Source organism: Geodermatophilus telluris (assembly GCF_900102745.1).
Taxonomy (GTDB): domain Bacteria; phylum Actinomycetota; class Actinomycetes; order Mycobacteriales; family Geodermatophilaceae; genus Geodermatophilus; species Geodermatophilus telluris.
In genome coordinates this window covers 630,826-685,239 of the sequence record NZ_FMZF01000001.1, presented here as the reverse complement: position 1 = coordinate 685,239, position 54,414 = coordinate 630,826, and the positions used below count along the sequence as shown (strand labels likewise).

The 54,414-nt window shown below is 76.4% G+C and carries 63 protein-coding genes (1 of these 63 only partly in view); 44 read left to right on the top strand and 19 right to left on the bottom strand.

Annotated elements, in window-relative coordinates:
- Positions 1–330 precede the first annotated feature (330 nt).
- A complete protein-coding gene (nhaA, locus tag BLQ97_RS03350) occupies positions 331–1,680 on the bottom strand; it encodes a Na+/H+ antiporter NhaA (protein ID WP_091363143.1) in 1,350 nt (449 codons plus the stop codon).
- Between the two features lie 125 nt (positions 1,681–1,805).
- Between nhaA and BLQ97_RS03345 the strand changes: the two genes are divergently transcribed.
- From BLQ97_RS03345 to BLQ97_RS03305, 9 genes are all read left to right on the top strand, one after another.
- Complete coding sequence (locus tag BLQ97_RS03345) at positions 1,806–3,179, top strand: Mur ligase family protein (RefSeq protein ID WP_091363897.1); 1,374 nt, start codon at positions 1,806–1,808, stop codon at positions 3,177–3,179.
- Positions 3,169–4,506, top strand: coding sequence for a MurL-like N-terminal domain-containing (locus BLQ97_RS03340; RefSeq protein ID WP_139173429.1), 1,338 nt, complete (start codon positions 3,169–3,171; stop codon positions 4,504–4,506). The genes BLQ97_RS03345 and BLQ97_RS03340 overlap by 11 nt, the downstream gene beginning before the upstream one ends.
- Positions 4,507–4,532: 26 nt before the next feature.
- On the top strand, positions 4,533–4,988 hold the full coding sequence (locus tag BLQ97_RS03335; RefSeq protein ID WP_091363139.1) for a Fur family transcriptional regulator: 456 nt from the start codon (positions 4,533–4,535) through the stop codon (positions 4,986–4,988).
- Positions 4,985–6,103, top strand: a complete 1,119-nt coding sequence (gene ygfZ, locus BLQ97_RS03330; protein WP_091363137.1) for a CAF17-like 4Fe-4S cluster assembly/insertion protein YgfZ — start codon at positions 4,985–4,987, stop codon at positions 6,101–6,103. The genes BLQ97_RS03335 and ygfZ overlap by 4 nt, the downstream gene beginning before the upstream one ends.
- On the top strand, positions 6,100–6,666 hold the full coding sequence (locus BLQ97_RS03325) for an RsiG family protein (RefSeq protein ID WP_245691767.1): 567 nt from the start codon (positions 6,100–6,102) through the stop codon (positions 6,664–6,666). The genes ygfZ and BLQ97_RS03325 overlap by 4 nt, the downstream gene beginning before the upstream one ends.
- A 77-nt stretch (positions 6,667–6,743) precedes the next feature.
- Positions 6,744–7,691, top strand: a complete 948-nt coding sequence (locus tag BLQ97_RS03320) for an asparaginase (RefSeq protein WP_245691766.1) — start codon at positions 6,744–6,746, stop codon at positions 7,689–7,691.
- An 88-nt stretch (positions 7,692–7,779) separates the two neighbouring features.
- Positions 7,780–8,304, top strand: a complete 525-nt coding sequence (locus BLQ97_RS03315) for a helix-turn-helix domain-containing protein (protein WP_091363133.1) — start codon at positions 7,780–7,782, stop codon at positions 8,302–8,304.
- A complete protein-coding gene (locus tag BLQ97_RS03310; RefSeq protein ID WP_091363131.1) occupies positions 8,301–9,023 on the top strand; it encodes a hypothetical protein in 723 nt (240 codons plus the stop codon). The genes BLQ97_RS03315 and BLQ97_RS03310 overlap by 4 nt, the downstream gene beginning before the upstream one ends.
- Before the next feature lie 123 nt (positions 9,024–9,146).
- The gene (locus tag BLQ97_RS03305) at positions 9,147–9,431 is read left to right on the top strand and encodes a DUF2516 family protein (protein WP_091363129.1); all 285 of its coding nucleotides are present in this window, start codon (positions 9,147–9,149) and stop codon (positions 9,429–9,431) included.
- Between the two features lie 15 nt (positions 9,432–9,446).
- Here the strand turns inward: BLQ97_RS03305 and BLQ97_RS03300 are convergent, their stop codons facing one another.
- The 3 genes from BLQ97_RS03300 to BLQ97_RS03290 are packed head-to-tail and all read right to left on the bottom strand — an operon-like array spanning position 9,447 to position 11,388.
- Positions 9,447–9,650 carry a PspC domain-containing protein gene (locus BLQ97_RS03300; RefSeq protein ID WP_091363125.1) on the bottom strand — a complete coding sequence of 68 codons (204 nt, stop codon included), beginning with the start codon at positions 9,648–9,650 and terminating at the stop codon, positions 9,447–9,449.
- 23 nt (positions 9,651–9,673) lie between these two features.
- Complete coding sequence (locus BLQ97_RS03295) at positions 9,674–10,534, bottom strand: spermidine synthase (protein ID WP_091363123.1); 861 nt, start codon at positions 10,532–10,534, stop codon at positions 9,674–9,676.
- Positions 10,531–11,388, bottom strand: a complete 858-nt coding sequence (locus BLQ97_RS03290) for a class I SAM-dependent methyltransferase (RefSeq protein ID WP_175471565.1) — start codon at positions 11,386–11,388, stop codon at positions 10,531–10,533. Before BLQ97_RS03290 ends, BLQ97_RS03295 begins: the two co-directional genes overlap by 4 nt.
- 59 nt (positions 11,389–11,447) lie before the next feature.
- Here BLQ97_RS03290 and BLQ97_RS03285 point away from each other — a divergent pair, with 59 nt between their 5' ends.
- Positions 11,448–12,449 carry a UDP-N-acetylmuramate dehydrogenase gene (locus tag BLQ97_RS03285; protein WP_091363893.1) on the top strand — a complete coding sequence of 334 codons (1,002 nt, stop codon included), beginning with the start codon at positions 11,448–11,450 and terminating at the stop codon, positions 12,447–12,449.
- A gap of 86 nt (positions 12,450–12,535) precedes the next feature.
- On the opposite strand, the gene BLQ97_RS03280 is transcribed toward BLQ97_RS03285, so the two are convergent.
- Both BLQ97_RS03280 and BLQ97_RS03275 read right to left on the bottom strand, forming a co-directional pair.
- On the bottom strand, positions 12,536–13,036 hold the full coding sequence (locus tag BLQ97_RS03280; RefSeq protein WP_245691765.1) for a GNAT family N-acetyltransferase: 501 nt from the start codon (positions 13,034–13,036) through the stop codon (positions 12,536–12,538).
- On the bottom strand, positions 13,033–13,800 hold the full coding sequence (locus tag BLQ97_RS03275; RefSeq protein ID WP_091363121.1) for an SDR family oxidoreductase: 768 nt from the start codon (positions 13,798–13,800) through the stop codon (positions 13,033–13,035). Before BLQ97_RS03275 ends, BLQ97_RS03280 begins: the two co-directional genes overlap by 4 nt.
- 85 nt (positions 13,801–13,885) lie before the next feature.
- On the opposite strand from BLQ97_RS03275, the gene mshA reads away from it, so the two are divergent.
- Genes mshA through BLQ97_RS03245 form a run of 6 tightly spaced genes read left to right on the top strand, consistent with a single transcriptional unit; the run spans position 13,886 to position 19,084 of the window.
- Entirely contained in the window at positions 13,886–15,223 is a 1,338-nt protein-coding gene (gene mshA / locus BLQ97_RS03270; RefSeq protein ID WP_245691764.1) for a D-inositol-3-phosphate glycosyltransferase, read from the top strand.
- On the top strand, positions 15,220–15,795 hold the full coding sequence (locus BLQ97_RS03265; protein ID WP_245691763.1) for a YbjN domain-containing protein: 576 nt from the start codon (positions 15,220–15,222) through the stop codon (positions 15,793–15,795). Before mshA ends, BLQ97_RS03265 begins: the two co-directional genes overlap by 4 nt.
- On the top strand, positions 15,792–17,405 hold the full coding sequence (locus BLQ97_RS03260; protein ID WP_245691761.1) for an MFS transporter: 1,614 nt from the start codon (positions 15,792–15,794) through the stop codon (positions 17,403–17,405). The genes BLQ97_RS03265 and BLQ97_RS03260 overlap by 4 nt, the downstream gene beginning before the upstream one ends.
- A gap of 10 nt (positions 17,406–17,415) precedes the next feature.
- Positions 17,416–17,718, top strand: a complete 303-nt coding sequence (locus tag BLQ97_RS03255) for a hypothetical protein (protein ID WP_091363116.1) — start codon at positions 17,416–17,418, stop codon at positions 17,716–17,718.
- Positions 17,719–17,743: 25 nt separating this feature from the next.
- Entirely contained in the window at positions 17,744–18,514 is a 771-nt protein-coding gene (locus BLQ97_RS03250; RefSeq protein WP_245691760.1) for a phosphoglyceromutase, read from the top strand.
- Entirely contained in the window at positions 18,515–19,084 is a 570-nt protein-coding gene (locus BLQ97_RS03245) for a mycothiol transferase (protein WP_091363113.1), read from the top strand.
- Between the two features lie 7 nt (positions 19,085–19,091).
- On the opposite strand, the gene phoU is transcribed toward BLQ97_RS03245, so the two are convergent.
- A complete protein-coding gene (gene phoU / locus BLQ97_RS03240) occupies positions 19,092–19,754 on the bottom strand; it encodes a phosphate signaling complex protein PhoU (RefSeq protein ID WP_091363111.1) in 663 nt (220 codons plus the stop codon).
- Positions 19,755–19,974: 220 nt separating this feature from the next.
- On the opposite strand from phoU, the gene BLQ97_RS03235 reads away from it, so the two are divergent.
- Together BLQ97_RS03235 and BLQ97_RS03230 are read left to right on the top strand one after the other, a co-directional pair.
- A complete protein-coding gene (locus tag BLQ97_RS03235) occupies positions 19,975–21,195 on the top strand; it encodes a sensor histidine kinase (protein WP_091363109.1) in 1,221 nt (406 codons plus the stop codon).
- On the top strand, positions 21,192–21,872 hold the full coding sequence (locus tag BLQ97_RS03230; protein WP_091363107.1) for a response regulator transcription factor: 681 nt from the start codon (positions 21,192–21,194) through the stop codon (positions 21,870–21,872). The genes BLQ97_RS03235 and BLQ97_RS03230 overlap by 4 nt, the downstream gene beginning before the upstream one ends.
- Before the next feature lie 182 nt (positions 21,873–22,054).
- Here BLQ97_RS03230 and BLQ97_RS03225 read toward each other — a convergent pair whose 3' ends face one another.
- Entirely contained in the window at positions 22,055–22,276 is a 222-nt protein-coding gene (locus BLQ97_RS03225; protein WP_091363106.1) for a DUF3072 domain-containing protein, read from the bottom strand.
- A gap of 10 nt (positions 22,277–22,286) precedes the next feature.
- A complete protein-coding gene (locus tag BLQ97_RS03220; protein WP_091363104.1) occupies positions 22,287–22,505 on the bottom strand; it encodes a hypothetical protein in 219 nt (72 codons plus the stop codon).
- Between the two features lie 81 nt (positions 22,506–22,586).
- Here BLQ97_RS03220 and BLQ97_RS03215 point away from each other — a divergent pair, with 81 nt between their 5' ends.
- The 3 genes from BLQ97_RS03215 to BLQ97_RS03205 all read left to right on the top strand — a co-directional run bounded on the left by BLQ97_RS03215 (position 22,587) and on the right by BLQ97_RS03205 (position 24,495).
- Complete coding sequence (locus BLQ97_RS03215) at positions 22,587–23,591, top strand: helix-turn-helix domain-containing protein (RefSeq protein ID WP_091363102.1); 1,005 nt, start codon at positions 22,587–22,589, stop codon at positions 23,589–23,591.
- Between the two features lie 221 nt (positions 23,592–23,812).
- Positions 23,813–24,217 carry a VOC family protein gene (locus BLQ97_RS03210; protein WP_091363100.1) on the top strand — a complete coding sequence of 135 codons (405 nt, stop codon included), beginning with the start codon at positions 23,813–23,815 and terminating at the stop codon, positions 24,215–24,217.
- Positions 24,214–24,495: a winged helix-turn-helix transcriptional regulator gene (locus tag BLQ97_RS03205; protein WP_091363099.1), complete on the top strand. Its 282-nt coding sequence runs from the start codon at positions 24,214–24,216 to the stop codon at positions 24,493–24,495. Before BLQ97_RS03210 ends, BLQ97_RS03205 begins: the two co-directional genes overlap by 4 nt.
- A 409-nt stretch (positions 24,496–24,904) precedes the next feature.
- Here the strand turns inward: BLQ97_RS03205 and BLQ97_RS03200 are convergent, their stop codons facing one another.
- The 3 genes from BLQ97_RS03200 to BLQ97_RS03190 form a co-directional block, all read right to left on the bottom strand.
- Entirely contained in the window at positions 24,905–25,759 is an 855-nt protein-coding gene (locus BLQ97_RS03200) for a class I SAM-dependent methyltransferase (protein ID WP_245691758.1), read from the bottom strand.
- A gap of 5 nt (positions 25,760–25,764) precedes the next feature.
- Entirely contained in the window at positions 25,765–27,924 is a 2,160-nt protein-coding gene (locus BLQ97_RS03195; RefSeq protein WP_091363095.1) for a bifunctional MFS transporter/dTMP kinase, read from the bottom strand.
- A gap of 94 nt (positions 27,925–28,018) precedes the next feature.
- Positions 28,019–28,825 (bottom strand): DUF3109 family protein, encoded by an 807-nt coding sequence (locus BLQ97_RS03190; protein WP_091363093.1) that lies wholly within the window; start codon positions 28,823–28,825, stop codon positions 28,019–28,021.
- 72 nt (positions 28,826–28,897) lie between these two features.
- Here BLQ97_RS03190 and BLQ97_RS03185 point away from each other — a divergent pair, with 72 nt between their 5' ends.
- Together BLQ97_RS03185 and BLQ97_RS03180 are read left to right on the top strand one after the other, a co-directional pair.
- Positions 28,898–29,842 carry a Ppx/GppA family phosphatase gene (locus BLQ97_RS03185; RefSeq protein WP_091363092.1) on the top strand — a complete coding sequence of 315 codons (945 nt, stop codon included), beginning with the start codon at positions 28,898–28,900 and terminating at the stop codon, positions 29,840–29,842.
- On the top strand, positions 29,842–30,699 hold the full coding sequence (locus BLQ97_RS03180; protein ID WP_139173428.1) for a hypothetical protein: 858 nt from the start codon (positions 29,842–29,844) through the stop codon (positions 30,697–30,699). Before BLQ97_RS03185 ends, BLQ97_RS03180 begins: the two co-directional genes overlap by 1 nt.
- Positions 30,700–30,729: 30 nt before the next feature.
- On the opposite strand, the gene BLQ97_RS03175 is transcribed toward BLQ97_RS03180, so the two are convergent.
- Positions 30,730–31,296 (bottom strand): type 1 glutamine amidotransferase domain-containing protein, encoded by a 567-nt coding sequence (locus tag BLQ97_RS03175; protein WP_091363089.1) that lies wholly within the window; start codon positions 31,294–31,296, stop codon positions 30,730–30,732.
- Between the two features lie 82 nt (positions 31,297–31,378).
- Here BLQ97_RS03175 and proC point away from each other — a divergent pair, with 82 nt between their 5' ends.
- The 5 genes from proC to BLQ97_RS03150 all read left to right on the top strand — a co-directional run bounded on the left by proC (position 31,379) and on the right by BLQ97_RS03150 (position 35,201).
- Complete coding sequence (proC, locus tag BLQ97_RS03170) at positions 31,379–32,197, top strand: pyrroline-5-carboxylate reductase (RefSeq protein ID WP_091363088.1); 819 nt, start codon at positions 31,379–31,381, stop codon at positions 32,195–32,197.
- A 251-nt stretch (positions 32,198–32,448) separates the two neighbouring features.
- Positions 32,449–32,790, top strand: a complete 342-nt coding sequence (locus BLQ97_RS23780) for a helix-turn-helix domain-containing protein (RefSeq protein ID WP_245691756.1) — start codon at positions 32,449–32,451, stop codon at positions 32,788–32,790.
- 285 nt (positions 32,791–33,075) lie between these two features.
- Positions 33,076–33,174 carry a 30S ribosomal protein bS22 gene (locus tag BLQ97_RS03160; protein ID WP_012854759.1) on the top strand — a complete coding sequence of 33 codons (99 nt, stop codon included), beginning with the start codon at positions 33,076–33,078 and terminating at the stop codon, positions 33,172–33,174.
- Between the two features lie 10 nt (positions 33,175–33,184).
- A complete protein-coding gene (locus tag BLQ97_RS03155) occupies positions 33,185–34,303 on the top strand; it encodes an NAD-dependent epimerase/dehydratase family protein (protein WP_091363086.1) in 1,119 nt (372 codons plus the stop codon).
- Positions 34,296–35,201, top strand: coding sequence for a lysophospholipid acyltransferase family protein (locus BLQ97_RS03150; RefSeq protein ID WP_091363084.1), 906 nt, complete (start codon positions 34,296–34,298; stop codon positions 35,199–35,201). The genes BLQ97_RS03155 and BLQ97_RS03150 overlap by 8 nt, the downstream gene beginning before the upstream one ends.
- A gap of 84 nt (positions 35,202–35,285) precedes the next feature.
- On the opposite strand, the gene BLQ97_RS03145 is transcribed toward BLQ97_RS03150, so the two are convergent.
- The 3 genes from BLQ97_RS03145 to BLQ97_RS03135 all read right to left on the bottom strand — a co-directional run bounded on the left by BLQ97_RS03145 (position 35,286) and on the right by BLQ97_RS03135 (position 38,258).
- Complete coding sequence (locus BLQ97_RS03145; protein ID WP_091363885.1) at positions 35,286–36,194, bottom strand: HAD family hydrolase; 909 nt, start codon at positions 36,192–36,194, stop codon at positions 35,286–35,288.
- Between the two features lie 80 nt (positions 36,195–36,274).
- On the bottom strand, positions 36,275–37,402 hold the full coding sequence (locus tag BLQ97_RS03140) for a DUF5667 domain-containing protein (RefSeq protein WP_091363082.1): 1,128 nt from the start codon (positions 37,400–37,402) through the stop codon (positions 36,275–36,277).
- Between the two features lie 67 nt (positions 37,403–37,469).
- A complete protein-coding gene (locus BLQ97_RS03135) occupies positions 37,470–38,258 on the bottom strand; it encodes a sigma-70 family RNA polymerase sigma factor (protein WP_245691755.1) in 789 nt (262 codons plus the stop codon).
- Between the two features lie 91 nt (positions 38,259–38,349).
- Between BLQ97_RS03135 and BLQ97_RS03130 the strand changes: the two genes are divergently transcribed.
- The 14 genes from BLQ97_RS03130 (at position 38,350) to BLQ97_RS03065 (ending at position 51,427) form a co-directional block, all read left to right on the top strand.
- The gene (locus tag BLQ97_RS03130; protein WP_091363080.1) at positions 38,350–38,595 is read left to right on the top strand and encodes a glutaredoxin family protein; all 246 of its coding nucleotides are present in this window, start codon (positions 38,350–38,352) and stop codon (positions 38,593–38,595) included.
- 224 nt (positions 38,596–38,819) lie between these two features.
- The gene (locus tag BLQ97_RS03125) at positions 38,820–39,491 is read left to right on the top strand and encodes a redox-sensing transcriptional repressor Rex (protein WP_091363881.1); all 672 of its coding nucleotides are present in this window, start codon (positions 38,820–38,822) and stop codon (positions 39,489–39,491) included.
- Entirely contained in the window at positions 39,488–40,879 is a 1,392-nt protein-coding gene (locus tag BLQ97_RS03120) for a glutamyl-tRNA reductase (RefSeq protein WP_091363078.1), read from the top strand. Before BLQ97_RS03125 ends, BLQ97_RS03120 begins: the two co-directional genes overlap by 4 nt.
- On the top strand, positions 40,876–41,838 hold the full coding sequence (hemC, locus tag BLQ97_RS03115; RefSeq protein WP_217637016.1) for a hydroxymethylbilane synthase: 963 nt from the start codon (positions 40,876–40,878) through the stop codon (positions 41,836–41,838). The genes BLQ97_RS03120 and hemC overlap by 4 nt, the downstream gene beginning before the upstream one ends.
- A gap of 91 nt (positions 41,839–41,929) precedes the next feature.
- Positions 41,930–43,459 carry a uroporphyrinogen-III synthase gene (locus BLQ97_RS03110; protein ID WP_091363077.1) on the top strand — a complete coding sequence of 510 codons (1,530 nt, stop codon included), beginning with the start codon at positions 41,930–41,932 and terminating at the stop codon, positions 43,457–43,459.
- Entirely contained in the window at positions 43,456–44,454 is a 999-nt protein-coding gene (gene hemB, locus BLQ97_RS03105; RefSeq protein ID WP_091363075.1) for a porphobilinogen synthase, read from the top strand. The genes BLQ97_RS03110 and hemB overlap by 4 nt, the downstream gene beginning before the upstream one ends.
- On the top strand, positions 44,454–44,984 hold the full coding sequence (locus BLQ97_RS03100) for a hypothetical protein (protein ID WP_245691753.1): 531 nt from the start codon (positions 44,454–44,456) through the stop codon (positions 44,982–44,984). Before hemB ends, BLQ97_RS03100 begins: the two co-directional genes overlap by 1 nt.
- Positions 44,981–46,363: a glutamate-1-semialdehyde 2,1-aminomutase gene (gene hemL, locus BLQ97_RS03095; RefSeq protein ID WP_091363073.1), complete on the top strand. Its 1,383-nt coding sequence runs from the start codon at positions 44,981–44,983 to the stop codon at positions 46,361–46,363. The genes BLQ97_RS03100 and hemL overlap by 4 nt, the downstream gene beginning before the upstream one ends.
- Positions 46,360–46,998, top strand: coding sequence for a histidine phosphatase family protein (locus BLQ97_RS03090; protein WP_091363071.1), 639 nt, complete (start codon positions 46,360–46,362; stop codon positions 46,996–46,998). Before hemL ends, BLQ97_RS03090 begins: the two co-directional genes overlap by 4 nt.
- Positions 46,995–47,570, top strand: a complete 576-nt coding sequence (locus tag BLQ97_RS03085) for a TlpA family protein disulfide reductase (RefSeq protein ID WP_091363069.1) — start codon at positions 46,995–46,997, stop codon at positions 47,568–47,570. The genes BLQ97_RS03090 and BLQ97_RS03085 overlap by 4 nt, the downstream gene beginning before the upstream one ends.
- A 1-nt stretch (position 47,571) precedes the next feature.
- Entirely contained in the window at positions 47,572–48,414 is an 843-nt protein-coding gene (locus BLQ97_RS03080; protein ID WP_175471564.1) for a cytochrome c biogenesis CcdA family protein, read from the top strand.
- Positions 48,411–50,057: a cytochrome c biogenesis protein ResB gene (gene resB / locus BLQ97_RS03075; protein WP_091363068.1), complete on the top strand. Its 1,647-nt coding sequence runs from the start codon at positions 48,411–48,413 to the stop codon at positions 50,055–50,057. Before BLQ97_RS03080 ends, resB begins: the two co-directional genes overlap by 4 nt.
- Positions 50,047–51,000 (top strand): c-type cytochrome biogenesis protein CcsB, encoded by a 954-nt coding sequence (ccsB, locus tag BLQ97_RS03070; RefSeq protein ID WP_091363066.1) that lies wholly within the window; start codon positions 50,047–50,049, stop codon positions 50,998–51,000. The genes resB and ccsB overlap by 11 nt, the downstream gene beginning before the upstream one ends.
- Before the next feature lie 127 nt (positions 51,001–51,127).
- On the top strand, positions 51,128–51,427 hold the full coding sequence (locus BLQ97_RS03065) for a hypothetical protein (RefSeq protein ID WP_139173427.1): 300 nt from the start codon (positions 51,128–51,130) through the stop codon (positions 51,425–51,427).
- Between the two features lie 80 nt (positions 51,428–51,507).
- On the opposite strand, the gene BLQ97_RS03060 is transcribed toward BLQ97_RS03065, so the two are convergent.
- Positions 51,508–51,726 (bottom strand): hypothetical protein, encoded by a 219-nt coding sequence (locus BLQ97_RS03060; RefSeq protein ID WP_245691751.1) that lies wholly within the window; start codon positions 51,724–51,726, stop codon positions 51,508–51,510.
- A 27-nt stretch (positions 51,727–51,753) separates the two neighbouring features.
- On the opposite strand from BLQ97_RS03060, the gene BLQ97_RS03055 reads away from it, so the two are divergent.
- Both BLQ97_RS03055 and BLQ97_RS03050 read left to right on the top strand, forming a co-directional pair.
- Positions 51,754–52,263 (top strand): Lrp/AsnC family transcriptional regulator, encoded by a 510-nt coding sequence (locus BLQ97_RS03055; RefSeq protein ID WP_217637015.1) that lies wholly within the window; start codon positions 51,754–51,756, stop codon positions 52,261–52,263.
- The gene (locus BLQ97_RS03050) at positions 52,256–52,558 is read left to right on the top strand and encodes a DUF4229 domain-containing protein (RefSeq protein WP_091363060.1); all 303 of its coding nucleotides are present in this window, start codon (positions 52,256–52,258) and stop codon (positions 52,556–52,558) included. The genes BLQ97_RS03055 and BLQ97_RS03050 overlap by 8 nt, the downstream gene beginning before the upstream one ends.
- Before the next feature lie 3 nt (positions 52,559–52,561).
- On the opposite strand, the gene BLQ97_RS03045 is transcribed toward BLQ97_RS03050, so the two are convergent.
- Together BLQ97_RS03045 and menE are read right to left on the bottom strand one after the other, a co-directional pair.
- Positions 52,562–53,437 (bottom strand): 1,4-dihydroxy-2-naphthoate polyprenyltransferase, encoded by an 876-nt coding sequence (locus BLQ97_RS03045; protein WP_091363058.1) that lies wholly within the window; start codon positions 53,435–53,437, stop codon positions 52,562–52,564.
- A protein-coding gene (menE, locus tag BLQ97_RS03040; RefSeq protein ID WP_091363057.1) for an o-succinylbenzoate--CoA ligase crosses the window boundary here: on the bottom strand, positions 53,434–54,414 show its 3' portion. It continues 156 nt past the right edge of the window; 981 of the gene's 1,137 nt are visible here — the last part of the coding sequence; its start codon lies beyond the right edge, outside the window; it ends in the stop codon at positions 53,434–53,436. The genes BLQ97_RS03045 and menE overlap by 4 nt, the downstream gene beginning before the upstream one ends.

The following is a 54,414-nucleotide window of genomic DNA, read 5'->3' as shown; positions in this document are numbered from 1 at the left end:
TGCTCGGCTGGGTCGATCCTGCCCAGGGAACGGACGACCCCCGGGCTGCTCCGCGGCGCCACCGCGGGGCGGAGGCTGCACGCGGGCCGACTGGACGAGTGTCGGCGGCCCGGGGGTCGGGTGACTGTCCGGTTCTCGCTCGCCGCCGTGCGACGGACGGGCGATCAGGATGCCGGCGTTCGGATTCCACTCCGAACGGGCGGCCCATCTGGACGGCGGCTAGCGGACAGCCACCTCACGAGTCCGATAAGAATTCAATTGTTCGGACCACCTCCCCTCTCGTGTGACTCGACGGTACGTCGCGTTCCGGAGGTTCGGCAACGTCGTTGTTCAGCCGTCGGCGGAACCGCGGCGTGCCCCCGCGTCCCCGGGCGTGTCCGGACCGCGCTGGTAGACGTCGGGGACGCCGTCGGCGTCGGCGTCCACGGACTCCAGCTCCTCGATCCGCCGGTACCGGCGGTTGCGCAGCCGCAGCACGACGGTGGCCAGCAGCGCCGAGACCAGCGTCCCGACGAGCACGCCGACCTTCACGTGGTCGTCGCGCTCGCTCCCCACGCCGAAGGCCAGCTCGCCGATGAGCAGCGAGACGGTGAACCCGATGCCGCCGAGCAGCGCCATGCCGACCAGGTCGGGCCAGCCCAGCTCGTCGGCGAACTCGGCGCGGGTGAACCGGGTGACCAGCCAGGTGGCTCCCACGATGCCGACGACCTTGCCCACCACCAGGCCGACGACGATCCCCACCGCCACCCGGTCGCCGAGGGACTCGACCAGCCCCGACAGCCCCCCGACGGTCACCCCGGCGGCGAAGAAGGCGAACACCGGGACGGCGACCCCCGCCGAGATCGGGCGGAACCGGTGCTCGAGGTGCTCGGCCAGCCCCGGTCCCGCGCCCGGGCCGCCGGCGGCCTCGCTGCGCACCACCGGCACCGTGAAGGCCAGGAGCACCCCGGCCACCGTCGCGTGCACGCCGGACTCGTGCACGAACACCCAGGTGAGCGCCGCCAGCGGCAGCAGCAGCCACCACGAGCGCACCCGTCTCTGCACGAGCAGGGCGAAGACCGCCAGCGGCACGAGCGCCAGCGCCAGCCACCCCGCCGCCAGCGACGTCGTGTAGAAGACCGCGATGATCGTGATGGCCAGCAGGTCGTCGACGACCGCGAGGGTCAGCAGGAAGGTGCGCAGCGCGCTGGGCAGGTGCGTGCTGATCACCGCCAGCACGGCGAGGGCGAAGGCGATGTCGGTGGCCGTCGGTATCGCCCAACCGCGCAGGCCGCCGCCTGCGCCGAGGTTGACCAGCGTGTAGAGCACCGCGGGCGCCACCATGCCGCCGACCGCGGCCGCGACCGGCAGCACGGCGCGCCGCGGGTCGCGCAGGTCGCCGGCGACGAACTCCCGCTTGAGCTCCAGCCCCGCGACGAAGAAGAAGACCGCCAGGAGCCCGTCGGCGGCCCAGGTGCCCAGCGTCAGGTCCAGGTGCAGCGACGCCGGGCCGACGCGGGTGTCGCGCAGCGCCTCGTAGGACCCCGCCCACGGCGAGTTGGCCCAGACCAGGGCGACGACGGTGCCGGCGAGCAGGAGGACGCCGCCGACGGTCTCCTTGCGCAGCACGTCGGCGATGCGGCTGGCCTCGGTCCACGAGCCGCGGGCGAAGACGCGGGTGGATCCGTGGGGGGTGGTCACGCGGCGGCTCCAGGGGTCGGGTCGGACACTGCCGACCAGGCTTCCCGGCACACCTGGCGCCCACCGTAGCGCCGGGTCCCCGTCGTCGCCGTCCGTGGACCGGGCCGGTCCGTAGAGTGGTCGCCGTGGACGACCGCCCCGCCCCGCCGCCGCGGGAGGGGTCCCTCCGGCTCGGCGAGCTGGCCGGCCGGCGGGTGGGCGTCTGGGGCCACGGCCGCGAGGGCCGCGCCGCCGTCCGGGCCGCGCTCGCCGCCGGCGCCGCCGCGGTGCTCGTCGCCGACAGCCGCCCGGTCGACCCCGCGGCCCTGCCCGCCGGCGTCGCCGTCGCGGCCGGCGTCGCCGACCTGGCCGGCTGCGACGTCGTCTTCCGCTCGCCGGGCATCAGCCCCTACCGCGAGGACGCCCGCGACCTGGCCGCGCGCACGACCGTGACCACGGGGACCGGCGTCGCGCTGGCCGAGGCCGCGGCGCGCGGGGTCCCGGTCCTGTGCGTCACCGGGACGAAGGGCAAGAGCACGACCAGCGCGCTGGCCGCCGCCGTCCTCACCGCGGCCGGCCGCCCGGCGGTGCACGTGGGCAACATCGGCACGCCGCTGCTCGACGTCCTGCTCGACGACGACGGGGCCGGCCGGACCCTCGTCGTCGAGGTCTCCAGCTACCAGGCCGCCGCCGTCCCCGACTTCACCGGCCGCGGCGCGCTGACCTCGCTGGCACCCGAGCACCTCGACTGGCACGGCTCGGTGCAGACCTACTACCGCGACAAGCTGCGCGTCTTCGCCGCCTGCCCGCAGCGCTCGGTGGTGGTCAGCGCGCAGGCGCGGCCGCTGGCCGAGCGCCACCTCGACCCCGCACAGCTGGTCGACCCCGCCGACGTCCTCCCGCCCGGCCTGGGCGGCCGCGTCGTCCCCGTGCACCTGCCCGGCGCGCACAACCGCAGCAACCTCGAGGTGGCCCTGGCGGCCGCCGCGCTGAGCGGCGCCGACCTGACCGCGCACGCCGACGCGGTCGCCGGCGCGGTCGCGGCGTTCCGGGCGCTGCCGCACCGGCTCTCGCCGGTGGCCGCCCTCGGCGGCGTCACCTTCGTCGACGACACGCTGTCCACCACCCCGGTGTCGGTGCTGGCCGCCCTCGACGCGCTGGCCGGCCGGCCGGTGACGCTGGTCGCCGGCGGGCAGGACCGCGGCCTGGACTACACCGACCTGGCCCGCGCGTTGGTGGCCCGGCGGGAGGAGGTCGCGCTGGTCACCGTCCCCGACACCGGGGCCCGGCTGGCCGCCGACGTCCGCCGGGAGGCCGCGGGCGTCCCGGTCCGGGTGACCGAGACGGCGTCGCTGGAGGAGGCGGTGGCCGGCGCGATCGCGACCACCCCGCCCGGAGGCGTCGTGCTGCTCTCTCCCGGCGCTCCCAGCTACAACCGCTTCCGCGACTTCGAGGAGTTGGCAGCCACCTATGAGCAGATCCTCGTCGGTGCCGGCGCCGAGCGCGTCCGTGCGCTCTGAGGCCGTCGTCCCCGGCACCGGCTTCGTCGTCGCCGGCCGCACGTTCGACCCGGCGACCGGCGAGGCGGCGTTCACCTACCGGCTCGGCGACGACGAGTTCACCGAGCGGCTGACCCTCGACCCCGCGCTGCTGGCGGGTGGACCGGCTCCCGCCCAGCTCGACGCGGCGCTCGACCTGGTGCACCTGGTGATGGGCACCAGCTACTACAAGCTGGCCGCGCCCGGCCGGGTGACCGTCGAGCGGCCCGTCACCGCCGCGCAGGCGGCCGTCGCCGCGGCCGCCTACACGCACGGGCTCGGCGAGTTCGCCGCGGTCAACCGGCTGCCGGTGCCGCACCGGGTGGAGTTCGACCTCGAGCTGCGCGAGCCCGGCCCGCCGCCCGCGCCGGGCGAGCGGGGCGCGCTGCTGCCGGTGGGCGGCGGCAAGGACTCCGCGCTGGCGCTGGTCGTCGTCCCCGACGGGACGGCGCTGGCGGTCAACCCGACCGGCGCGCAGCGCGAGGTCGCCCGCGCCGCCGGGGCGCCGCTGGTCGAGGTGCGCCGCCGGCTGGACCCGCTGCTGGCCGAGCGGACGGCGCAGGGCGGCCTGAACGGGCACGTGCCGGTCACCGCGATCAACTCGGCGATCTCGACGCTGGCGGCCGTCCTGGGCGGCTACGGCCCGGTGGTGTTCGCCAACGAGCGGTCGGCCGACGAGGAGACGCTCACCGTCGACGGCGTGAGCGTCAACCACCAGTACTCGAAGTCCTTCGCCTTCGAGCAGCTGTTCGCCGCGGCCGCCGCCGAGGTCGGCGTGGGCTACTTCAGTCTCACCCGGCAGCTCTCGGAGCTGGCCACCGTCGCCGCCGTCGCCGCGCTGCCGCTGCGGGCCGACATCCTCAGCTGCAACCGCTCCTACACCCAGCGGCACGTGGGCGGCCAGGCCGAGCAGCGCTGGTGCCTGCACTGCGACAAGTGCCTGTTCACCTTCCTGTGCTTCGCGGTGTTCCTCCGCCCGGAGGAGGCGGTCGCGATGTTCGGCGGCAACCCGCTGGACGACGTGTCGCTGGCCGACGGCTTCCGCGCCCTGTGGGCCACCGAGAAGCCCTTCGACTGCGTGGGCGAGCGCGCGGAGAGCGCGGCGGCGATGGCCCACCTGGCGGCCAGCCGGTCGTGGGGCGACGCGCGGGTGGTGCGGGCGCTGGGCGCCGAGGCCGCGGAGGCCGCCGAGGTCACCGGCGCCACCGTGGCCCGCTTCCTCGCCCCGCGCGGCCCGCACGCCGTCCCGCCGCGCTACCTGGAGGCGCTGCAGCGGGTGCTGGCCGGCGGCCGCAGCGCCGTCGCCTAGCGCGGCCCGGAACTACGCTCGTCGTCGTGGCATCCGAGCGCGGCCCCGCGCCGCTGGGGGAGCGGCTGCGGGCGCAGGGCCTGCGGCTGACGCCCCAGCGCCAGCAGGTGCTGGCCGCCGTCTCCGAGCTCGACCACGCCACGCCCGAGACCATCGGCGCGCGGCTGCGCGAGCAGGCCGGCCCCGGCGGTGCGGCACCCGACACCTCCACCGTCTACCGGACCCTCGAGCTGCTCGAGAAGCTCGGCCTGGTCTGGCACACGCACCTGGGCAAGGGGGCGCCGGTCTACCACGCCTCCGAGCACCCGCACCTGCACGTGGTCTGCGCCTCGTGCGGCGAGATCGCCTCGGCCGACCCCGCGCTGCTCGACCAGGCGGCGGAACGTCTGGCCGCCGACCTGGGTTTCACGGTGGACGTGGGGCACGTCGCGCTGTCGGGGACGTGCCGCCGCTGCCGAGAGTCCGGGACGGAGAACGCATGACCACCACCTCACCGCTGGCCTCGCGGCCGGGCGCCGTCGTCGCCGAGGGCACGACCGCCGCCCACCGGGTCGCCCTCCACCACGGCGACCCGCTGCGCGAGCAGCGGCTGCTGGCCGAGGGTGCCGGCCTGGTCGACCGCAGCGACCGCGACGTGCTCACCGTGCCCGGCGCCGACCGGCTGACCTGGCTGCACAGCCTGACCAGCCAGCACCTCGAGCGGCTGGCCGACGGCACCGGCACCGAGGCGCTGGTGCTCTCGCCGCACGGGCACGTCGAGCACCACCTCGTGCTCGCCGAGCTCGGCGGCACCACCTGGGCCGACGTCGAGCCGGGCACGGGTGCGCAGCTGCTGGCCTTCCTGCAGCGGATGGTCTTCATGCTCCGCGTCGAGCCAGCGCTGGTCACCGACGCCTGGGCGCTGCTGTCCCTCGTCGGCCCGCAGGCGCCCGCGGTGCTGGCCGCGGCCGGCCTGCCTGCCCCGGAGCAGCCGTACGCCGTCGCGGCGCTGCCCGGCGGCTGGGTCCGTCGGGTGCCGCCCCTCGGCGACGGCGGGGCGACGGCGTTCGACCTGCTCGTGCCCCGCGCCGAGCTGGTCGCGCGGGCCGACGCGCTGGCCGCGGCCGGGGCCGGGGCCGCGGGGCTGGACGCCTACGAGGCACTGCGGGTCGAGGCCCGCCGCCCGCGGGCCGGCGTGGACACCGACCACCGCACCATCCCCAACGAGCTGGACTGGCTGCGCACCGCCGTCCACCTGGAGAAGGGCTGCTACCGCGGGCAGGAGACGGTCGCGCGCGTGCACAACCTCGGCCGTCCGCCTCGGCGGCTGGCGCTGCTGCACCTCGACGGCATCAGCGAGGAGCTCCCCGCACCGGGGACGCCGGTGCTCGCGGGTGCCCGCGAGGTCGGCCGGGTCGGCACCGTCGTCCGCCACCACGAGCTCGGGGCCGTCGCGCTGGCGCTGGTGAAGCGGTCGGTGGCCGCCGACGCCGAGCTCGCCGTCGGCGGTTCACGGGCCGCGCTCGACCCCGACGACGTCGCCGGGGAGGCCGACGACACCCGGACGGCCGCCCGCGACCGGGTCCGGGCGGTCCGGTCTGCCACCATCGGGCGGTGACCTCCGCGATCCCTGACCCGACCCCCGCCGGCGGAGCGGCCGTCGACGAGCTGCTGGACCCGGCGTTCCTGCAGGACGTCGAGCACCGCTCGATGTCCGACGTGCGGGTGCTGCGCCGCCGGGCCGAGCAGGAGGAGGTCAACCTCTCCTACACCCGGCGGCTGCTGCAGGGCCGGCTCGACATCGTCCGCCGCGAGCTGCAGCGCCGCGCCGAGCACGACGGCCGCTCCCTGGTGGACCTGCTGCCGGAGATCCTCGCCGAGAAGGGCCGCGGCCCGGCCCACGGCCTGGGCCGGCACCAGACGGTGCAGCCGGCCGCGCCGGACGAGTACGAGTCCTGGGTGCACGGCCTGACGCCGGACGTCGACCTCTCCGACGTCATGGACCTCGCCGACGCCGACCTGGAGCGGGCCGCCCGCGCGCTCGCCGCCGCCGAGGGCCAGCTCTCCGAGCGGCGCCGCGGCGTGCAGCACGTGATGGACGCCCTCGCCGGGGAACTGGCCCGGCGCTACCGCAACGGCGAGGCCGACGTCGCCGCGCTGCTCGCCGACGAGGGGCGATGACGGCCTCCTCGCAGGGTCCCGCCGCGAGCTCGCGAGTGGCGGGGGGCCAGGAGGTCCTTTCTTGGCCGGACGCGCCGGTGCTGGTGGAGGTGCGGCGCTCGGGCTTCCTGGAGTCGGTGCACCGCGGCGCGGCCGTCGTCGTCGGCCCCGAGGGGGACCTGCGCTGGTCGGCCGGGGACGTCGCCCGCCCGGTGCTGCCGCGCTCGGCCAACAAGCCGGTGCAGGCCACCGCCTACCTCGCCGCCGGCTGGCGGCCCCGCTCGGGCGAGGAGCTGGCCATCGCGGCCGGCTCGCACGCCGGCGAGGACGGCCACCGCGACCGCGCCGCCGGGATCCTCGGTGCCGCCGGCCTCGGCCCGGAGGCGCTCGGCTGCCCGCCGGCGCTGCCGGGGCACGAGCCCACCCGCGCGGCCTGGCTGGTGGCCGGCCGCGCGCCCGAGCGGCTGGCGATGAACTGCTCCGGCAAGCACTCCGCGATGCTCGCCGCCTGCGTCGCCGCCGGGTGGCCCACCGAGGGCTACCTCGACCGCGCGCACCCGCTGCAGCAGGCGATCGAGGCCCGGCTGGGCGAGGCGGCGGGCGAGCCGGTGGCCGCCGTCGTCGTCGACGGGTGCGGCGCCCCGCAGCACGGCCTGTCGCTCACCGGGCTGGCCCGCGGCGTGGGCTCGCTGGTGGCCGCGCCCCAGGGCAGCCCCGGGCGCGCGGTGGCCGACGCGGTGCGGGCGCACCCCTGGTACGTCGCCGGCACCGGCCGCGAGGACACCGACCTGATGACCGCCGTCCCCGGCCTGCTGGTCAAGGGCGGCGCCGACGGCGTGCACGTCGCGGCCCTGCCCGGCCGCGGCGCCGTCGCGTTCAAGCTCGACGACGGCGGCGACCGCGGGCGGACGCCGGTCCTCGCCGCGCTGCTGCAGCACCACCTCGGCGTGCCCGCCGAGACCCTCGCGCCCTGGGCGGTCACGCCGGTGACCGGCGGCGACGGCGTCGTCGGGGAGGTCGCGCCCGCGGCGGTGCTCGCCGGCTGAACGCCGACACGCCGGTGTGAGGGGTCTCACGGGGAGGTGCTAGCTCCTCCGCTTGCAACAGCTAGCACCCCTGGTTACCGTCGAGTACGTGCAGACCCCCGGCGAGTTCGTCAGCGGTCAGGTGAGGTCGGTCCGCGAGAAGGTGGATCAGCTCGCCGGCACCGTCGCGGCCGAGGCCCAGCAGGTCTCGGCGGTGCGCTCGCAGGTGGGTGAGTACATCCGCGAGCAGCGCAACGCCGCCCGGGTGTCCCTGCGCGAGCTCGCCCGCACCGCCGGGGTGAGCAACCCCTACCTGTCGCAGGTCGAGCGCGGGCTGCGCAAGCCGTCGGCGGAGATCCTCGCCGCCATCGCGCGTGGTCTGAAGATCTCCGCCGAGTCGCTCTACGAGCAGGCGGGGATCCTCGACCGGCGCGCCGGCAACCCCGACACCGTCGCGGCGATCCGCTCCGACGAGCACCTCTCCGAGCGGCACAGGGCCGTGCTGCTCGAGCTGTACGAGACCTACGTCCGCGAGCACGCCGCCAGCGGCGGTCCGGCCGCGGGCGACGCCCCTCCCCAGGACCACCCGGCCGGAGGTCCTCCGGCGCCGAACCCCTCCAAGGAGTCCGCATGAGCACCACCGACACCCTCAAGCAGGTCGCCGAGCGCGGCCGCACCCCGCTGCTGGCCGCCGTCGGCGCCGGTGACCTCGCCATCGAGCAGGCCCGCACCGTGCTGACCACGCTGCGCTCGCGCGCCGAGGCCCTCCCCGGCGAGGCCCAGGTCCAGGTCGACCTGGCCACCAAGGAGGCCCGCACCCGCGCCGAGCAGGCCGCCGACCGCGCCCGCGGCGCCGGCCGTCAGCTGGCCACCGCCGTCCGCCCCGACGCCGTCGCCGGCACCGTCGCGGAGCTGGTCGAGCAGGCCCGCACCCAGGCCCTCGCCACCGTCGAGCAGCTCGCCGAGCGCGGTGCCGAGGTCCTCGAGGAGCTGCGCCGCCAGCCGGGCTTCCGCCGGTTCGTGGCCCGCACCGAGCAGGCCGTCGACCGCGTCGAGGACGTCGTCGAGGAGGTCCTCGAGGAGACCGCCGAGACCGTGAACGAGGCCTCCGACGAGGTCACCTCGCTGGTCCAGAAGGCCGCCTCGAAGACCACCAAGGCCACCGCCCGGGCCGAGAAGGCCGTCGACGAGGCCGCCGACAGCGCCAAGGCCGCGCTCGAGGAGACCGCGGAGGAGGCCCCGGCCAAGCCCGCCCGCAAGCCGGCCAAGCGCACCACCTCGGCCGCCAAGGGCACCCGCACCCCGGCCGCCTCGGCCCGCGTGACCCGCACCACGAAGAAGACCGACGCCTGACGTCGGGACACCCCCAGGCCCAGGGCCCCGGAGCTGCGACCGCGCTCCGGGGCCCTGTGCCGTCCGGGGGCCTGCCCCGTCGCAGGGGTGGGGTGCGCGCGCCCGGCGGGTATCCTCCCGGGCATGGCGTTCGACGCGCTCCTGCTCCTCAGCCTGTCCTGGTTGCTCCTGCTGGTGGCTGCCTGGGCGCTCGTCGACGCGGTGGTGCGTCCGGCTGCCGGCTACGTCGCCGCCGGCAAGCTGACCAAGCCGGCCTGGGTGGCCATCACCGCGCTCGCCGGCGTGATCCTCTACTTCCAGGGGCCGATGACCTTCCTGGGCCTGCCCGCGGTCATCGCCGTCGTCGTCTACCTCGTCGACGTGCGGCCCGCGGTGCGCGGCGTCCAGCGGGGCAACAGCTCCTGGTGACCGCGGCCGGCCGGGTCAGTACCGGTCGTCGCGCGGCATGAGCACCCACAGCACCAGGTACGCGACGAACTGCGGCCCGGGCAGGATGCAGGAGATGACGAAGGCCAGGCGCAGGGCGCCGGTCGAGATCCCGTAGCGACGGGCGATGCCGGAGCAGACGCCGGCGATCACCTTGTTCTGCGTGTCGCGGGCCAGCCGGCGGGGTGCGGGGTAGGTCATGTCCCGACCCTAGGGGTCCTTTCTCAGCGGCTGAAGACACCCGGAGGCGGCTCGGGGGAGGGCTGTGCCTCCGGGTCGTGCACCGGCGCCGCGCTGCCGGCGAAGCGGGCCAGGTCGGCGTCGGCGACGACCCGCGCGGGCATCGGGTCGGCGGCGCAGCGCCGGGTGAGCGCGGCCACCGGCAGCGGCGCGTCGGAGGCCACCGCCACCAGGTTGCCGAAGCGCCGGCCGCGCAGCGTGCCCGGCTCGGCCAGCACGCAGACGTGCGCGAACACCGCCTGCAGCGTGGCCACCTGGCCGCGGGCGAAGCGCAGCGGCGGGCCGTCGGCGACGTTGGCGGTGAGCACGCCGCCCGGCCGCAGCACCCGCCGTGCCTCGGCGGCGTACTCGACCGTGGTCAGGTGGGCCGGGGTGCGGGCGCCGGCGAACACGTCGCTGACGACGACGTCGGCGCTGCGGGTGGGCAGCGCGGCCAGCCCGGCGCGGGCGTCCGCGGCCCGCACCCGCACGCGCGCCCCCCGCGGCAGCGGCAGGTGGGCGCGGACCAGGTCGGTGAGCCGCTCGTCGACCTCGACCACCCGCTGGCGCGACCCCGGCCGGGTCACCGCCAGGTAGCGGGCCAGGGTGAGCGCCCCGCCGCCGAGGTGGACGGCGTCGACCGGCTCACCCTCGGGCGCGGCCAGGTCCAGCACGTGCCCCATCCGCCGGACGTACTCGAACTCCAGGTGGGCCGGGTCGTCGAGGTCGACGTGCGACTGGGGTGTGCCGTCGACGACGAGCACCCACGACCCGTCGCGGTCGGCGTCGCCCAGCAGCTCCGCGGTGCCGCCGTCCACCGGCGTCGGACCGGGCGGGACGACGTCCGGCCGCTCGCCGCGCCTCACGCGGGCGCGACCGCGGACCAGCGCACGGTCAGCTCACCGTGCCGCCAGCGCCGCGTCGACCCGACGAGGGGCCAGCCGTCGTCGGCGAGCGCCTGCACCGCCGCCGCCCACCGCTGCCGCGGGCCGAAGGTGGACAGCCCCGCGGCGGCCGCCCAGGCGGCGTCGAGGGCCTGCAGCAGGGCGTGCACCGCCCGGCCCGGGACGTTGTGGTGGATCAGGGCCTTGGGCAGCCGCTCGGCGAGGTCGGAGGGACGGTCGAGGTCGGCCACCCGCGCGGCCAGGGTGAGCGTGAGTGGCCCGTCGGCGTCCAGCGCCACCCAGGTGGCCCGCCGTCCCCACTCGTCGCAGGTGCCCTCGACGAGCACCCCGCCGGGGCCGAGAGCGGCGCACATGGTCTCCCAGGCCCGCGCCGCCGACGCCTCGTCGTACTGGCGCAGCACGTTGAACGCCCGCACCAGCACCGGACTGAGCCCGGCCAGCTCGAAGCCGCCCACCCGGAAGTCGACGCGGGGCGGGTCGCGGTCGTCGGCGACGGCGGCCACCCGGGCGGGGTCGATCTCCAGGCCGACCACCTCCAGGCCGGGGACCTCCGGCGCCAGCCGCTCGGCCAGCTCCAGCGTGGTGACCGCCGAGGAGCCGTAGCCGAGGTCGACGACCAGCGGGCGGGCCGCGTCGCGCAGCCGCGGCACCTGGGTCGCCTGGATCCACCGGTCCACGCGCCGCAGCCGGTTGGCGTTCGTCGTCCCGCGGGTGGGCAGGCCCAGGGCGCGCGCCCGGCCGGCCGCCAGCCGGGGGTGGCCCCGCCGGGGGGCGAGGTCCGCCCGGCGCTTGTGCCCGCTGCCCCCCTCGCTCACCGGTCCGGAGGGTAGTCCGCCGCCACGGGCGGGTGGCGCACCGCGGCTACCGTGGGGCGGTGCTCGTCCGTTCCGACGCCCGCCTGGCCGACCTGACCACCCTCGGCGTCGGGGGCCCCGTCGGGCGCCTGGTCGAGGTGTCCGACGCCGCGGAGCTGGTCGCCGCCGTCCGCGAGGCCGACGAGGCCGGGCGGCCGCTGCTGGTGCTCGGCGGCGGCTCCAACCTGGTCGCGCCCGACGAGGGCTGGGACGGCGACGTGGTGGCCGTGCGCAGCCGCGGCGTCGAGCGGCGCGGCGACACCCTCGAGGTGCAGGCGGGGGAGGACTGGGACGACCTGGTCGCGGTGACCGTCGGGCAGCAGCTGGCCGGCATGGAGGCCCTCTCCGGCATCCCCGGTTCCACCGGCGCCACCCCGGTGCAGAACGTCGGCGCCTACGGCCAGGAGGTCGCCCAGACGATCACCGAGGTGCGCGCCTACGACCGGGCCGAGAAGCGCGAGCTGACGCTGTCGAACGACGCGTGCGCCTTCGGCTACCGCGACAGCCGGTTCAAGCGGGAGCCCGGGCGGTTCGTCGTCCTCACGGTGACCTTCGCGCTCGACGCCGGCCCGCTGTCCCGCCCGGTCGGCTACGCCGAGCTCGCCAAGCGGCTGGGCGTCGAGCTCGGCGGCCGCGCGCCGCTGGCCGACGTCCGCGCCGCGGTCCTGGAGCTGCGCCGCGGCAAGGGCATGGTCGTCGACCCGGCCGACCCCGACACCCGCAGCGCCGGCTCGTTCTTCACCAACCCCGTCGTCCCCGCCGAGCAGGCGGTGCCCGGCTGCCCGAGCTGGCCGGCGGGTGACGGGCGGGTCAAGCTCAGCGCCGCGTGGCTGGTGCAGTCCTCCGGCTTCGGCCGGGGCACGCGCCAGGGCCGGGTCGGGACGTCGTCGCGGCACAGCCTCGCGCTGACCACCGAGCCCGGGGCGACGGCGGCCGAGCTCATGGCCTTCGCCGACCGCGTCGTCACCGCGGTGCGGGAGCAGTTCGGCGTCACGCTGGTGCCCGAGCCCACCCGGCTGTGACCTCCGGCGGGCCCGGCCGCACCGCGTGGTGCCCGACCTCGCCGCACAGCACGAGGACGGGCACCGCGGCGTGAGGCCGGGGCGCGTCAGTCGCCGGTGAGGTCCAGGTACATGACGTGCAGGCCGACGTAGCCGTGCTCGGGGTGGTCGAAGGCGCCGGGCACGGTGCACAGCACCGTGAACCCCAGCGAGCGCCACAGCGACACCGCAGGCGTGTTGGTCTCGACGACGGCGTTGAACTGGATGCCGCGGTACCCGGCCTCACGCGCCCAGGCGACGACGTGCTCGCCGAGCAGGCGTCCCACGCCCCGGCCCTGCACGGCCGGGTCGACGAGGAAGCTCGCGGTGGCGACGTGCGACCCGCGGCCCGGCCGGTTCGGGCCCATCTTGGCGCTGCCCACGACGGCCTCCCCGTCGACGGCGACGACCGTGCGCCCCGGTGCCTCCTCCATCCAGAGGGGACGCGCGTCCTCCGCCGACAGACCCTCCGGGTAGGCGTACGTGCGGCCGGCGTCGACCACCGCACGGAAGAACGGGTGGATGGCCGGCCAGTCGGCCCCGGTCGCCTCGCGGACGTGCACGCTCACCCCTCCCGGTGCACCTTGTGCTGGGCGGCCTGCGCGCGGGGGCGGACGACGAGCAGGTCGACGTTGACGTGGTGCGGGCGGGTGAGCGCCCAGGCGATGCAGTCGGCGACGTCCTCGGCCACCAGCGGCGCGCGCACGCCCCGGTAGACGGCATCGGCCTTCTCCTGGTCACCGGTGCGGTTGAGCGCGAACTCCTCCGTCCGCACCATCCCGGGTGCGATCTCGATCACCCGCACCGGCTGGTCGAACAGCTCCAGGCGCACGGTCTCGGCGAGCGTGTGCACCCCGTGCTTGGCCGCCGTGTAGGACGCGCCGCCCTCGTAGCTGACCAGCCCGGCCGTGGACCCCACGAACAGCACGTCGCCGGCGCCCGAGGCGATGAGCGCGGGCAGCAGCGCCTTGGTCAGCCGGACGGTGCCGAGCACGTTGACCTCGAAGGTGCGCGCCCAGGAGTCGAGGTCGGCGTCGGCCACGGGCTTCGCGTCGAAGGCGCCACCGGCGTTGTTGACCAGCACGTCGACGCGCGGCAGCTGGGCCACGAACGCGTCGACCGAGGAGGCGTCGGTGACGTCGAGCGGCAGCGCCCGGGCGCCGATGGCGGCGGCGAGCTCGGTCAGCCGGTCCATGCGGCGCGCACCGAGGACGACGTCGAAGCCCTCGGCCGCCAGCCGGGTCGCGGTGGCGGCGCCGATGCCGCTGGAGGCGCCGGTGACGACGGCGGTGCGGCCGGTCCCCGGCAGCGGGCGGGAGGTGGGGGCGGACATGTGGTCATCCTGACGCTGTTGCAGGATGGAGAGCCGACAGGGGTGCCTCCGGGCGCCCGGCACGGGCGCGAGGCGGGAGGTCGGGGTGCCTGCTCGCCGCCTGCTCTCCCCGCGCGCGCCCCGCCGGGTGGCCACCGTCTCGGTGCACACCAGCCCGCTCGACCAGCCCGGCGCGGGCGACGCCGGGGGCATGAACGTCTACATCGTCGAGGTCTCCCGCCGGCTGGCCGCCCGCGGCATCGCCGTCGACGTCTTCACCCGGGCCACCTCCAGCGACCTGCCGCCGGTGGTCGAGATGACCCCCGGTGTCACGGTGCGGCACGTCAGCGCCGGACCGTTCGAGGGTCTCGGCAAGGAGGAGCTGCCGGCCCAGCTGTGCGCGTTCACCGCCGGCGTGCTGCGCGAGGAGGCCCAGCACGAGCCGGGGCACTACGACGTCGTCCACTCGCACTACTGGCTCTCCGGCCAGGTCGGCTGGCTGGCGCGCGACCGGTGGAGCGTGCCGCTGATCCACACCGCGCACACCCTCGCCAAGGTGAAGAACGCCGCGCTGGCCGACGGCGACCGGCCCGAGCCGCGCGCCCGCGTGATCGGCGAGGAGCAGGTCGTGGCCGAGGCCGACCGGCTGGTGGCCAACACCGAGGAGGAGGCCCGCCAGCTCGTCGACCACTACGGCGCCGACCCCCGCCGCACCCTCGTCGTCCCGCCGGGCGTCGACCTCGACCGCTTCCGCCCCGGCGACCGGGCGGCCGCCCGCCGCGCGCTCGGCGTCCCCGCCGACGCCGTCGTGCTGACCTTCGTCGGCCGCATCCAGCCGCTCAAGGCGCCCGACCTGCTGCTCGAGGCGGCCGCGCGGATGCTCGAGGACGACCCGGCGCTGCGCGACCGGCTCCAGGTGCACGTCGTCGGGGCGCCCAGCGGCTCGGGCCTGGAGGCGCCGCGCCGGCTGGAGGAGCTCGCCGTCCGGCTCGGCATCGCCGACCGCGTCCGGTTCCTGCCGCCGCAGGCGCCCGACCGGCTGGCCCTGCACTACCGGGCCGCCGACGTCGCCGTCGTGCCGAGCCACAACGAGTCCTTCGGCCTGGTCGCCCTGGAGGCGCAGGCCTGCGGGACGCCGGTGGTCGCCGCCGAGGTCGGCGGGCTGATCACGGCGGTCGACGACGGCGTCTCCGGTGTGCTCGTGGGCAGCCGCGACCCGGCCGCCTACGCCGCGGCGATCCGCGCGGTGCTGGCCCGCCGGGCGCTGCTGGCCGCGGGTGCCCGCCGGCACGCCAGCGCGTTCTCCTGGGAGCGCACGGCCGACGCGCTGGTGGCCGCCTACGCCGCCGCGGCCGCCGAGATGGCCGCCGGGGCGGCCCCCGCCCGCCGGGAGCGGGCGCTGGGTGCGCTGTGGCCGGTGGCCGGGACGCAGGTGGCCTGGTGAGCGGGCCGGCCGAGCGCCCGGCGCGGGACGACGTGGTCGCGGTCCTCGACGCGGTGATCGACCGGACGCTGCGGGACGCCGAGCTGGTGCACGAGCACCCGGCGCCGGGGCGGTGGCTGGTCGACCTGCCGGGCACCCGGAAGCTCAAGACCGTCTGCGGGCTCGTGGTGGGGGAGCACGCGCTGCGGGTGGAGGCCTTCGTCTGCCGCCAGCCCGACGAGAACCGCGAGCAGCTGTGGACCTACCTGCTGCAGCACAACGCGCGCATGTACGGCGTCGCGTGGTCGGTCGACCGGGTCGGTGACGTCTACCTGACCGGCCGGCTGCCGCACGCCGCGGTCACGCCCGAGGAGCTCGACCGGGTGCTCGGCGCGGTGCTCAGCTACGCCGACGACCACTTCAACACCCTGCTGGAGATCGGCTTCGGCAGCTCGATCCGGCGTGAGTGGGAGTGGCGGGTCAAGCGGGGCGAGTCGCTGCGCAACCTCGAGGCCTTCGCCGCCTTCGCGCAGGCCGGCCGCGCCGACCGGCCCGGCGACGGGGGAGGGAGCCCCCCGGACGGCGGGGCGTGACCGCTCCCGAGCGGGACCGCACGGCCGCCGGCGGCGAGGAGCGCCCCGGGTACGCCCGGCGGTGGTGGGTGCTGGCCACCATGACCGTCTGCCTGCTCGTGGTGATCACCGGCAACACGACGCTCAACGTGGCGATCCCGACGCTGCAGCGCGAGCTCGGCGCCACGCAGGGCGAGCTGCAGTGGGCCGTGGACGCCTACATCGTGGTGTTCGCCGGGCTGCTGTTCTCCTGGGGCGTCGTCGGCGACCGCATCGGCCGCCGGACGGTGCTGCTCGTCGGGCTGGGCGTCTTCGCCACGGGATCGGTGCTGGCCGCGTTCTCCGACAGCCCGCTGGAGCTCATCGCCTGGCGCGCGGTCATGGGCGTCGGGGGTGCCGCGGTGCAGCCGACCACCCTCGCCGTGATCACCAACGTCTTCCCGCCGGCCGAGCGCGGCCGCGCGATCGGGATCTGGGCGGCCACCGCGGGGCTGGCGGTCGCCGGCGGCCCGCTGGCCAGCGGTGCGGTGCTCACGCACTTCTGGTGGGGCGCGATCTTCCTCATCGGCGTCCCGGTCGCGCTGCTCGGCGTCCTGGGCACGCTGGCGTTCGTGCCGGAGTCGCGTGACCCCGACCCCGGGCGGCTCGACGTCCCCGGGGTCCTGCTGTCGATCGCGGCGCTGGCCGGGCTGGTCTACGGGATCATCCACGGCGGCTCGGGGGTGGGCTGGACGACGCCGGGCGTGCTGGTGCCGCTGCTCGGCGGCGCGGCGCTCATGGTGCTGTTCGTGTGGCTGCAGCGGCGCTCCGCGCACCCGGCGCTGGACGTCTCGCTGTTCCGGCTGCCGGCGTTCTCCGCGGCGGCCGTGGCGCTGGGCCTGAACTTCTTCGCCCTGATGGGCGCCACCTTCTACCTCGTCTACTACCTGCAGGGCGCCCGCGGCTACGACCCGCTGCAGTCGGGCGCCGCGCTCATCCCGGTGGCCCTCGGCATGGCCGTCATGGCCCCGCGCAGCTCCCGGCTGGCCGAGCGCCACGGCGCCAAGGCGGTCTGCGCCGGCGGGTTCGCGCTCATCACGCTGTCCTTCCTCGGCTTCCAGCTGCTCGACCAGGACGCCCCGCTGTGGCTGCTGCTCACCACCCTGAGCGTGCAGGGGCTGGGCATGGGCGCGGTCATGGCGCCGGCCACCGAGTCGATCATGTCGGTGGTGCCGCGGGAGAAGGCCGGGGCCGGGGCCGCGGTGAACAACTCGGTGCGCCAGGTGGGGGGCGCCCTCGGGGTGGCACTGCTGGGCTCGGTGCTCGCCTCCGCCTACGCCGCCGACATCGGCCGGCAGGTGGACGTGCTGCCCGCCGCGCTGCGCGACGAGGCGCGCAGCTCGATCGCGGCGACGCTGGAGATGGCCCGGGCGACCGCCGCGCAGGCCCGCGCGGCCGGCGACGAGGAGGCGGCCGCGGCGGCGGAGGGGCTGGTCGAGCCGGCGCGCGAGGCGTTCGTCTCGGCGATGCACCTCACCGCCGTGGGCACCGCGGCCGCGTCGTCGGTGGCCGCCGTCGTCGTCCTGGTGTGGCTCCCCGGACGGCGCCGGCCGGAGCCGCACACGGGCGCGGCGGCCCGACCCGGCGCCTAGCCTGGGGCCGGTGACCGACCCGCCCGCCCAGCAGGAGCGCCTGGCCCGCGCCCTGATCGGCGTGGTCGCGGCCTCGGGGCTGGTCTACCCGCTGCTGCTGTGCGCGGTGCAGCTGGTGCTCGCCCAGCTGTTCGTCGTCGACGTCGCCGCGACCGTGCTGTGGCTGGCGGTGGCGGCCGGCTGCTGCGTGGCGCTGGTGGCCGCGGTGCGGTGGGGTGCGGCCCGGCGGGTGCTCAGCCCGTGGCTGCTGGCCGGGCTGGCGCCGCCGGTGCTCTACGAGACCTGGGTGCTCTGGCCGCTCCTGACGGGCTGAGCGCGGTTCGGGCAGGATGAGCGGCGTGACGACGTCAGCGGTGAACGCGCCCGGCACCCTGGTCCTGCTCCGCCACGGCGAGAGCGAGTGGAACAAGGCCAACCTGTTCACCGGGTGGGTCGACGTCGAGCTCTCGGAGAAGGGCCGCGCCGAGGCCACCCGCGGCGGGCAGCTGCTGGCCGAGCACGGCCTGCTGCCCGACGTCCTGCACACCTCGCTGCTGCGGCGGGCCATCACCACCGCGGAGCTGGCGCTCGCCGCCGCCGACCGGCAGTGGATCCCGGTGCGCCGGTCGTGGCGGCTCAACGAGCGGCACTACGGCGCGCTGCAGGGCAAGGACAAGGCCGCCACGCTCGCCGAGTACGGCGAGGAGCAGTTCATGGTGTGGCGCCGCTCCTACAGCACCCCGCCGCCGCCGATCGAGCCCGGCAGCGAGTACTCCCAGGACGCCGACCCGCGCTACGCGTTCCTCCCGCCGGAGGTGCGCCCGGCCACCGAGTGCCTGGCCGACGTCGTCGTCCGGATGCTGCCGTACTGGTACGACGCGATCGTCCCCGACCTGCGCAGCGGCGGCACCGTCCTGGTGGCCGCGCACGGCAACAGCCTGCGGGCGCTGGTCAAGCACCTCGACGGCATGGGCGAGGACGAGGTCGTGGGCCTCAACATCCCCACCGGCGTGCCGCTGCGCTACGACCTCGACGCCGACCTGAAGCCGGTGAAGCCCGGGGGTGAGTACCTCGACCCCGAGGCGGCCGCGGCGGCGATCGAGGCCGTGAAGAACCAGGGCAAGAAGTAGGTGACCGACGCGCTCCCGCCCTGGGAGCCGCCGTTCGCGGGCACCGAGGCCGAGCACCTGCTCGGGGCGCTGGACCGGCTGCGCACGACGTTCCGCTGGAAGGCCGACGGCCTCGACGCAGCCGGGTTGCGGGCGCGGGTCGGGGCGTCGTCGCTGACCCTCGGGGGGCTGCTCGAGCACCTCGCGCTCGTGGAGGACGTCACCAGCACCTGGAAGCTCCGCGGTGCGTTCCCGGGCGAGCAGTGGCTGGCCGTCCTCTCCGACGGCGACTACGAGTGGCCGTTCGCGTCGGCGGCAGACGACGAGCCCGCCGACCTCTACGCGACCTGGGACGACGCCGTGGCGCGGTCCCGCGGGCGGATCGCCGAGGCGCTCGCCGAGGGCGGCCTGGACCAGCCCGTGCACGTCACCGCGCCCGACGGCCGCCGGGCCAGCCTGCGCCGGCTGCTGTGCGACCTGGTCGAGGAGTACGGGCGGCACACCGGCCACGCCGACCTGCTGCGCGAGGCGGTCGACGGCCGGGTCGGCGAGGACGTGCCCGCGGACTGGCGCCCGGTCGGCGCCGGCTGACCCGCGGTCAGGGCGTCGCCGCCTCCTGCATCTGGCGTTCGCCGGTGACCAGGTAGACGACGCGGCGGGCGACGCTGACCGCGTGGTCGGCGAAGCGCTCGTAGTAGCGCCCGAGCAGCGTGATGTCGATCGCCGACTCCATGCCGTGCGGCCAGCCGGGGCTGAGCAGCTCGGTGAACAGCTGGCGGTGCAGCGCGTCCATGAGGTCGTCGTCGCTCTCGAGCTCGGTGGCGGCCTGCACGTCGAGCTGGGCGATGACCGCGCCGGTCTTGGCCACCAGGCTCTGCGCGACGTGGCCGGCCTCGAGGAAGATCGGCCGCACCTCGGCGGGGACGGCGGAGTCCGGGAAGCGCATCCGGGCCAGCTTGGCGACGTGGACGGCGAGGTCGCCCATCCGCTCGAGGTCGGCGACGATCCGCATGGCGGTGGTGATGGTGCGCAGGTCGGTGGCCACCGGCTGCTGGCGCGCCAGCAGGGTGAAGCAGCGCTCCTCGATGCTCTCCCGCACCGCGTCGACGTGCTCGTCGCCCGCGATGACCAGGTCGGCGAGCGCGACGTCGGCGTCGAGCAGGGCCGTCGTCGCCCTGGTCATCGCCGAGCCCACCGAGGTGGCCATGTCCACCAGGCAGGTGTTGATGTCCTCGAGTTCTTCGCGGTAGTGCTCGCGCACGGGTCCTCCTCGTGGCCGGCCGCCCCCCGACGGCTGCGCCCTGCGGCCACCGACTGCTCCGGTGCCCTCGTCTGGTACCCGAGGGTAGGAGGTCCCGGCGGGGTGCCGGCTCCGCCGCGGTGAACGCCCGTGCACGGCGGCGTGAACAGTCCCCGACGCCCGGTCCGCCGCCACCCGCACGGGGGATGACCGGGGCGGTGCGCGGCCTAGCATCGGCCGCGTGAGCCCGCTGGTCGCCCTCGTGACCGGCCTCGTCGTCGGTGCCGTCGTCGCGGCCGCCGTCGTCCTGCTCGTCCGCCGTCCGGTCGCCGTCCCCCCACCGCGCAGCGGTGAGCCCGACGGCGCGGTGCGGGAGGCGCAGCTCGCCCGCCGCCTGCTCGACCTCATGGACCCGGCGGTGCTCGTCCTCGACGTCGACGACGCGGTGGTGCTGGCCAACCCGGCCGCCCGCGGGCTGGGCATCGTCCGGGACCGGCGGCTGCTCGTGCCCGAGCTGCTGCGGCTGGTCCGCGACGTGCGCGGCGGCGGCAGCCGGCGGGCCGACGTGCGGCTGCCCGGCGACCTGGTCGGCACCGGCCCGCGGATGGTCGGCGTCCACGGGGTGCGGCTGGAGAGCGGACCCGCGCCGGCGCCCGGGCCGGTGGCGCTGGTGCTGCAGGACGTCACCGAGGCCCGCCGGGTGGAGGCCGTCCGCCGGGACTTCGTCGCCAACGTCGGCCACGAGCTCAAGACCCCGGTCGGCGCCCTGGGCCTGCTCGCCGAGGCGATGCAGGGCGCCGCCGACGACCCCGAGACCGTGCAGCGCTTCGCCGCCCGGATGGCGCACGAGGCCGACCGGCTCGCGCGGCTGGTGCGCGAGCTCATCGACCTGTCCCGGCTGCAGGGCGCCGAGCCGCTGCCGGAGCTGGCGCCGGTCGACGTCGACACGGTGCTGGCCGAGGCCGTGGACCGCACCGGCCTGGCCGCGGCCGCGAAGGGCATCACCATCGCCGTCGGCGGTCGGCCGGGGCTCGTCGTGCGCGGCGTGGAGGCCCAGCTGGCGACGGCGGTGACCAACCTGCTGGCCAACGCGGTCGCGTACAGCCCGGAGAACACCCGCATCGCCGTCGGCGCGCGGGCCCGTTCCGGCTTCGCCGAGATCGCCGTCACCGACAGCGGCATCGGCATCCCGCGGCAGGACCGCGCGCGGGTGTTCGAGCGCTTCTACCGCGTCGACCAGTCCCGGGCCACGAGCACCGGTGGCACCGGCCTGGGCCTGGCCATCGTCAAGCACGTGGCCAGCAACCACGGCGGCTCGGTCAGCGTGTGGAGCGAGGAGGGCCTCGGGTCCACCTTCACCCTGCGCATCCCGCTGGCGGTCGAGGACCCCTCCGACCGCCCCGACCCCTCCGGCCCGGCGACCGACGCCGTCGCCGGGCAGCTCCAGAAAGGACGGTCATGACCCGAGTGCTGGTGGTGGAGGACGAGGAGTCCTTCTCCGACGCGCTGTCCTACATGCTCGGCCGGGAGGGCTTCGAGGCGGTCGTGGCCCCCACCGGGCCCGAGGCGCTCGCCGAGTTCGACCGGGCGGGCGCCGACATCGTCCTGCTCGACCTCATGCTGCCGGGGCTCCCCGGCACCGAGGTCTGCCGGCAGCTGCGCTCCCGCAGCAACGTGCCGATCATCATGCTCACGGCCAAGGACTCCGAGGTCGACAAGGTCGTCGGCCTCGAGCTGGGCGCCGACGACTACGTGACCAAGCCCTACTCGGCCCGCGAGCTGGTGGCCCGCATCCGCGCCGTGCTGCGCCGCCAGGGCGACGTCGAGGCTCCGGCGGACGGCGCGCTGGAGGCCGGCCCGGTCCGGATGGACGTCGAGCGGCACGTGGTCGCCGTCGACGGCGAGCAGGTGGCGCTGCCGCTCAAGGAGTTCGACCTGCTGGAGCTGCTGCTGCGCAACGCCGGGCGGGTGCTCACCCGCGGGCAGCTCATCGACCGGGTCTGGGGCTCGGACTACGTCGGCGACACCAAGACGCTCGACGTCCACGTCAAGCGGCTGCGCGCCAAGATCGAGCCGGACCCGGCCAACCCCAAGCACCTGGTGACCGTGCGGGGCCTGGGCTACAAGTTCGAGACGTGACACGGTCGGGCTGCGTCACCGTCGGCCTACCGGCCGACACGGCGACCAGGTAGCTCCTCACCTGGCGCTGAGCCCTGCCACGGCGTCCGGGTCGGGAGCCTCCGGCTCCGCGACCGGTCCGCCGTCCCTCGCAGGGCGGCTCCAGTTCGAGCCGCCCTGACGACGGCGTCGTCCCGGCGAGGTCACTGGCCCCGGCCGGTCTCCTCCTGGAGCTCGTCGATCTTCTTCGACGCGTCGGCCTTGGTGATGTCGTCGGGCACGTCCTCGCCGGCCTGGCGGGCCAGGGTGTGCAGGTAGCTCTTCTGCGCGCCGGTGGCGGGCTCGTCGCCGGTCACCCAGTCCGACGGGTCCTTCTCCGCGGTGGGGTCGCCGGCCTGACCGGTGTTGACGTTCTCTTCGCTCATGTGTTCGAGACTAGGCGTGCACGAGCTGGTCCGCAGGTCGAGCGGCGGCCGCCTCGTGCGCGGCCCTGGTCGCCTCCCAGCGCCGGCCGGTCCGGTAGACGTGCACGCTCCCGCAGGCGGGGCACTCGATCGCCAGGGCGATGTGGGTCGGGTGGTTGGTGACCGATCGGATGCGCCGGTCGGCGACCAGCTCGTCGGTCCGGGTCACGGGGCAGGTGATCAACGTCATGCGAGCAGCGTGCTCCGGTGCCCGCACCGGGACGAGTGGCAGACACGACACGGATCGCGTCTTTCCTGCCATCATGTCCGCGTGACCGGAACCGACCGTCCGCTCGTCGTCAGCCTGCTCGCCGGCGACGGCGTCCTGGGTGCCTTCGGCCTCGGCGTCGCCGCCGAGGTCTTCGGCTACGACTACCGCCGCCTGGGCATGCCGGAGTTCGACTTCGCCGTGGTCACCGACCGCCCGGGCATCGTGCGCACCGACACCGGCCTGGCGCTGTACGTCGAGCACGGCCTGGAGCGGCTGGCCACCTCCGACGTCGTCCTGGTGACCGCCTGGGAGAAGCTCTCCGCACCCGTCCCGCCGACGGTCCTCGAGGCGCTGCGGGCCGTGCACGCCCGCGGCGGGCAGCTGGTCAGCCACTGCACCGGCGCCTTCGTCGTCGCCGAGGCCGGCCTGCTCGACGGCCGGCGGGCCACCACGCACTGGCGCTACGCCGGCGAGCTGGCCGCCCGCTACCCACGCGTCGACGTCGACCCGCGGGTCCTCTACGTCGACGAGGGCACGATCATCACCGGCGCCGGCACGGCGAGCGGCGTCGACGCCCTGCTGCACTTCGTGCGCCGCGAGTGGGGGTCGGCGGCGGCCAACGGGCTGGCCCGCGAGATGGTCGTCCCGCCGCACCGCGACGGCGGGCAGGCGCAGTACATCGACACCCCGGTCGCCCGCTGCGAGGACGACCTGCTGGGCATCGTGCTCGACTGGGCGCGGGCGCACCTGGCGGAGGAGATCAGCGTGGAGGCGCTGGCCCGCCGCGCGCTGATGAGCCCGCGCAGCTTCGCCCGCCGCTTCAAGGCCACCACCGGGACGACGCCGCACGCCTGGCTGCTCGCCCAGCGCCTGGCCGCCGCCGAGACGCTGCTCGAGGAGAGCGACGCCCCGGTCGAGGAGATCGCGCGGCTGGTCGGCTTCGGCACCGCCGCCGGCTTCCGCGACCAGTTCGCCCGCCGCCGTGGCGTCTCCCCGCGCGCCTACCGGCAGACCTTCCGGACCGCCGCCGCGGTGTCCGTCGTCGCCGAGGGCTCGGCCGCCTAGCTCCCGTCCAGGAGATCCTGCGCGAGCCCGCGCTGTCCCTGGAGGCGGCCTGTGGGACGTCGATCCGGGGGCGTGAGGCGCTCACCGGGCGCCGCCTCCGGTGGACCGTTCCCGTTCGGGTCCGACTCCCCGGACCGCTCGACGTGCTCCTGTGACGCGTCCCGACGTGAGCGTGCGGCGGGGACTTGACGTCGCACTTGCATTTTGCAAGTGTCGACCGCATGAGCCTCTTCATCACCTGCCCGGTCGAGGACGTCGAGCGGGCAACCGCCTTCTACACCGCCCTCGGCTGGACCCTCAACGCCGAGATGTCCGATCACAACGTGTCCTGCTTCGCGATCGCGCCCGAGCAGTACGTCATGCTCGGCAGCCGCGAGATGTACGCGAGCGTCGGTGGCGCCGAGGAGCTCGTCGGTGGGCTCCACACGCCCTCGAAGGTCACCGTCTCCTTCGACCTGGGCAGCCGCCAGGCGGTCGACGAGCTCACCGAGCGCGCCGGCGCCGCCGGCGGGCGGATCGGTGACACCGACGACTACCCCTTCATGTACCAGCGCCAGTTCGACGACCTCGACGGCTACCACTACTCGCCGTTCTGGACGAAGCCGGCCGCCGATCCGACCGCGTGAGCGACCTCGCCGCGGCCCTCGACACCGTCGGAGCCCGGTGGGCCCTCCTGGTCGTGGAGCGACTGCTCGACGGGCCGCAGCGCTATGGCGACCTGCAGCGCGACCTCGGCGTGCCGACCAACGTGCTCGCGACCCGCCTGCGCGAGCTCGAAGCGGCCGGCGTGCTGACCCGTCTGCCGCTGCGGCACAACACCCGGGCCTACGCGCTGACCGATCGCGGGCTCGCCCTGCGCGAGGCGATCGTCGCGCTCGCACGCTGGGGCGCCGAGCAGACCTAGGTGTGGCGTCATCGCGATGCTGCAGGGGCTCAGCCGCGGCGGGGCCCGTCTCATGGTGGGCCGCTCAGGGACACCGGCCGGGCTCACCGTGGAGGGCGGCTCCAGGGGCGGGCGCGCGAGACGCCCTGGTACGTCGGCGCCGCTGGCTCTCCCTCATCTCGATCGCTGACCGGTGGCCGTGCGCGTCGTACGTCTCGGAGGCTGCGACGCTCGCAGTACGCGTACCAGCCCCAGGCCGTGGCCAGGGTGGGTGGGATGACCGCGAGCCGGCTGTACTCCCATGCCCACGACCAGCCCAGGAGCCCGGCGAGACCGAGGATCAGGCCATCGACCAGGAGGACCAGGCCGCAGAGCGAGAACTGCTCTGCCCGGGAGAAGCGGTAGAGGGGGGTCGCGGGAGCCGCGGCCCTCAGCTCAGGGGCACGGGGCGGGCGACGCCGACCAGGCTGTCCAGCCGGCCGGCGTTGGCCGCCGCCAGCGGGCTGCGCACGACCTGGGTGAGCGCCAGCCCGGCGCGGGCGAGCAGCACCGCGTGGGTGCGCGGGGTGAAGTGCCAGATGTGCTCGGCGGGCTTGAGCGTCCACCAGCGGGTGCCCAGCAGCCGCGCCGGCAGCGACGACACGTAGGGCGTGGAGAAGAGGACGACGCCGTCGTCGGCCACCAGCGAGCGGGCCGTGCGCCAGAACTCGAGCGGGTCGGGCACGTGCTCGACGGTGTCCCACGCGCAGACGACGTCGAAGCCCGGCTCCAGCGGCGCGTCGGCGAGCTGGCCGCAGAAGACGTCGAGGCCGAGCACGTCGGTGGCGTGCTCCGCGCCGGTGCGGGACAGCTCGACCCCGCTGGTGTGCCACCCGTGCCGCCGGGCGGCGTCGAGGAACAGGCCGTACCCGGCGCCGACCTCCAGCAGCCGTCCGCCGGGGCCGCGGCCGCGCACCCGGTCGAGCAGCGCGAGCCGGCCCGCCGTCCAGGTGCGCTGCAGCAGCATCGCGGGGTCGAACCGGCGGCCCTCCTGCGCGGCCCCGCCCTCGACGGCGCCGCCGTACACGCCGCCCTCGAAGTAGCCGACGTCGTCGTAGAGCCGCTGCAGCGCCTCGGGCCGCAGCCGGGGGCTGACGAAGACCAGGCCGCACCGCGGGCAGCGGACCACGGCGAAGGGGTCGAGGTCGTGCACCGGCCGGCCGGGCACGCCGCAGAGGCAGCAGTCGACCTCCTCGGTGTCCTCGGCCGTCCACGTCGGCGGGGGAGGAGTCACCGCGGCAGTCACGGCGGTCAGCGTACGGAGCCGCCCCCGGCGCCCGTGCGCGCTGCGCCCACCGGCGGGTCGGCCGCCCCGGCGGCGCCGTCGGACCGCGTCTCGCCCGACTCCGGGTAGCGCTGGGTGAGCAGCGCGGTGATCCGCCGCCGGACGACGTCGGATACCAGGCCGCCGGGATCGGTGCCCAGCAGCTCCCCGGGGACGACGACGTAGCGGTCGGGTGCGGCCTCGGCCTGCGCGAGGAACGCGGCCCGGACGGCGTCGGCGTCGGCACCGTCGGGCCCCACGGTCACCGGTGAGTCGACGACGACGGTGAGGTCGGGCAGCAGGCCGCGGGTGGCCCACAGCGAGGTGCGGAAGATGCGGTCGGCGTCGAGACCCTGCCCGGCGCCGTGGAAGGCGATCGAGGTGTCCACGTAGTGGTTGCACACCACGACCTCGCGCCGCTGCAGGGCCGGCCGGATCACCGTGGCCACGTGCTCGGCGCGGTCGGCAGCCGCCAGCAGCGCCGCGGTGTAGGCGGCGACCGGGTGGCCCTCGCCGTCGGTCACCGACCGGCCGGCCGCGGGCGCCGGGGGGTAGAGCAGCTGGCGCACCTGCCGGCCCAGCGCGGTGTCGCTGGGCTCGTGGGTGGCCACGACCGGGCAGCCGCCGTCGCGCAGCACCCGCGCGAGGTCGGCGGTGTAGCGGCGGGTGAGGTCGCGGTCGGCGCCCTCGACGACGACGAACAGGCCGGTGTCGCTGGAGGAGGCCGAGAGGATGTCCGAGCTGCCCCACAGCAGCCGCAGCAGGTCGCGCAGCCGGGTGCGCGAGCGGCCGCGCGGCGCCACCTGCCGGACGGCATAGGCGCTGACCAGCAGGGCGAGGACGCCGCCCACCAGCAGCGTCAGACCGGGACCGGTGAGGCTGAGCACCAGCGCGCCGACGCGCAGCTCGTGCGTGCCGAGCAGGCCGGCCAGCCCCGGGCCGACGGCGACGGCGAGCAGCAGCACGATGCGCACCGAGGAGATGACGAAGGCGAACACCCGCCCGCGCAGCCGGTCCTCGACCTCGAAGCCGATCAGCGTGTAGCCGATGATCCAGGAGACCCCGGCGAACAGGCCGACGAGGAACGCCGCGGCCGCGGCCAGCACGAACTCCTGCAGCAGCGACATGGCCAGCAGCGCCACCCCGGCCAGCCCGATCGAGCGGGCGAACAGCGTGCGCCGCGGGACCGTGGGCAGGATGCGCGGGCCGGTGAGCATGCCCAGCGCCAGCCCGGTGAAGACGATGCCGAAGACCACGCCGTAGCCGGCCGCGCCGGCGTCGAGGGTGGCGATGTAGAGCTGGGCGACGCCGATGATCAGGCCGCCGGCCCCGAACGCGCCGATGACCCCGACGTAGAGCGCGCGCATCAGCGGCTGGCCGCGGAGGAAGGAGACGCCCTCGACCACCAGCGAGAAGACGTTGGCCGGCGTCTCGCGGTCGGTGGCCGTGGGCGGGATCAGCCGGCGGGAGAGCAGCACGGTGGTGGCCGAGACGCCGAAACTGGTCGCGTTGAACACCAGCGCGACGACGATCGCCGTCCGCACGTCGCCGCCGTCCCCGGCGCCCGGGAAGACCCGGCTGACGGTGGACAGCAGCGCGAACAGCAGCGAGGCCACCGGCACGGCGCCGTAGACGCTGAACAGCGACACCTGGTTGGCCACCGCCAGCCGCTCCCGCGGCACGATCGCCACCCAGATCGCCTGCTTGGCCGGGTTGGTGAACAACCCGACCGCCTCGACGAGGAACTGGGCGACGTAGAGCCAGGTCAGCTCGTAGCTGACCGCGATCGACAGGTACAGCCCCGCGGCCAGCAGCTCGCCGACGACGACGGTGGTGCGCCGGTCGAGCCGGTCGGCCAGCGCGCCGGCGAGCGGGCCGAGCAGCAGGTCGGGCAGCAGGCGGGTGAGGATGACCCCGGAGATCGCCGCGCCCTGCACCGCCGTCGACTCGTCGGCGGTGAGCTGCGCGGCCATCGCCGTGGTGGCCAGCAGGCCGAGCCAGTCGCCCAGGCTGGAGACGGCGACGGCCGCCCACAGCCGCCGGAACACCGGGATGCGCACCAGCGCCCGCAGTGCGCTGTCCGGCGCGCGGCCGCCGGCCGACGGCTCCGCCGGGTGCGCGCCCGCGCTCGCCTGTCGGTCGCTCACTGTCCTCGCCGTCCGGTCGTCGCGGTCGTCGGGAGCAGGCTAGTGGCCGGACCGCTCCGGCAGGCCCCTCTCGTCCCCGCCGGGGGCGTCGCGCTCAGCCGGCCGGCCGGCGCCGGGACAGGGTGAGCGGCACCGGGGCCGGGCTGGCGGGGTGCGGGGCCACGAGCCCCAGGTCGAGCCGGGCCTCGGTCAGCCGGCGCAGCTCGGCGTAGGCGGCCGGGCCGAGCAGCGCGGTGAGCTCCGGGCCGTAGGTGAGGACCAGCGGTTCGGGGGAGACGTGCGCGGCGGGGGAGCCGGTGCACCACCAGTGCAGGTCGGCGCCGCCGGGACCCCAGCCGCGGCGGTCGAACTCGCCGATCGTGCTCACCAGGACGGTGCTGCCGTCGGGCCGCTCGACCTCCTCCTGCTCCCGGCGCACCGGCAGCTGCCAGCAGACGTCGGGCTTGGTGGTCAGCGGGTGCAGGTCCTCGCGCAGCGCCATCCGGTGCAGCGCGCACCCGCTGCCGCCGGGGAAGCCGGGCCGGTTGAGGAACACGCAGGCGCCGTCGACGAGGCGGGTGCGGAGGGAGCGGACACCGCCCTCGTCGTCGGCCGAGTCCTCCTCGGTCCAGGCGCCGCGGGCCACCGGGGCGAGCTGCCAGTCCTCGTCGGCGAGGTCGGCGACGGCGGCGGTGACCCGCAGCAGGTCGTCCTCGTCGCTGAAGAAGGCGCCGTGGCTGCAGCAGCCGTCGTCGGGCCGGCCGGGGACGACGCCCGCGCAGCCGCGGCCGTACACGCACGTCCAGGCCGAGGCCAGCCAGGTGAGGTCCGCGCGGACGACGTGCCGCGGGTCGGCCGGGTCGGGGAACTCGACCCACTCGCGGGCGAAGTCGGGAGCGACCTCCGGGGGGACGTCCTGCACCGGCCCAGCCTAGGGAGGCACCCGTCCGGGGACCGGACGGCCCGCTCCCCGGCGGCCCGGCAGACTGGGCCCATGCGGCTCGGGGTGCTGGACGTCGGCTCGAACACCGTCCACCTGCTCGTGGTCGACGCGCACCGCGGCGGCCACCCCACCCCGCAGCACGACGACCGCTGGCTGCTGCGCCTCGCCGAGCACGTGGGCGACGACGACGTGCTGTCCAAGGAGGGCGAGAAGGCGCTGGTCAAGGCCGTGCAGAAGGCCTGCGACCAGGCGGAGCAGCTGGGCTGCGAGGAGGTCCTCGCGCTGGTCACCTCCGCCATCCGCGAGGCGCGCAACGGGATGGACGTGCTGGCGCGGGTGCGCCAGCGCACCGGCGTCGACCTGACGGTGACCAGCGGCGAGGAGGAGGCGCGGCTGACCTTCCTCGCCGTCCGCCGGTGGTACGGGTGGAGCGCCGGGCGGCTGCTCGTGCTCGACATCGGCGGCGGCTCGCTGGAGCTCGCCACCGGTGTCGACGAGGACCCCGAGGTCGCGCTGTCGGTGCCGCTGGGCGCCGGGCGGATGACCCGCCGCTTCCTGCCCGAGGCCGCCACCGGCGGCCGGCCCGACCTCGCGGCGCTGGAGGCGCTGTCGGAACACGCCGCCGACGTGCTCCGGCCGGCGGTCAGGAAGCTGGTGCAGGCCGGGCCCCCGGACCTGGTCGCGGCCACGAGCAAGACCTTCCGCACGCTCGCGCGGCTCACCGGCGCGGCGCCGTACTCGGCCGGGCTGCGGGTGCACCGGGAGCTCACCGCCGACGGGCTGGGCCAGCTCGTCGGCTTCGTGTCGCGGATCGAGTCGCGGGCGCTGGCGGAGCTGCGCGGCGTGTCGCCGGACCGCGCGCACCAGGTGCCGGCCGGTGCGGCCGTGGCGCAGGCGGCGATGCGGGCGCTGGATCTACCCTCCGTGCGGATCTGCCCGTGGGCGCTGCGGGAGGGCGTCATCCTCCGGCGACTCGACTCGTTGGGAAGTGCGTGATGGCCCACCCCAGGAACGACCCCGAGACCGGCGGCCGGCCGCTCGCCGACATCCTGCGCGAGGCCGGCATCGAGGCGCCGCGCAGCGTCCGCCGGCGCCGCGGCGAGGACACCGGCGAGACGCCCATCCGGCAGCGCCGCCGCGAGTCCGACACCGACGCCGGCCGGCCCAACCCCGGCCGCCGGCTCGGCGACACCGGGCGGGTCTCCGAGACCGGCCGGCTGTCGCGGGACACCGGCCGGGTCGCCGACCCGCCGCGGCCGGTGCGCGCCGACCGCGGCACCGGGCGGGTGCCGCAGGACACCGGCCGGGTGCCCGACGACACCGGTCGGGTCCCGCAGGACACCGGACGGGTCTCCCGGGACACCGGACGGGTCGCCGGGCGCGCGCCGCGCGGCGCCGCGGCCGCGACGGGCGCGGCCGAGCCGTCGACCGCGGCCATCCCCGGGCTGCGGCCCACGGGCGGCAAGCCCGGCGTCCCCGGCGCGCCGGCCGCCGCACCGGCCACCGGCCCGATCCCGGTCACCCGCGGGGACGAGGCCACGCTGCTCGAGGACGAGCCCCTCGGCGCCAAGGAGGGCGTGGTCGCCTGGCTGCGCTTCGCCGGCGAGCTGGTCCTGGCCCTCGCCGCGGGGGTGGGGATCTACTTCCTGTCCACCGTCGTCTGGGAGCAGGTACCCCAGGTCGCGGTCGTGCTCGCCCCGCTGGCGGTCACCGGGCTGGTCGCGGCCGTCGCCGCGTGGCGGCAGCGCACCGGCCGGGAGCCGATCGGCGTGCGCCTGGTCGCCGTCCTGGTCTTCGCCGGGACGCTGCTGACGATCGCCCCGGCCGCCGGGCTGCTCGCCGCCGCCACCTGAGCCGGGGCAGGGCGAGCGGCCCGGCCGGGCTCACTCGTCCTCGTCGTCCCCGTCGGGGGACTGGGCGAACTGCTCGACGATCGCCGCGCTGAAGGCGTCGAGGTCGTCGGGGTTGCGGCTGGTGACCAGGTTGCCGTCGACGACGACCTCCTCGTCGACCCACTTCGCCCCGGCGTTGCGCAGGTCGGTCTGCAGCGAGGGCCACGACGTCATCCGCCGGCCGCGCACGACGTCGGCCTCGGCGAGCACCCACGGCGCGTGGCAGATCGCCGCCACCGGCTTGTCGGCGTCGAAGAACGCCTTCACGAACGCGACCGCGTCGGCGTCGGCCCGCACGAAGTCCCCGTTGATGACGCCGCCGGGCAGGACCAGCGCCGCGTAGTCCTCGGGGTCGGCCGAGGCGACGGTCGTGTCGACCCGCTTCTGGTCGCCCTTGTCGATGTGCTGGTACATCGTGATCGCGCCGCCGTCGAGCGACACCAGCTCCGGCTCGGCCCCGGCCTCCTCCAGGGTCTGCCACGGCCGCTCCAGCTCGACCTGCTCGACGCCGTCGGTCGCGAGCACGGCCACCTTCATCCCGTCCAGTTCTCCTGCCATGCGGCGGCCGCTACCCGGGGCGTCCGGACGGCACACCCGCCCGCACTACGGTCCGAGCCACACCGGGAGCTGGGAGGACGACATGGCGGAGCGGCAGGGACTGGCGGTCCTCGGCGGCGGCAAGATGGGCGAGGCGCTGCTCGCCGGGTTGGTACGGCGGTCGGGTGCCGACGGCGTCGTCGTCTGCGAGCGGCACCCGGAGCGGGCCGCCGAGCTCGCCGACCGCTACGGCGTGGCCGTGGTCGGGCTGGCGGAGGCCGCCGCCCGCGCGCGCGTGCTGCTGCTGGCGGTCAAGCCGCAGGACCTCCCGGGCCTGCTCGGCCTGCTGGCGCCGTCGGTGGACCCCGGCCACCTGGTGGTGAGCATCGCCGCGGGCATCTCCACCGCCACCATCGAGGCGGCGCTGCCGCCCGGCGTGCCGGTGGTGCGGGTCATGCCCAACACCCCGGCGCTCGTCGACGAGGGGATGAGCGTGCTGTCGGCCGGGGCGTCGGCCGGTGAGCCCGAGCTCGACGAGGCGGCGGCGCTGCTGGCGACGGTCGGCCGGGTGGCCCGGGTGCCCGAGCACCAGCAGGACGCGGTGACGGCGCTGTCGGGCAGCGGCCCGGCCTACTTCTTCTACCTCGTCGAGGCGATGGTCGACGCCGGCGTGCTGCTGGGCCTGCCGCGGGCGCTGACCACCGAGCTGGTCGTGCAGACGGCGCTGGGCTCGGCGGTCATGCTGCGTGAGTCGGGACAGCACCCGGCCCAGCTGCGCGACGCGGTCAGCAGCCCGGGCGGGACGACGATCGCCGGCATCCGCGAGCTCGAGCGGCACTCGGTGCGCTCGGCGCTGATCGCCGCGATCGAGGCGGCCGCGCAGCGGTCGGTCGAGCTGGGCCGGGCCGACGGGAGCCGGTGACGGTACCTCCGGGCGCCCGACGGAGGGGGGACGCTGCGTAGTCGAGTCGACACGTCGGCCCGTCGACGCGCCGATACGGCTGTGAAGCGAGTTGCATAGGTGTAGTTCTGCCTAGGACGGACCGTTCCGCCTGTCCGTTTCTTCCATCGCTTCTGTCACGCCGGTCCCCCTACTCTCTGTATCAGCACGTGCGTGTCCCGTAGTCGGTGGGGAAGCCGACGCCCGACGCGTGCTAGGTCCGGAGACTGATCATGACCATGCCCCAGCGCACCAACGCCGCCTACGTCCGCCCGGCCGTCCCCGGCCCGCGCCCGATGGCCCGCCCGATCCCCGCCGCCGCCATGGCCCGCCCCGTCGGCCCGCAGCACCCGGCCGCCATGCCGGTCGGCCGCCCGGTCGTCCCGCAGCCGCGCGCCGCCGTCACCTTCCTCACCGTCGCCGAGGTCGCCAGCATGATGCGCGTCTCGAAGATGACCGTGTACCGCCTCGTCCACGCCGGCGAGCTCTCCGCCGTCCGCGTCGGCCGCTCCTTCCGGGTGCCCGAGCGCGCCGTCCAGGACTACCTGCGCGACGCCTACACCGACATCGCCTGAGGAAGGACCTCGTCCTCCCCACCCTTCGCAGGCTCAGGGCGGGACCCCGGACGAGGCCGGATCCGGCTGCTCGACCGCACCACCACCCGGCCCGTCCGGGGGAGATCGACCCGGCGCGGTTCCCGTCGCGACGACGCGGCGGGGGCGCCGGGTAGGCTCGGGCCCCGAGCGACACCCCGGCCCCGGCCGGAGCCGTCGCACACGAGCTGATCCACACTCGCGTGGCGCCCGGTTCCGCCCCTGCGGTCACCGGCCGCCCCGCGGCCACGACGTCGGGAGCAGGACATGGGTTCGGTCATCAAGAAGCGGCGCAAGCGGATGGCGAAGAAGAAGCACCGCAAGCTGCTCAAGAAGACCCGCGTGCAGCGTCGCAACAAGAAGTGAGCTGACGCTCGTGCCGCCTGCGGTCGTCCTGGTCACCGGTGTCAGCCGGTGGCTGGGTGGTGCCCTGGCGGCCGAGCTGGCTCGCGACCCCTCCGTCGAGCGGGTCATCGGGGTGGACACCGTCCCCCCGTCGGCGGAGCTGCTCCGCCGGCTCGGTCGCACCGAGTTCGTGCGGGCCGACATCCGCAACCCGCTGATCGGCAAGGTGATCAGCACCGCGGCCGTCGACACCGTCGTGCACATGAACATCAGCTCCACGCCCGCCGGGTCCGGCGGGCGGGGGCCGATGAAGGAGCTCAACGTCATCGGGACGATGCAGCTCCTGGCCGCCTGCCAGCGCGCGCCCTCGGTGCGCCGGCTGGTGCTCAAGTCCACCAGCGCCGTCTACGGCGCCTCCCCGCGCGACCCGGCCGTCTTCACCGAGGCGATGCAGGCCCGGCGGGTGCCCTCGGGCGGCTTCGCGAAGGACAGCCTCGACATCGAGGGCTACGTGCGGTCGTTCTCGCGCCGCCGTCCCGACGTCAGGATCGCCGTCCTGCGGTTCACCAACTTCATCGGCCCGCGCATCGACTCGGTGCTCACCGGGTTCCTGCGGGTGCCGGTGGTCCCCACGGCGCTGGGCTACGACGCCCGCGTGCAGCTGCTGCACGAGGACGACGCGCTCGGGGTGCTCACCCGCGCCACCACCGGCGACTTCACCGGCACGGTCAACGTCGGGGGGACCGGCACCCTGCTGCTCTCCCAGGTCATCCGCCGGCTGGGCCGCCTGCAGCTGCCCGTACCGTCGCCCGCGCTGGGCTCGCTGGGCCGGTTCACCCGCCGGTTCGGCTTCGTCGACTACTCCCCGGAACAGATGCGCTTCCTCAACTTCGGCCGGGTCGTCGACACGACCGTGCTGCGCACCGAGTTCGGCTACACGCCGCGCTACACCACCGAGGCGGCGCTGGCCGACTACGCCCAGACGGTCTCGCCCGTGGTGCCCCCCGACCTGATCGGCGAGCTCGCGGCCGGCACCGAGGAGCTGGTCACCCGCGCCGGGTCCGTGGCGGCCGCGGTCGGCTCGGCGGTGGGCGGGCGGCTGCGGCCGGCGCCGGCGTCCCCGGGCCTGCGGGCGGTGCGCGATGCCTGAGGCCCGCGTCATCCCGCTGCGGCCCGACGAGCAGTCGCACGTCCCGCCGGCCGGGGAGCCGAGCTGGGACGAGCAGGTGGTCGGCGGCGTGGAGTTCCTCCGTCGTCGGCTGACCGGCGAGTACGCCACCGACGAGTTCGGCTTCGACCCCGACCTCACCGACCACCTGCTGCTGCCGCTGCTGCGGCCGCTGTTCCGCCGGTGGTTCCGCGTCGAGACCCACGGCGTCGAGAACGTGCCGGCCTCCGGTGGGGCCCTGGTGGTGGCCAACCACTCGGGCACGGTGCCGGTCGACGCGCTGATGACCACCGTCGCGCTGCACGACGACCACCCGGCGCAGCGGCGGTTCCGGCTGCTGGGCGCCGACCTGGTGTTCGACCTGCCCGTCGTCGGCGAGTTCGCGCGCAAGTTCGGCGCCACGCTCGCCTGCAGCGAGGACGCCGAGCGGTTGCTGCGCGGTGACGAGCTGGTCGGCGTCTTCCCCGAGGGGTTCAAGGGGATCGGCAAGCCCTTCCGCGACCGGTACACCCTGCAGCGGTTCGGCCGGGGTGGTTTCGTCACAGCGGCACTGCGCACCGGCAAGCCGATCGTGCCCTGCGCGATCGTCGGCGCGGAGGAGATCTACCCGATGGTCGGCAACGCGCGGACCGTCGCCCGGCTCCTCGGCCTGCCCTACTTCCCGATCACCCCGACCTTCCCGGCCCTGGGCCCGCTCGGCCTCGTGCCGCTGCCGTCGAAGTGGCTGATCGCGTTCGGGGAGCCGATCGAGACGGCGTCCTACGGCCCCGCGGCCGCCGAGGACCCGATGCTGGTGTTCAACCTGACCGACCAGGTCCGCGAGACCATCCAGCAGTCCATCTACCAGCTGCTGCTGCAGCGGAGCTCCGTCTTCTCCTGACGACCGGCCGACCGTGCACCTGCCGGGCCCTCGGGGGACCGGCGGAGCCCGACGGGTGCGCGGTCGCCGGAGAACCGGTAGGGGTCAGGCCGTCCGGCGACGGCGGAGCGCCACCGCGCCGCCGACGACGCCGCCGGTGAGGGCCGCGGCCGCCACGGTGGGGACGCCGATGCGCGCCGCCTTCCGACCGGTGCGGAAGTCGCGCACGGTCCACCCGCGCGAGCGGGCGACGGCGCGCAGCTCGGTGTCGGGGTTCACCGCGACCGCCGTGCCGGTGAGGCCGAGCATCGGCAGGTCGTTGGCCGAGTCGCTGTAGGCCGTGCAGCGGGACAGGTCGAGGTCCTCGCGCTCGGCCAGCGCCCGCACCGCCTCCGCCTTTGCCTCGCCGTGCATGAGCTCCCCGACGAGCCGGCCGGTGTAGCGCCCGTCGACCACCTCGGAGACGGTGCCCAGCGCGCCGGTCAGGCCGAGCCGGTGGGCGATGATGCTGGCCAGCTCCACCGGCGTCGCGGTGACCAGCCACACCCGCTGCCCGGCGTCGAGGTGCTGCTGGGCGAGGTTGCGGGTGCCCGACCAGATGCGGTCGGCCATCAGCTCGTCGTAGATCTCCTCGCCGGCGTCGACGATCTCGGCGACCTCCCGGCCGGCGACGAAGGCCAATGCCGTCTCGCGGATGGTGTGCATGTCGCCGGCGCTCTCGTTGCCGGCGACGCGGAACTTGGCCTGCTGCCAGGCGAAGCGGGCGATGTCGCGCGAGGTGAGGTACTTGCGCGAGGCCAGGCCGCGGGCGAACCAGAACAGCGAGGCGCCCATCATCATGGTGTTGTCGACGTCGAAGAACGCGGCCGCGGTGCGGTCGGCGACGACGGCCGGGACGGGCTCCACCTCGGCGGCCGCCGCGGAGGCCGCGCCGGCCACGTGGGCCCGGATCTCCTCCTCGGCGTGGGCCTCGGCAGCCCGTGCACCGCGCCTCCGGAACGGCAGTCGCGGCACCGTCACCTCCCTGGTCCGTCGCCGCCCGCGGGCGGCACCCGCGACCCTAGCGGGGGGCGCCGCCCCGCCGGACCGGGACCTCAGCAGAGCAGCGGGGGCAGCAGGCAGGTCGACAGCGGGGTGTCGAGCACCGGCGGAGGAGTGCTGGACGGCGACGGCGAGGTGCCGCTCCCGCCGGGCACCGGCAGCGGGGGCACCGGACCACCGTCCGGCGCGGGCGTCGTCGGCGCGGGGGTGCCGACCGGTGGCGTCGGGGCGCCAGGAGCCGGCGCGGAGCCCGTCGCCCCGCCGCTGCCGCCGCCCGAGGAGGGCGCCGCGGGCACGGGGTCCGGGGTGGGTGCGGCCGGAGGGGTCTCGCCGGCGGGGTCGGCCGGGACGGTGGCGGGGGCGCCCGGCGCCGACGGCTCCGGCGTCCCGGGCGCGGCGCACGGGGCCGGCACCGGGCCGAGCTCGTCGCGGCCGCTGGTCGCCGGGCCCCCGGCACAGGACAGCGCCGTCCGCAGCCGCTCGGCGCGGGCGCCGATCCGGCCCACCAGGTCGATCGAGCCGGTGGCCGCACCGCCGGTGTCGCCGGGCAGCGCGGCCCGCAGGTCGGCCAGCCCGGAGCGCTGCTGCCGCGCCCAGTCGGCGAGCGCCGTCAGCGGCGCGGCGTCGCGGGCGCCGAGCGCCTCGGTGGACACCAGCGCGGCGCCCTCCGTGGTCTGCGCGTCCATCGTGGCGAGCGTGTCGCGGACGAGCGGGGCGGGAGCGCCGCCGTCGGCCAGCCCGTCGAGCTCCTGCAGCCGCGTGGTGGCGAGCTGCAGCAGCGTCGGGCCGCGCTCGTCGCCGGCCAGGGCCAGCTGGGTCTGCTCGGTGCCGCGCTTGAGCCCGTAGAGCGCGTCGCCGGGCCCGGCGCCGGTCGACAGCGCGACCAGCGCGCCCGTCGCGGTGACCGCCAGGACCGCGCCGGCCACCGCGGCGGTCAGCCGGGACCGCCGGGCACCGCGTCCGGGCCGGAGACGGGCGCGCAGGCCGCGGGGCGGCGCGGGCGCCGGCGGGCGGACGGCGGCCATCGCGACCAGCCGGGCGCGCGTGGCGGCGCGGAACCCGGGCGCCGGGCCGTCGTCCAGGTCGGCGGCCAGCGCCCGCAGGCGGGCCTCCAGGGCGGCCTCGCGGTCCCGCACGGACGCCGGGCGGGGGCTGCCCGCGGCGTCGTGCGAGGGGCTCACCTGGGTCCTCCGGTCGGTCGGTCGGGGCGTGGTCGGGGGGAGCGGCGCCGGTCCGGCGCCGGCAGGGTCACCGCAGCTCCTCCGGCAGCAGGGCGGCCAGCCGCCGCACCGCGCGGTGCTGCAGCGCCTTGACCGCGCCGTCCTTCTTGCCCATGACCGCGGCGGTCTCCGACACCGACAGCCCCTGCAGGAACCGCAGGGAGATGCACTCCTGCTGCTCGCTGCCCAGCTGCCGGACGCAGGCCAGCAGCTGCTCGTTGGTCAGCCGGGCGACCACGGTGTCCTCGGGGCCGTCCGTGGCGCGGTCGGCGTCGCGCATGTCGGCGGTGCTGACCTCCAGCCGGAACCGGCTGCTCTTCACGTGGTCGCGGACGATGTTGCGGGCGATCGTCACCAGCCACGCGCCGACGTCGCGGCCCTGGAAGGACAGCGAGTCGATCCGCCGCAGCGCCCGCACGAAGGTCTCGCTGGTGACGTCCTCGGCGTGCGCGCGGTCGCCCGTGCGGTGCAGCACGAAGCGGTGGACCAGCGTCACGTAGTGGTCGTAGAGCTGCCCGAACGCCTCGGCGTCGCCGTCCTGGGTCCGGCGGACGAGGTCCCAGGCGTCGACCAGGTCGGCCGGGAGCTCCTCCCCGGGGACCGCGAACCCGTCGTCCGGTCCGTCGTCGCCCGACAGGGACGGCCCGGCGACGGCGTCCGGCCCGCGGACGGCGGACGGCGCGTCGTCCACCGGGCGCGACTGCGGCATGCGGGCGTCGACCTCCTCGTCGCACCCGCCGAGCCGTGACGGCTCGCCCGACGGGGTGTCCCTCCCGATCTCGACGGGTACCCGCTCCTGCTGCGGGTCGTCTCCCATGGTGACAACCTGACTGCGAACCGTCCACGTCGAGCGCCCCACCCGCACCCCGCGTCCCCGGAGTGCCGGGGCGCGGCCGGGAGGAGGCGCCGTGAGCACGGTGCGGCTGGAACTGCTCACCCGCGAGGGCTGCCACCTGTGCGTCGCCGCCGCCGAGACGGTCGCCCGGCTCGCCGCGGAGGCGGGGGTGGCCAGTCGCGAGATCGACGTCGACACCGCCCCGGAGCTGCGCGCGGAGTACGGCGACCGGGTGCCGGTGGTGCTGCTCGACGGCCGGGAGCACTCCTACTTCACCGTCGACGTCCCTCGGCTGCGCCGCGACCTGGGGCTCGGCTAGGCCCGGCGCGCGCCGGCCCGGCCCCGTCCGGCTATGGTGTCGGACACAGCGCCACCCGTCCGCGCTGGCCAGCGGCCCCGTGGGCCCGCCGCGACTTTGTTCCTGCGTTCACAAGCGGTTACCGTGGCAGTCGCCGGGTGGTCGTCCGCCCGGATCCCCGATGTCGTCCGCCCCCCTCGGCTCCCGCCGTCGTCCGGGCGCGACCGCTGTGGAGTGGACCCGTGATGCAGTCGCGGCCCCGGATCCCGGAGGCCACCGTCGCGCGCCTCGCCGTGTACCTGCGGGTGCTCAGCGGCCTGGCCGAGAGCGGTCGCGGCACGGTCTCCTCCGGTGAGCTGGCCTCGGCGGCCGGCGTCAACCCGGCGGGCCTGCGCAAGGACCTCTCCCACCTGGGGCCCTGCGGCACCCGCGGCGTCGGCTACGAGGTGGCCACCCTGCGCGACCGCATCGCCGGCGTGCTCGGGATGGAGACCGCGCACGCGTGCGTGCTGGTCGGGCTCGGCAACCTCGGCTCCGCCCTCGCCGGCTACGGCGGCTTCGGCAGCCGCGGGTTCGAGTTCGTCGGCCTGTTCGACGCCTCCCCGGCCCGCGTCGGCCAGGAGGTCGGCGGCCGGGTGGTGCGCCCCATGGAGGAGCTCGACGAGGTCGTCACCGCCACCCGGGCGACGATCGGGGTCATCGCGACACCGGCCGAGGTGGCGCAGCGGGTCTGCGACCGGCTGACCGCGGCCGGGGTGAGGAGCATCTTGAACTTCGCACCGGTGGCGCTCACCGCGCCCGCGGGGGTCGACGTCCGCCAGGTCGACCTCTCCGTCGAGCTGCAGGTCCTCGCGTTCCTCGACAAGCAGCGCGGCCCCGCCGCGGCCGTCCTCGCGCCCGCCGGGGGGATGGCATGAGCCTGCTCGCCGTCGGCATCAGCCACCAGACCGCGCCGGTCGCGCTGCTCGAGCAGTTCGCCATGACCCGCGACGAGCAGGTCAAGGCACTGCACGAGCTGGTCGGCAACGACCACGTCAGCGAGGCGCTGGTGCTGGCCACCTGCAACCGGGTCGAGGTCTTCGCCGAGGTCGACCGCTTCCACGGCGGCGTCGCCGAGGTCAGCCGGGTGCTCGCCCGCCAGGCCGGCGCCACCGTCGAGGAGCTCTCGCCCTACGTCACCGTGCACTACGAGGACCAGGCCGTCGCCCACCTGTTCACCGTCGCCGCCGGCCTGGACTCCATGGTCGTCGGCGAGACCCAGGTGCTCGGCCAGCTGCGCGCCGCCTACGCCCTCGCCCAGGAGGAGGGCACGGTCGCCCGCGCGCTGCACCCGGTGGCCCAGCACGCCCTGCGGGTGGGCAAGCGGGTGCACGCCGAGACCGGCATCGACCGGGCCGGGCAGTCGCTGGTCACCGTCTCACTCGACCGCGCCGAGGCGCGCGTCGGCCCGCTGGCCGGCCGGCCGGTGCTCGTCGTCGGCGCCGGCTCGATGGGCGCGCTCGCCGCCACCACGCTCTCCCGCCGCGGGGCGCTGGTCACCGTCGCCAGCCGCTCCCCGGAGTCGGCGGCGCGGCTGGCCGCGGCCGTCGACGGCGGCACCGCCGAGCTGGCCGACCTGCCCCGGGCCCTCGCCGACGCCGACGTGCTGGTCACCTGCACCGGCGCCACCGGCCTGGTCGTCTCCACCGACGCGGTCGCCACCGCCATGGCCGGCCGCGCCCACCGCCCGCTGGCCGTCGTCGACCTGGCGCTGCCCCGCGACGTCGCCCCCGGCGTCGCCGCGCTCCCCGGCGTGCACGTCGTCGACCTCGCCCTGCTCCAGGGCGAGCGCAACGGGGCCCTCCTGCACGGCGAGCGCCCGGCTGCCGGCGCCGACCCGGTGGCCGGCGCGATCGGCGCCGACGACGTCTCCGCCGCGCACGCCCTCATCGAGGCCGAGACCGCGCTGCTGCGCGCCGAGCAGCAGGCCGCCGCCGTCGCCCCGACGGTGTCCGCGCTGCGCAGCCAGGCCGCCGAGGTCGTCGACGCCGAGCTGCTGCGGCTGTCCACCCGGCTGCCCGACCTCGACACCCGGGCCCGCAACGAGATCGCGCGGACCGTGCGCCGCGTCGTCGACAAGCTGCTGCACGAGCCGACCGTGCGGGTCAAGGAGCTGGCCAGCACCCCCGGCGGCGTCGACTACGCCGACGCGCTGCGCGCGCTGTTCGGCCTGGGCATCGACGCCGAGGTGCCGGCCGACGGGTCGCACCTGGCCGAGGCGGTCGGCGTCGACCCCGACGAGCTGCGCCCGGGCGGCGCCGCGTGACGACGCCGTCCACCAGCACCGCCACCAGCACGGCCACCCGGACGCTGCGGCTGGGCACCCGCGCCAGCCAGCTCGCCCGCACCCAGTCGCAGACCGTCGCCGACGCGATCACCGCGGCCAGCGGGCTGCCCGTCGAGCTGGTCCACATCAGCACCGAGGGCGACCGGTCGGCCGCGGCCATCGCGCAGCTCGGCGGCACCGGCGTCTTCGTCACCGCCATCCGGCAGGCCCTGCTCGAGGGCACCGTCGACGTCGCCGTGCACAGCTACAAGGACCTGCCCACCGCACCCGAGCCCGGCCTGCTGCTGGCCGCCGTCCCGCCCCGGGAGGACCCGCGCGACGCGCTCGTCGCCCGCGACGGGCTGACCCTCGGCGAGCTGCCGGCCGGCGCCCGGGTGGGCACCGGCGCGCCCCGCCGGGTCGCCCAGCTGCGCGCCCTCGGCCTGGGCCTCGACGTCGTGCCGATCCGCGGCAACGTGGACACCCGGATGGCCCGCGTCGTCCCGGGCGACCTCGACGCCGTCGTGCTCGCCCGCGCCGGGCTCTCCCGGCTGGGCCGGCTCGGCGCGGTCACCGAGACCCTCGACCCGCTGCAGGTGCTGCCCGCGCCCGCCCAGGGCGCGCTGGCCGTCGAGTGCCGGGCCGACGACGAGCGCACACTGGAGGTGCTCGCCGCCCTCGACGACGCCGGCACCCGCGCCTGCGTGCTCGCCGAGCGCACCACGCTCGCCGCGCTGGAGGCCGGGTGCAGCGCGCCGGTCGCCGCGTACGCGGAGCTGGCCGAGGGCGACGACGGCCCCGAGCTCTACCTGCGGGCCTCGGTCACCGCGCTCGACGGCAGCGACGGCGTCCGCGGCTCGGCCACCGGCCCGGTGGGCGACGCCGAGCGGCTCGGCCGCGAGATCGCCGCCGACCTGCTCGACCGCGGCGCCGCCGACCTGATGGCGGCGTCCCGGTGACCCCCTCCGCCGGGCAGCCCGCCCCGGCCCCCACGACCCCCGCACACGCCCTCCCGGGGGCCACGACACCCACAAGGACCAGGAGCACGCGATGACGCGCTTCCGCAAGACCCCAGGCCGCGTCGTCTTCGTCGGCGCCGGCCCCGGCGACCCCGGCATGCTGACCGCCCGCGCCACGGCCGCGCTGGCCGAGGCCGGGGTCGTGCTCGTCGACCCCGACGTCCCCGCGCCCGTGCAGGACGCGGTCCGCGACAGCCGCCCCGGCCTCGAGCTGACCCCGGTCAACGGCGAGCCGGCCGACGTCGCCAAGGGCGCGGTCGCGGCGGCGAAGAACGGCGACGTCGTCGTCCGGCTGGTCGCCGGCGACCCGTTCACCTCCGACGCCGCGGTCAAGGAGGTGCTCGCCGTCGGCCGCACCTCGGTGCCCTTCGACGTCGTCCCCGGCGTCGCGCCCGCGACCGCCGTCCCCGCCTTCGCCGGCGTGGCCCTCGGCGGCACCTCGCTGACCGCCGACCTCCGCGACGGCACGGCCGACCTCCCGGCGCTGGCCGGCGCGGCCGCCGCGCTCGGCGCCCCCGTCGTGCTGCAGGCCGGCGCCGAGCAGCTCCCCGACGCCGCGGCCCGCCTCGTCGAGGGCGGCCTGTCCGGCAGCACGCCGGTCGTGGTCACCGCCGGCGGCTCGGGCACCGGCCAGAAGAGCGTCGTCGCCAAGCTGTCGGCCGTGGCCGAGAAGACCGCCGGGGTCGACGCGCTCACCGGCGCGGTCGTGGCCACCGTCGGCGCGGCCGTCGACAAGCGCGGCAAGCTCTCCTGGTGGGAGAGCCGGCCGCTGTTCGGCTGGCGGGTGCTGGTGCCGCGCACCAAGGACCAGGCCGGGGAGATGAGCGACCGGCTGCGGGCCTACGGCGCGGTGCCGGTCGAGGTGCCCACCATCGCCGTGGAGCCCCCGCGCAGCGCGGCCCAGATGGACCGGGCGATCAAGGGCCTGGTCACCGGCCGCTACGGCTGGATCGTGTTCACCTCGGCCAACGCGGTGAAGGCCGTGCGCGAGAAGTTCGCCGAGCTCGGCCTCGACGCCCGCGCGTTCGCCGGCGTCAAGGTGGCCTGCGTCGGCGAGCAGACCGCGGAGTCGGTGCGCGCCTTCGGCATCGTGCCCGAGCTGGTGCCCACGGGCGCCCAGTCCAGCGAGGGCCTGCTGGCCGACTTCCCCGAGTACGACGACGTCCTCGACCCGATCAACCGGGTGCTGCTGCCGCGCGCCGACATCGCCACCGAGACCCTCGCCGCGGGCCTGGTCGAGCGCGGCTGGGAGATCGACGACGTGACCGCCTACCGCACCGTGCGGGCGGCCCCGCCGCCGGCGCCGGTGCGCGAGGCGATCAAGGGCGGCGGCTTCGACGCGGTGTGCTTCACCTCGTCGAGCACCGTGCGCAACCTGGTCGGCATCGCCGGCAAGCCGCACGCCAAGACCGTCGTCGCGGTCATCGGCCCGGCCACCGCCGCCACCGCGCAGGAGTTCGGCCTGCGGGTGGACGTGCAGCCCGAGACCGCCGCCGTCGGCCCGCTGGTCGACGCGCTGGCCGAGTTCGCCGAGGCGCGGCGGGCGGAGGCCGGGGAGTGACCGCGGCGCAGGGCGGGTCGAACCCGGGCTTCGCGCGCGGGCGCCGGCTGCGGTCGACGCCCGCGCTGCGCCGGCTCACCGCGCAGACCCGGGTGGCCCCTGCCGACCTGGTGCTGCCGGTGTTCGTCAAGGAGGGCATCACCGAGGCCCAGCCGATCGGCTCGATGCCCGGCGTCGTCCAGCACACGCTCGACTCGCTGCGCAAGGCCGCGCACGAGGCGGCCGACGCCGGCATCGGCGGGCTGGTCCTCTTCGGCGTCCCCGCCGAGAAGGACGAGGTCGGCTCGCAGGCCGACGCCGCCGACGGCATCGTCAACGTGGCGCTGCGCCAGCTGCGGGCCGACCTCGGCGACGAGCTGGTGCTGGTGGCCGACCTGTGCCTGTGCGAGTACACCTCGCACGGGCACTGCGGGGTGGTCACCCCGGCCGGCGTCGTCGACAACGACCCGACCCTGGACCGGTACGCCTCGGTGGCCATCGCGCAGGCGGAGGCCGGCGCCCACGTCATCGCCCCCAGCGGGATGATGGACGGGCAGGTCGCGGCGATCCGCCGGGCGCTGGACTCCCGCGCGTTCACCGAGACGCCGATCCTCGCCTACGCCGCCAAGTACGCGAGCGGCTTCTACGGCCCGTTCCGCGAGGCGGCCGAGGGGGCGCCCCAGTTCGGCGACCGCTCGACCTACCAGATGGACCCGCCCAACGCCGACGAGGCGCTGCGCGAGGTGGCGCAGGACCTCGCCGAGGGCGCCGACGCCGTCATGGTCAAGCCGGCGCTGCCCTACCTCGACATCGTCGCCCGGGTCGCCGACGCCGTCGACGTCCCGGTCAGCGCCTACCAGGTCAGCGGTGAGTACGCGATGGTCGAGGCCGCCGCCCGCAACGGCTGGATCGACCGCGAGCGGGCGATCCTCGAGACGCTCACCGCCATCCGGCGGGCCGGGGCCGGCCAGGTCCTCACCTACTGGGCCGTCGAGGCCGCGCGCCTGCTGCGCTGATGCCCTACGTCGAGCCCGGGGGCTCCTGGCGGCCGTTCTGGCTGGCCGCCGGGGTCCTCGGGCTCCTCGCCGTCCTGGACGCCGTGCTGCCGGGGATCGACGTGCCGCCGCCGCTGTGGGCGCTCGCCGCGCTCGCGGTGCCCGGCGTCGTCGCCGCCGTCTGCCTGGCCGCGCGCCGCGCCTGGACGGTGCGGGTGGACCCGGGCGGGCCCGACGGCGCGCTGTCGGTGGGTCGTGAGCGGGTGGCGCTGGCCGACGTCGACGCCGCGCACCTGCGCGCCGTGCGGGAGGGGACGGCGGGCGTGGACGCCGGTGCCCCCGTCCTCGGTGGCGGCTGGACGGTGCCGCGCGGCCGCAGCGGGCTGCCGCTGCGGCTGGCCGACGGGCGCACCGTGCTGGTCCCCACCCGCGACCCGGCCGCCCTGGGCACCGCGCTGCTCGGCGCGGTGCCGGCGAGGGCGACGTCACAGCGCGCCGACCCCGACGCCCCCGACGGCCGCCCGGGCGGGAGGAGGACACTGGGGCCGTGACCTCGCTGGACACCGCCCGGTACGACTACGCGGCACCCGTCTCGGCCGAGCTGTTCGCGCGCGGGCAGCGCGTCACCCCCGGTGGCGTGAACTCCCCGGTGCGCGCGTTCCGCGCCGTCGGCGGCACCCCGCGCTTCATGACCTCCGGCTCCGGCCCGTGGCTCACCGACGCCGACGGCCGCCGCTACGTGGACCTCGTCGCGTCGTGGGGGCCGATGATCCTCGGCCACGCCCACCCGGCCGTCGTCGAGGCGGTCACCGCCGCCGCGCGCCGCGGGTTCTCCTTCGGCACCCCCACCGAGGGGGAGCTGGAGCTCGCCGAGGAGATCAGCGCGCGGATGCCCCCCGTGGAGCGCGTGCGGCTGGTCAACTCCGGCACCGAGGCGGTGCTCTCGGCGGTGCGGCTGGCCCGCGGCGCCACCGGTCGGCCGGTCGTGGTCAAGTTCGCCGGCTGCTACCACGGCCACGTCGACGCGCTGCTCGCCTCGGCCGGCTCCGGCGTGGCCACCCTCGGCCTGCCCGACACCCCCGGCGTCACCACCGGCGCGGCCGCCGACACCGTGGTGCTGCCCTACAACGACGTCGCCGCCGTCGAGCGGGTGTTCGCCGAGCGCGGCTCCGACATCGCCCTCGTCGTCAGCGAGGCGGCGCCGGGCAACATGGGCGTCGTCCCGCCGCGGGACGGCTTCAACGCCGAGCTGCGCCGGATCACCGCCGCGCACGGCGCGCTGCTGCTGCTCGACGAGGTGATGACCGGCTTCCGGGTGTCCCGCTCGGGCTGGTACGGCCACGACCCGGTCGACGCCGACCTGTTCACCTTCGGCAAGGTCATGGGCGGCGGTCTGCCGGCGGCGGCGTTCGGCGGCCGCGCCGACCTCATGGACCACCTGGCGCCGACCGGGCCGGTCTACCAGGCCGGCACGCTGGCCGGGAACCCGGTCGCCGTCGCCGCCGGGCTGACCACGCTGCGGCACTGCACCGACGAGGTGTACGCCCGCTGCGACGAGGTGGCCGCGGTGCTGCGCGGCGCCACCAGCGCGGCGCTGTTCGCCGCCGGCGTCCCGCACCGGGTGCAGCAGGCCGGCTCGATGTTCTCGGTGTTCTTCGTGCCCGACGAGCGCCAGGTGCGCGACTACGACGACGCCCGCACCCAGGACACCGCCGCGTACACCGCCTTCTTCCACGAGATGCTCGCCCGCGGCGTGTACCTGCCGCCGTCGGCCTACGAGTCGTGGTTCGTCAACGCCGCGCTCGACGACGCGGCGGTGGAGCGGGTGCTCGCCGCGCTGCCCGCCGCCGCCCGCGCCGCCGCGGCCGCCGACCCGGCTGACGCGCCGCCCGAGGAGGCCGCCAAGGACGCGCAGGAGCTCTCCCCGTGACGGACGCGACGACGGTGGTGCACCTGCTGCGGCACGGCGAGGTGCACAACCCCGCCGGCGTGCTCTACGGCCGGCTGCCGGGCTACCGGCTCTCGGCGGCGGGGGAGGGGATGGCCCGGACGGCGGCGGAGTGGCTCGCCGGCCGCGGCGTGACCCACCTGGTGTCCAGCCCGCTGGAGCGCGCTCAGCAGACCGCGGCACCGCTCGCCGAGCGGCTGGGCCTGCCGGTGGCCGTCGACGACCGGCTCATCGAGGCAGGCAACGCCTTCGAGGGGCTGCGGGTGGGCGTCGGCGACGGCGCCCTGCGCTCCCCCCAGCACTGGTGGAAGCTGCGCAACCCGCTGCGGCCGTCGTGGGGCGAGCCCTACGTCGAGATCGCCGCGCGCATGCTGGCCGCCGTCGAGGCCGCCCGCGACGCCGCCCGCGGCAGTGCCGCCGTCTGCGTCAGCCACCAGCTGCCCATCTGGACGCTGCGGCTGCACCTGGAGGGACGCCGCTACGCCCACGACCCGCGCCGCCGCCAGTGCGGGCTGGCCAGCGTGACCTCGGTGACCTACGAGGGCGACCGGGTGGTCGGCGTCTCCTACGCCGAGCCGGCCGGGGCCACCGACCCCGACGCGGTGCCCGGGGCATGAGGCGGGCCCCGCTCGCCGCGGTGGCGGCGCTCGGCGTGCTCACCGGCTGCTCCACCGGGGAGGGCCAGGTCGACGTCGCCAACGGCGGCCAGTTCCGCTTCGTCGCGGCGACCCCGGCCGGCGAGGTCATCGCCGAGGCCGAGCGGGCCGCCGCCCCCGACTTCCGCGGCACCCTCCTCGGTGGCGGCGACTGGACCTCGGCCGAGCTCGACGGTCAGGTCGCCGTGCTGAACTTCTGGGGCTCGTGGTGCCCACCGTGCCGGGTGGAGACGCCGCAGTTCCAGGAGGTCTACGCCGACGTCCGCGACGAGGGCGTGGCGTTCCTCGGCCTCAACGTCAAGGAGACCGACGAGCAGTTCGCGCAGGCGTTCGTCGACAGCGAGGGCATCGAGTTCCCCTCGCTCTACGACCCCGCCGGCGAGGTCGCCCTCGCGTTCCGGGACTACCCGGCCACGGCGATCCCGTCCACCATCGTGCTCGACCGCGAGGGCCGGGTGGCCGCCGTCTACACCGGCGAGGTCGCCCAGGACGACCTGCGCGCGGTCGTCGACTCGCTGGTCGGGGAGGGCTGAGGTGGGGCAGGAGCTCGCCGCGCTGGTCACCGACGGCCCGCTGCTCGTCGCCGCGGCCGTCGCCGCCCTCGTCGGCCTGGTCAGCTTCGCCTCGCCGTGCGTGCTGCCGCTGGTGCCCGGCTACCTCTCCTACGTCACCGGCCTGGTCGGCAGCGGGGCGGCCAGCGGCGCCCGGACCACCGCCCCGGCACTCGCCGGGGACGGCGCCGGGGCGACGGCCGCCACCGCCACCGCCGTCCGCGCCGACGAGCGCTCGCCCCGCGGGCGGATGGTGCTCGGGGCGGTGCTGTTCGTCCTCGGCTTCACCGCGGTGTTCGTCGCCGTGGGCACCGCCTTCGGCGGGCTGGGCCGGCTGCTCGTGCAGTACGACGACGTGATCACCCGGGTCATGGGCGTCGTCGTCATCGTCGTCGGGCTGGGTTTCCTCGGCCGGTTGCCGCTGCTGCAGCGTACCGCCCGGCTGTCGGTGCGGCCGGCCGCGGGCCTGGCCGGCGCGCCGCTGCTCGGGGTCGTCTTCGGCCTGGGCTGGACGCCGTGCCTGGGGCCCACGCTCTCGGCGGTGTACTCGCTGGCCTACACCGAGGCCACCGCCGGCCGGGGCGCGCTGCTGTCGGTGGCCTACTGCCTGGGCCTGGGCGTGCCGTTCGTGCTCGTCGCGCTCGGCGCGCGGTGGGCGGTCGGGGCGACGGCGTTCCTGCGCCGGCACGCCCGCACCGTCACCCGCTTCGGCGGCGCCGTCCTCGTGCTCGTCGGCCTGCTGCTGGTCACCGGCGCCTGGAGCGAGATGATGTCCTGGCTGCGGTCCTGGCTGGCGGCCTCGGGCCTGGGGGAGTCGCTGCTGTGACCGTCACCGCCCCGCCGCGGTCGGCCGCCACGCCCCCGCCGCCCCCCGCCCGGCCGTCGGCCGCCCGCCGGCTCGGCGGGTTCCTGCTGCGCCAGTGGCGTCGGCTCACCGCCATGCGGACGGCGATCGTGCTGCTGTTCCTGCTCGCGCTCGCCGCCGTCCCCGGCTCGCTGCTGCCGCAGCGCTCCCTGTCGCAGGCCAACGTCGCCCAGTACTTCACCGAGCACCCGACGCTCGCGCCGGTGCTGGACGACCTGTTCCTGTTCGACGTCTTCAGCTCCCCGTGGTTCGCCGCGGTGTACCTGCTGCTGTTCGTCTCGCTCGTCGGCTGCGTGCTGCCCCGCGCGCTCGAGCACGCCCGCGCGCTGCGCACCCCGCCGCCGCCGGCCCCGCGCCGGCTCTCCCGGCTGCCCGACGCCGCGGAGCTGCCCACCCCGCTGCCGGCCGCCGACGCCCTCGACGTCGTCGAGGAGGAGCTGCGGGTGCGCCGCTACCGCGTCGTCCGCCGCGAGCGCGGGGGCCAGGCGGAGCTGTCGGCCGAGAAGGGGCTGCTCAAGGAGGCCGGCAACCTGCTCTTCCACCTCGCGCTGCTGGCGCTGCTGGTGGCCCTGGCCGGCGGGAAGCTGTGGGGCTACGAGGGCAGCATCCTGGTCACCGAGGGCGGCCGGTTCTGCAACTCGTTCCAGCAGTACGACACCTACTCCTCCGGCGCGCTGGTCGAGGGCAGCGACCTGACGCCGGTCTGCGTCGGCCTCGAGGACTTCCGCGCCGAGTACGAGGAGAACCTGACGGCCGCCTCGTTCACCGCCGACATCACCTACGGGCCGCCCGGGCAGGAGGGCCGGCCCACGACGATCGGCGTCAACGACCCGCTGCGGGTCGACGGCGACCGCGTCTACGTGACCGGCCACGGGTTCGCCCCGCGGTTCACCGTGACGCTGCCCGACGGGTCGACGTTCGACGACGTCTCCGCGCCGTTCCTGCCCACCGAGCAGAGCACCATGGCCAGCGAGGGCGCGCTCAAGCTGCCCGACCTGGGCGCCGGCGCCGAGGACCAGCTCGCGCTGCAGGGCTTCTTCGCCCCGACCGGCGTCGTCCGCGACGGCATCCTCACCTCGATCGACCCGCAGCCGCTGGCGCCGCAGGTCGCGGTCGTGGTCTACCGCGGCTACCTGGGCCTGGACTCCGGCCTGCCGCAGTCGGTGTACTCGCTGGACACCTCGCAGATCGAGCGCGGCCGGCTCACCGAGGTCGGCTCGGCCAACCTGCGGGTGGGGGAGTCGACGACGCTGCCCGACGGGACGACGGTGACCTTCACCGGCGTCGCCGAGTACGCCGCCCTGCAGTTCTCGCACGACCCCGGCCAGGTGTGGGTGCTCGTCGCCGCGATCGCCGTCCTGGTCGGCCTGCTCGGCATGCTCCTGGTGCGCCGCGAGCGGGTCTTCGCCCGCGCCACCGCCGCCCCCGCGGACGGCGGTACCGTGCTCGGCGTCGGCGTGCTGACCCGCGGCAGCGGCGACGGCGCCCCGCGCTCCGCCGCGCTCACCGACGACCTGCGGGCGGCCCTGGCGGCCCGCGCTGCAGACCGCGCCCCGTCCCACGGGGCCGCACCGGAACCGGAGGCCTCCCCGCGTGACCGCTGACCAGCTGGCCGCCCTCTCCGACACGCTGTTCTCCAGCAGCGTCGGTCTCTACTCCCTGGCCGTCGTGGCCTTCTGCGCGCAGCTGGCCTTCGGCCGCCGGCCCGCCCGCGCCCGCGAGCTGGTCGGCGCCGGTGCTCCCGTCGAGCCCGGCGCCCCCGCGGCGTCCGCGCACCGGGCCGACCCGCCGGCGGTGCGCCGCTGGGGCCGGGTCGCGATGCTGCTCACGGCGCTCGGCGCGGTCGCGCACACCGGCGTCCTGGTCGCCCGCGGCCTGGCCACCGACCGGCTGCCGTGGGGCAACATGTACGAGTTCGCGACCGCCGTCGTGCTCGTCGCCGTGGTGGCCTTCGTGGTGCTGGCGGTGCGCTCGCCGGGCCTGCGGCACCTGGGCCTGTTCGTGCTCGCCCCGGTCGTGGTCAGCCTGGTGGCGATCGGCCTGTTCCTCTACGTCGAGGACGGCCCGCTGGTGGCCGCGCTGCGCTCGAGCTGGCTGGCCGTCCACGTGACGACGGCGATCCTCGGCTTCGGCGTCTTCTTCGTCAGCGGCATCGCCAGCATCCTGTACCTGGTGCGGTCGCGGCACGAGGCCCGCGGCGGCGACCCGGCCGGGCTGGTGGCGCGCATCCCCGACGCGGCCACGCTCGACCGGGTGGCGCACCGCACCGTCGTCTTCGGCTTCCCGATCTGGACCTTCGCCGTCATCGCCGGCGCCATCTGGGCCGAGAGCGCCTGGGGCCGGCCGTGGGGCTGGGACCCGAAGGAGACCTGGGCGTTCATCGCGTGGGTCGTCTACGCCGCCTACCTGCACGCCCGGACGACGGCGGGCTGGCGCGGCCGGTCCGCGGCGTGGGTGAACGTCGTCGGCCTGGCGGTCATGGTGTTCAACCTGCTCTACGTGAACATGGTGTCCACCGGCCTGCACAGCTACGGCGGCGTGAACTGAGTCCGCACCACCCGTCCCAGCAGGGCACTCCCGCCCCCTGAGCAGGGGTGCGGGCCCCGGGCGGGTCGGTTGCGTGCTTCCATTCCCCGCATGACCGCACGTGCGGGGGACCGGCGAGGAGGCCACCGTGGCTAGGCACGCAGCCGCTGACGACGCCGGCACCGACCCGATCGTCGCAGCCGCGCTCGCCCGGCGGCAGGCGTCGGCGTCCACCGAGGGCGCCGGCTCCACGCAGGGCACCGAGGGCGGACTCGGCTGGCCCGGCGACACCACCACCGGGGGCGGGCTGGGCTGGCCCGGCTCGACCGACGCCGCGGCGGAGACCGCCCGCATCGACGCCGTCCCGCCGGTGCCCGTGCCCGCGGACGACCCGGGACCACCCGGCCGGCGCGGCTGGCGCCGCCTCTTCGGCGGCCGCGCCGCCTAGCGCACGCAGTTCCGCGGACGTGCACCGGGCAACTCCGCGGACGTGCACGGGGCAACTCCGCGGAAGTGCCCGCTACTGCGTCAGGCGGGGGAGCCGTCGTCGCGGCGGACGCGGCGGGCGAGCTCCCGGAGGAACTCGGGGTCGTCGTCGGGGGCGACCGGACGGGCCGCCTGCGGGGGGCGCGGACGGCGGGCAGGCCGCGGCGGGCGCACCCCGCTCCCGGCAGCGGCCGTCGCGCGCACCACGAGCACGACCACGAGCACCGCGACCACCAGCAGCACCGCGAACACCCTCGCCACCCCCTCCTCGACGGGTCCGTGCCGTCAATGTACGCACGCGGGGATACTCGGGGGCCGGAGCGCGACACCGCCCCGGCCCCGAGCAGGACGGAGAGACCCATCGACGCCGTCGACCGCCAGCTGATCGAGCTGCTGCGCGACAACGGCCGGGCCAGCTACGCCGAGCTGGCGCGCCAGGTCGGCCTCTCCGCGCCGTCGGTGCACGAGCGCGTCGGCAAGCTGGAGGCCGCGGGCGTCATCACCGGCTACCGCGCCGTCGTCGACCCCGCCGCCCTCGGCCTGGACGTCACCGCGCTGGTCGGCGTCATCGAGAGCGACTCGGTCGACGACACCGGGGTGGAGGCGACGCTGCGCGCGATGCCCGAGGTGGAGGACTGCTGGCGGGTGGCCGGCAGCGAGGCCTTCGTGCTCAAGGTGCGGGTGACCGACATCCCGGCACTGGAGGCGGCCATCAACGCGTTGAACCGGATCGAGGGCGTCGCCCGGACCCGCACCACCGTGGTGCTGTCGACGAAGTGGGAGGGCCGTCATGGCTGAGCAGGACCGCACGCCCGGGACGGCTGCGGAGCGCCCGAAGGTGCTGCCCTGGCTGGTGATCCACACCGTCGGCCGGCTGGCGGTGTTCGCGGTGCTGACCGTCGTCCTGTGGATGGTCGGCCTGGACCTCTGGTCGGGCCTCCTCTTCGGGCTGGTGCTGTCGATGCCGGTCGCGTACTTCCTGCTGCGCCGCTCGCGCGAGCGGCTGAGCGTGGCGCTGGTGCTGCGCGCGGAGGAGAAGCGCCGCGCCAAGGAGCAGCTGCGCGCCCGGCTCAGCGGCGACGCCGCGGCCTGACGCTCAGCCCGACAGGGCCAGGCCGGCCGCCAGCAGCACGCCGGTGGCCAGCGTGAGCAGGCCGGTCGCCTGCAGCGCGGCGATCAGCGCCGGCCCGCGGCCGCCGGAGAGCACCACGCGGGACGGCGGCACCGCCAGCGGGGCGGCGGCCAGCGCGAGCAGCGCCCACGGCCGGTCCACCCCGATCGCGACGACGACGGCGACGGCGACCGCGAGCAGCCCGACGTAGAACCACCGGGTCCGCGTGTCACCGAGCAGCACCGCCAGCGTGCGCTTGCCCACCCGCGCGTCGCCCTCGACGTCGCGCAGGTTGTTGACCACCAGCAGCGCCACCGACAGCAGCCCGATCGGCACCGCCGCGGCCAGCGCGAGCCCCTCGACCCGGCCGGTCTGCACGAACGTCGTCCCGGCCACGGCGACCAGGCCGAAGAAGACGAAGACGAACACCTCGCCCAGCGCGCGGTAGCCGTAGGGCAGCGGGCCGCCGGTGTAGGTCCAGGCCGCCGCGATGCACACCGCGCCGACGGCGACGAGCCACCAGCTCGACAGGGCGGCCAGCACCAGCCCCGCGACACCGGCGACGGCGAAGGCGAGCAGCGCCGCCGTCAGCACCGCGCGGGGCGAGGCCGCGCCCGAGCCGACCAGCCGCATCGGCCCGACCCGGACGGCGTCGGTGCCGCGCCGGCCGTCGGAGTAGTCGTTGGCGTAGTTGACCGCCACCTGCAGCGCCAGGGCCACCAGCAGCGCCAGCAGCGCGGGCACGAGCCGGAACCCGTCGAGCGCGGCCGCGGCGCCGGTGCCCACGAGCACCGGGGCGAGGGCCGCGGGCAGCGTGCGGGGCCGGGCGCCGGCCACCCACTGCGCAGGTGTCGCCGTCATGCCCGGTCCTCCACCGCGGCGGCGACCGCGCGGCGGTCGGGCTTGCCGGTGTGCAGGGTGGGCACCGTCTCGAGCAGGTGCAGCTCCCGGGGGGCCGACGGGCCGCCGAGCCGCTCGACCACCCACGGCCGCAGGGCACCCAGCTCGGGCACCGCACCGGGCGCGGGCACGACGGCGGCCACCACCCGCTGCCCCCACTCCTCGTCGGGCCGGCCGAACACCACCGCGTCGGCCACCGAGGGGTGCTCGCGCAGCGCGCCCTCGACCGCCTGCGGGGCGACGTTCACCCCGCCGGTGACGACGACGTCGTCGAGCCGGCCGGTGACGGTGAGCCGACCGTCGGGGCCGATCGAGCCGGCGTCGCGGGTGCGGAACTCCCCGCCGGTGAAGGCCTCCGCGGTGCCCCGGGGGTCGCGCCGATAGCCCAGGGCCAGCACCGGGCCGGCCACCGCGATCCCCTCGTCGTCCACGCGGACCCGGACGCCGTCGAGCGGGACGCCGTCGTAGACGCAACCCCCGGCGGTCTCGGTCATCCCGTAGGTGGTCACCACGGCCACCCCCTCCTCGCGGGCGCGCGCGAGCAGCCCCGGGTCGGTGGCGGCGCCGCCCACCAGCACGGCGTCGAAGGCGCGCAGCGCCGCCGGCTCGCGCTCCAGGTACCGGCGCAGCTGGGTGGGCACCAACGCCGTGTAGCGGCGGTCGCCACCGGTGCGGGTGACCGCCTCGGCCAGCGGCTCCCCGGCCCGCAGGACGGTGGGCTCGGTGCCGGCCAGCACCGAGCGGCAGAGCACCTGCAGGCCGGCGATCGCCGGCACCGGCAGGGCGAGCAGCCAGGTGCCCGGGCCGCCCAGCCGGTCGAGCGTGGCGGTGGCCGAGGCCCGCAGCGCCGCGGCGGGCAGCAGCACGCCGCGCCCACCTCCGGTGGAGCCGGAGGTGACCACGACGAGGTCGGCGCCGTCCTCCAGCGGCTCGCCGGG

Coding starts and splice junctions, on each gene's coding strand:
- ygfZ (WP_091363137.1), top strand. CDS start 4,985: ATGACCACCACCTCACCGCTGGCCTCGCGGCCGGGCGCCGTCGTCGCC.
- BLQ97_RS03310 (WP_091363131.1), top strand. CDS start 8,301: ATGAGCACCACCGACACCCTCAAGCAGGTCGCCGAGCGCGGCCGCACC.
- BLQ97_RS03305 (WP_091363129.1), top strand. CDS start 9,147: ATGGCGTTCGACGCGCTCCTGCTCCTCAGCCTGTCCTGGTTGCTCCTG.
- BLQ97_RS03300 (WP_091363125.1), bottom strand. CDS start 9,650: ATGACCTACCCCGCACCCCGCCGGCTGGCCCGCGACACGCAGAACAAG.
- BLQ97_RS03275 (WP_091363121.1), bottom strand. CDS start 13,800: ATGTCCGCCCCCACCTCCCGCCCGCTGCCGGGGACCGGCCGCACCGCC.
- BLQ97_RS03230 (WP_091363107.1), top strand. CDS start 21,192: ATGACCCGAGTGCTGGTGGTGGAGGACGAGGAGTCCTTCTCCGACGCG.
- BLQ97_RS03225 (WP_091363106.1), bottom strand. CDS start 22,276: ATGAGCGAAGAGAACGTCAACACCGGTCAGGCCGGCGACCCCACCGCG.
- BLQ97_RS03220 (WP_091363104.1), bottom strand. CDS start 22,505: ATGACGTTGATCACCTGCCCCGTGACCCGGACCGACGAGCTGGTCGCC.
- BLQ97_RS03210 (WP_091363100.1), top strand. CDS start 23,813: ATGAGCCTCTTCATCACCTGCCCGGTCGAGGACGTCGAGCGGGCAACC.
- BLQ97_RS03185 (WP_091363092.1), top strand. CDS start 28,898: ATGCGGCTCGGGGTGCTGGACGTCGGCTCGAACACCGTCCACCTGCTC.
- BLQ97_RS03180 (WP_139173428.1), top strand. CDS start 29,842: ATGGCCCACCCCAGGAACGACCCCGAGACCGGCGGCCGGCCGCTCGCC.
- BLQ97_RS03175 (WP_091363089.1), bottom strand. CDS start 31,296: ATGGCAGGAGAACTGGACGGGATGAAGGTGGCCGTGCTCGCGACCGAC.
- proC (WP_091363088.1), top strand. CDS start 31,379: ATGGCGGAGCGGCAGGGACTGGCGGTCCTCGGCGGCGGCAAGATGGGC.
- BLQ97_RS23780 (WP_245691756.1), top strand. CDS start 32,449: ATGACCATGCCCCAGCGCACCAACGCCGCCTACGTCCGCCCGGCCGTC.
- BLQ97_RS03160 (WP_012854759.1), top strand. CDS start 33,076: ATGGGTTCGGTCATCAAGAAGCGGCGCAAGCGGATGGCGAAGAAGAAG.
- BLQ97_RS03150 (WP_091363084.1), top strand. CDS start 34,296: ATGCCTGAGGCCCGCGTCATCCCGCTGCGGCCCGACGAGCAGTCGCAC.
- BLQ97_RS03135 (WP_245691755.1), bottom strand. CDS start 38,258: ATGGGAGACGACCCGCAGCAGGAGCGGGTACCCGTCGAGATCGGGAGG.
- BLQ97_RS03125 (WP_091363881.1), top strand. CDS start 38,820: ATGCAGTCGCGGCCCCGGATCCCGGAGGCCACCGTCGCGCGCCTCGCC.
- BLQ97_RS03120 (WP_091363078.1), top strand. CDS start 39,488: ATGAGCCTGCTCGCCGTCGGCATCAGCCACCAGACCGCGCCGGTCGCG.
- BLQ97_RS03110 (WP_091363077.1), top strand. CDS start 41,930: ATGACGCGCTTCCGCAAGACCCCAGGCCGCGTCGTCTTCGTCGGCGCC.
- BLQ97_RS03100 (WP_245691753.1), top strand. CDS start 44,454: ATGCCCTACGTCGAGCCCGGGGGCTCCTGGCGGCCGTTCTGGCTGGCC.
- BLQ97_RS03085 (WP_091363069.1), top strand. CDS start 46,995: ATGAGGCGGGCCCCGCTCGCCGCGGTGGCGGCGCTCGGCGTGCTCACC.
- BLQ97_RS03055 (WP_217637015.1), top strand. CDS start 51,754: ATGTACGCACGCGGGGATACTCGGGGGCCGGAGCGCGACACCGCCCCG.
- BLQ97_RS03050 (WP_091363060.1), top strand. CDS start 52,256: ATGGCTGAGCAGGACCGCACGCCCGGGACGGCTGCGGAGCGCCCGAAG.
- BLQ97_RS03045 (WP_091363058.1), bottom strand. CDS start 53,437: ATGACGGCGACACCTGCGCAGTGGGTGGCCGGCGCCCGGCCCCGCACG.